This window comes from Kribbella speibonae (assembly GCF_004331375.1).
In the GTDB taxonomy this organism is placed as follows: Bacteria; Actinomycetota; Actinomycetes; order Propionibacteriales; family Kribbellaceae; genus Kribbella; species Kribbella sindirgiensis.
On sequence record NZ_SJKC01000007.1, the window covers coordinates 227,086 to 284,756 of the forward strand.

50 protein-coding genes (1 of these 50 running past the window's edge) are annotated in these 57,671 nt (G+C 68.2%); 29 read left to right on the forward strand and 21 right to left on the reverse strand.

The annotated features are described in order from the left end of the window. Positions 1-71 precede the first annotated feature (71 nt). From pdxR to E0H92_RS37840, 6 genes are read right to left on the reverse strand one after another with little or no spacing between them, the layout of a single operon-like run. Positions 72-1,478: a MocR-like pyridoxine biosynthesis transcription factor PdxR gene (pdxR, locus tag E0H92_RS37815; RefSeq protein ID WP_131499680.1), complete on the reverse strand. Its 1,407-nt coding sequence runs from the start codon at positions 1,476-1,478 to the stop codon at positions 72-74. A gap of 11 nt (positions 1,479-1,489) precedes the next feature. After that, positions 1,490-2,548 (reverse strand): LacI family DNA-binding transcriptional regulator, encoded by a 1,059-nt coding sequence (locus E0H92_RS37820; RefSeq protein WP_202874025.1) that lies wholly within the window; start codon positions 2,546-2,548, stop codon positions 1,490-1,492. Beyond that, complete coding sequence (locus E0H92_RS37825) at positions 2,549-3,670, reverse strand: glycoside hydrolase family 172 protein (RefSeq protein WP_131461212.1); 1,122 nt, start codon at positions 3,668-3,670, stop codon at positions 2,549-2,551. Between the two features lie 23 nt (positions 3,671-3,693). Then, on the reverse strand, positions 3,694-4,533 hold the full coding sequence (locus E0H92_RS37830) for a carbohydrate ABC transporter permease (RefSeq protein ID WP_131499681.1): 840 nt from the start codon (positions 4,531-4,533) through the stop codon (positions 3,694-3,696). Further along, positions 4,530-5,420: a carbohydrate ABC transporter permease gene (locus E0H92_RS37835; RefSeq protein WP_131499682.1), complete on the reverse strand. Its 891-nt coding sequence runs from the start codon at positions 5,418-5,420 to the stop codon at positions 4,530-4,532. The genes E0H92_RS37830 and E0H92_RS37835 overlap by 4 nt, the downstream gene beginning before the upstream one ends. A gap of 10 nt (positions 5,421-5,430) precedes the next feature. Then, positions 5,431-6,741, reverse strand: a complete 1,311-nt coding sequence (locus tag E0H92_RS37840; protein ID WP_131499683.1) for an ABC transporter substrate-binding protein — start codon at positions 6,739-6,741, stop codon at positions 5,431-5,433. Between the two features lie 220 nt (positions 6,742-6,961). Between E0H92_RS37840 and E0H92_RS44500 the strand changes: the two genes are divergently transcribed. Genes E0H92_RS44500 through E0H92_RS37850 form a run of 3 tightly spaced genes read left to right on the forward strand, consistent with a single transcriptional unit; the run spans position 6,962 to position 10,224 of the window. Beyond that, positions 6,962-7,120 carry a hypothetical protein gene (locus E0H92_RS44500; protein ID WP_165550221.1) on the forward strand — a complete coding sequence of 53 codons (159 nt, stop codon included), beginning with the start codon at positions 6,962-6,964 and terminating at the stop codon, positions 7,118-7,120. Positions 7,121-7,156: 36 nt separating this feature from the next. Then, the gene (locus E0H92_RS37845) at positions 7,157-8,368 is read left to right on the forward strand and encodes a NosD domain-containing protein (protein ID WP_131499684.1); all 1,212 of its coding nucleotides are present in this window, start codon (positions 7,157-7,159) and stop codon (positions 8,366-8,368) included. After that, positions 8,365-10,224 carry a ricin-type beta-trefoil lectin domain protein gene (locus E0H92_RS37850; RefSeq protein ID WP_131499685.1) on the forward strand — a complete coding sequence of 620 codons (1,860 nt, stop codon included), beginning with the start codon at positions 8,365-8,367 and terminating at the stop codon, positions 10,222-10,224. Before E0H92_RS37845 ends, E0H92_RS37850 begins: the two co-directional genes overlap by 4 nt. Positions 10,225-10,235: 11 nt before the next feature. Here E0H92_RS37850 and E0H92_RS37855 read toward each other — a convergent pair whose 3' ends face one another. Together E0H92_RS37855 and hrpB are read right to left on the reverse strand one after the other, a co-directional pair. After that, positions 10,236-11,051 carry an MBL fold metallo-hydrolase gene (locus E0H92_RS37855; protein WP_131499686.1) on the reverse strand — a complete coding sequence of 272 codons (816 nt, stop codon included), beginning with the start codon at positions 11,049-11,051 and terminating at the stop codon, positions 10,236-10,238. A gap of 30 nt (positions 11,052-11,081) precedes the next feature. Further along, positions 11,082-13,592 (reverse strand): ATP-dependent helicase HrpB, encoded by a 2,511-nt coding sequence (gene hrpB, locus E0H92_RS37860; protein ID WP_238173773.1) that lies wholly within the window; start codon positions 13,590-13,592, stop codon positions 11,082-11,084. Positions 13,593-13,657: 65 nt separating this feature from the next. Here hrpB and E0H92_RS37865 point away from each other — a divergent pair, with 65 nt between their 5' ends. Then, positions 13,658-16,438: a WD40 repeat domain-containing protein gene (locus tag E0H92_RS37865; protein ID WP_131499687.1), complete on the forward strand. Its 2,781-nt coding sequence runs from the start codon at positions 13,658-13,660 to the stop codon at positions 16,436-16,438. A gap of 4 nt (positions 16,439-16,442) precedes the next feature. Here the strand turns inward: E0H92_RS37865 and E0H92_RS37870 are convergent, their stop codons facing one another. The 4 genes from E0H92_RS37870 to E0H92_RS37885 form a co-directional block, all read right to left on the reverse strand. Beyond that, complete coding sequence (locus E0H92_RS37870; protein ID WP_131499688.1) at positions 16,443-17,219, reverse strand: phytanoyl-CoA dioxygenase family protein; 777 nt, start codon at positions 17,217-17,219, stop codon at positions 16,443-16,445. Positions 17,220-17,309: 90 nt separating this feature from the next. Next, positions 17,310-18,338: a hypothetical protein gene (locus E0H92_RS37875; protein ID WP_131499689.1), complete on the reverse strand. Its 1,029-nt coding sequence runs from the start codon at positions 18,336-18,338 to the stop codon at positions 17,310-17,312. A gap of 42 nt (positions 18,339-18,380) precedes the next feature. Then, entirely contained in the window at positions 18,381-19,172 is a 792-nt protein-coding gene (locus tag E0H92_RS37880; protein WP_131499690.1) for a hypothetical protein, read from the reverse strand. Positions 19,173-19,397: 225 nt separating this feature from the next. Then, positions 19,398-20,852, reverse strand: coding sequence for an MGH1-like glycoside hydrolase domain-containing protein (locus E0H92_RS37885; RefSeq protein WP_131499691.1), 1,455 nt, complete (start codon positions 20,850-20,852; stop codon positions 19,398-19,400). A gap of 38 nt (positions 20,853-20,890) precedes the next feature. On the opposite strand from E0H92_RS37885, the gene E0H92_RS37890 reads away from it, so the two are divergent. Then, positions 20,891-21,430 carry a GNAT family N-acetyltransferase gene (locus tag E0H92_RS37890; protein WP_131461198.1) on the forward strand — a complete coding sequence of 180 codons (540 nt, stop codon included), beginning with the start codon at positions 20,891-20,893 and terminating at the stop codon, positions 21,428-21,430. Here the strand turns inward: E0H92_RS37890 and E0H92_RS37895 are convergent. Both E0H92_RS37895 and E0H92_RS37900 read right to left on the reverse strand, forming a co-directional pair. Beyond that, on the reverse strand, positions 21,395-23,086 hold the full coding sequence (locus E0H92_RS37895; protein WP_131461197.1) for a SulP family inorganic anion transporter: 1,692 nt from the start codon (positions 23,084-23,086) through the stop codon (positions 21,395-21,397). The genes E0H92_RS37890 and E0H92_RS37895 overlap by 36 nt on opposite strands. A 2-nt stretch (positions 23,087-23,088) precedes the next feature. Beyond that, a complete protein-coding gene (locus tag E0H92_RS37900; RefSeq protein ID WP_131461196.1) occupies positions 23,089-23,421 on the reverse strand; it encodes a hypothetical protein in 333 nt (110 codons plus the stop codon). A 66-nt stretch (positions 23,422-23,487) separates the two neighbouring features. Between E0H92_RS37900 and E0H92_RS37905 the strand changes: the two genes are divergently transcribed. Then, positions 23,488-24,180 (forward strand): hemerythrin domain-containing protein, encoded by a 693-nt coding sequence (locus tag E0H92_RS37905; protein ID WP_202874026.1) that lies wholly within the window; start codon positions 23,488-23,490, stop codon positions 24,178-24,180. Between the two features lie 7 nt (positions 24,181-24,187). Here E0H92_RS37905 and E0H92_RS37910 read toward each other — a convergent pair whose 3' ends face one another. Both E0H92_RS37910 and E0H92_RS44505 read right to left on the reverse strand, forming a co-directional pair. Then, on the reverse strand, positions 24,188-24,802 hold the full coding sequence (locus tag E0H92_RS37910; protein ID WP_338068893.1) for a GNAT family N-acetyltransferase: 615 nt from the start codon (positions 24,800-24,802) through the stop codon (positions 24,188-24,190). Next, positions 24,780-24,923, reverse strand: coding sequence for a GPGG-motif small membrane protein (locus E0H92_RS44505; protein WP_165550222.1), 144 nt, complete (start codon positions 24,921-24,923; stop codon positions 24,780-24,782). Before E0H92_RS44505 ends, E0H92_RS37910 begins: the two co-directional genes overlap by 23 nt. A gap of 242 nt (positions 24,924-25,165) precedes the next feature. Here E0H92_RS44505 and E0H92_RS37915 point away from each other — a divergent pair, with 242 nt between their 5' ends. The 11 genes from E0H92_RS37915 (at position 25,166) to E0H92_RS37965 (ending at position 38,394) form a co-directional block, all read left to right on the forward strand. Then, a complete protein-coding gene (locus tag E0H92_RS37915) occupies positions 25,166-26,509 on the forward strand; it encodes an extracellular solute-binding protein (RefSeq protein ID WP_131461194.1) in 1,344 nt (447 codons plus the stop codon). A 12-nt stretch (positions 26,510-26,521) separates the two neighbouring features. Further along, a complete protein-coding gene (locus E0H92_RS37920) occupies positions 26,522-27,511 on the forward strand; it encodes a carbohydrate ABC transporter permease (RefSeq protein ID WP_238173774.1) in 990 nt (329 codons plus the stop codon). 26 nt (positions 27,512-27,537) lie between these two features. Beyond that, the gene (locus tag E0H92_RS37925) at positions 27,538-28,365 is read left to right on the forward strand and encodes a carbohydrate ABC transporter permease (RefSeq protein WP_131499694.1); all 828 of its coding nucleotides are present in this window, start codon (positions 27,538-27,540) and stop codon (positions 28,363-28,365) included. Positions 28,366-28,417: 52 nt separating this feature from the next. Further along, the gene (locus tag E0H92_RS37930; protein WP_420843847.1) at positions 28,418-29,104 is read left to right on the forward strand and encodes a GAF and ANTAR domain-containing protein; all 687 of its coding nucleotides are present in this window, start codon (positions 28,418-28,420) and stop codon (positions 29,102-29,104) included. Positions 29,105-29,178: 74 nt separating this feature from the next. Beyond that, on the forward strand, positions 29,179-30,492 hold the full coding sequence (locus E0H92_RS37935) for a SidA/IucD/PvdA family monooxygenase (RefSeq protein ID WP_131499695.1): 1,314 nt from the start codon (positions 29,179-29,181) through the stop codon (positions 30,490-30,492). Positions 30,493-30,540: 48 nt separating this feature from the next. Beyond that, a complete protein-coding gene (locus E0H92_RS37940) occupies positions 30,541-32,052 on the forward strand; it encodes a PqqD family protein (protein WP_131499696.1) in 1,512 nt (503 codons plus the stop codon). A gap of 2 nt (positions 32,053-32,054) precedes the next feature. Further along, on the forward strand, positions 32,055-32,522 hold the full coding sequence (locus E0H92_RS37945; RefSeq protein ID WP_131461190.1) for a cupin domain-containing protein: 468 nt from the start codon (positions 32,055-32,057) through the stop codon (positions 32,520-32,522). After that, positions 32,519-34,159, forward strand: coding sequence for a class I tRNA ligase family protein (locus tag E0H92_RS37950; protein ID WP_131461189.1), 1,641 nt, complete (start codon positions 32,519-32,521; stop codon positions 34,157-34,159). The genes E0H92_RS37945 and E0H92_RS37950 overlap by 4 nt, the downstream gene beginning before the upstream one ends. A 6-nt stretch (positions 34,160-34,165) precedes the next feature. After that, positions 34,166-35,299, forward strand: a complete 1,134-nt coding sequence (locus E0H92_RS37955; protein ID WP_131499697.1) for an NAD(P)/FAD-dependent oxidoreductase — start codon at positions 34,166-34,168, stop codon at positions 35,297-35,299. A 5-nt stretch (positions 35,300-35,304) separates the two neighbouring features. Next, entirely contained in the window at positions 35,305-36,570 is a 1,266-nt protein-coding gene (locus E0H92_RS37960; RefSeq protein WP_131499698.1) for an ATP-grasp domain-containing protein, read from the forward strand. Between the two features lie 24 nt (positions 36,571-36,594). Next, on the forward strand, positions 36,595-38,394 hold the full coding sequence (locus tag E0H92_RS37965) for an ABC transporter substrate-binding protein (RefSeq protein ID WP_131499699.1): 1,800 nt from the start codon (positions 36,595-36,597) through the stop codon (positions 38,392-38,394). Between the two features lie 640 nt (positions 38,395-39,034). On the opposite strand, the gene E0H92_RS37970 is transcribed toward E0H92_RS37965, so the two are convergent. After that, entirely contained in the window at positions 39,035-40,279 is a 1,245-nt protein-coding gene (locus E0H92_RS37970) for a cytochrome P450 family protein (RefSeq protein ID WP_131499700.1), read from the reverse strand. A gap of 192 nt (positions 40,280-40,471) precedes the next feature. Between E0H92_RS37970 and E0H92_RS37975 the strand changes: the two genes are divergently transcribed. After that, entirely contained in the window at positions 40,472-41,782 is a 1,311-nt protein-coding gene (locus tag E0H92_RS37975) for an MFS transporter (RefSeq protein ID WP_238152608.1), read from the forward strand. A gap of 51 nt (positions 41,783-41,833) precedes the next feature. Here the strand turns inward: E0H92_RS37975 and E0H92_RS37980 are convergent, their stop codons facing one another. Next, positions 41,834-43,249, reverse strand: a complete 1,416-nt coding sequence (locus E0H92_RS37980; protein ID WP_131461184.1) for a hypothetical protein — start codon at positions 43,247-43,249, stop codon at positions 41,834-41,836. A gap of 125 nt (positions 43,250-43,374) precedes the next feature. On the opposite strand from E0H92_RS37980, the gene ddaH reads away from it, so the two are divergent. The 6 genes from ddaH to E0H92_RS38010 are packed head-to-tail and all read left to right on the forward strand — an operon-like array spanning position 43,375 to position 48,693. Continuing rightward, positions 43,375-44,265, forward strand: a complete 891-nt coding sequence (gene ddaH, locus E0H92_RS37985; RefSeq protein WP_131499701.1) for a dimethylargininase — start codon at positions 43,375-43,377, stop codon at positions 44,263-44,265. Beyond that, complete coding sequence (locus E0H92_RS37990) at positions 44,262-44,594, forward strand: avidin-fold protein (protein WP_131499702.1); 333 nt, start codon at positions 44,262-44,264, stop codon at positions 44,592-44,594. The genes ddaH and E0H92_RS37990 overlap by 4 nt, the downstream gene beginning before the upstream one ends. Positions 44,595-44,649: 55 nt before the next feature. After that, positions 44,650-45,102 (forward strand): cobalamin B12-binding domain-containing protein, encoded by a 453-nt coding sequence (locus tag E0H92_RS37995; protein WP_131294856.1) that lies wholly within the window; start codon positions 44,650-44,652, stop codon positions 45,100-45,102. Continuing rightward, on the forward strand, positions 45,099-46,460 hold the full coding sequence (locus tag E0H92_RS38000) for a methylaspartate mutase (protein ID WP_131499703.1): 1,362 nt from the start codon (positions 45,099-45,101) through the stop codon (positions 46,458-46,460). The genes E0H92_RS37995 and E0H92_RS38000 overlap by 4 nt, the downstream gene beginning before the upstream one ends. Next, positions 46,405-47,412, forward strand: coding sequence for an asparagine synthetase A (locus tag E0H92_RS38005; RefSeq protein ID WP_131461180.1), 1,008 nt, complete (start codon positions 46,405-46,407; stop codon positions 47,410-47,412). The genes E0H92_RS38000 and E0H92_RS38005 overlap by 56 nt, the downstream gene beginning before the upstream one ends. A gap of 27 nt (positions 47,413-47,439) precedes the next feature. Further along, on the forward strand, positions 47,440-48,693 hold the full coding sequence (locus tag E0H92_RS38010) for an APC family permease (RefSeq protein ID WP_238173777.1): 1,254 nt from the start codon (positions 47,440-47,442) through the stop codon (positions 48,691-48,693). On the opposite strand, the gene E0H92_RS38015 is transcribed toward E0H92_RS38010, so the two are convergent. Next, entirely contained in the window at positions 48,678-49,685 is a 1,008-nt protein-coding gene (locus E0H92_RS38015) for a zinc metalloprotease (RefSeq protein ID WP_131461178.1), read from the reverse strand. The genes E0H92_RS38010 and E0H92_RS38015 overlap by 16 nt on opposite strands. 32 nt (positions 49,686-49,717) lie before the next feature. Between E0H92_RS38015 and E0H92_RS38020 the strand changes: the two genes are divergently transcribed. Continuing rightward, positions 49,718-51,091, forward strand: coding sequence for a glutamate synthase-related protein (locus tag E0H92_RS38020; RefSeq protein ID WP_238152606.1), 1,374 nt, complete (start codon positions 49,718-49,720; stop codon positions 51,089-51,091). On the opposite strand, the gene E0H92_RS38025 is transcribed toward E0H92_RS38020, so the two are convergent. After that, positions 51,042-51,881, reverse strand: a complete 840-nt coding sequence (locus tag E0H92_RS38025; protein WP_131461176.1) for an AfsR/SARP family transcriptional regulator — start codon at positions 51,879-51,881, stop codon at positions 51,042-51,044. The genes E0H92_RS38020 and E0H92_RS38025 overlap by 50 nt on opposite strands. Positions 51,882-52,154: 273 nt before the next feature. Between E0H92_RS38025 and E0H92_RS38030 the strand changes: the two genes are divergently transcribed. The 4 genes from E0H92_RS38030 (at position 52,155) to E0H92_RS38045 (ending at position 57,083) form a co-directional block, all read left to right on the forward strand. Continuing rightward, positions 52,155-53,435: an ATP-grasp domain-containing protein gene (locus E0H92_RS38030; protein WP_131499705.1), complete on the forward strand. Its 1,281-nt coding sequence runs from the start codon at positions 52,155-52,157 to the stop codon at positions 53,433-53,435. A 22-nt stretch (positions 53,436-53,457) separates the two neighbouring features. Then, a complete protein-coding gene (locus E0H92_RS38035) occupies positions 53,458-54,855 on the forward strand; it encodes a SidA/IucD/PvdA family monooxygenase (RefSeq protein ID WP_131499706.1) in 1,398 nt (465 codons plus the stop codon). A gap of 1 nt (position 54,856) precedes the next feature. Then, positions 54,857-56,299, forward strand: a complete 1,443-nt coding sequence (locus E0H92_RS38040) for a cation:proton antiporter (RefSeq protein WP_131499707.1) — start codon at positions 54,857-54,859, stop codon at positions 56,297-56,299. Between the two features lie 169 nt (positions 56,300-56,468). Next, entirely contained in the window at positions 56,469-57,083 is a 615-nt protein-coding gene (locus E0H92_RS38045; RefSeq protein WP_165550223.1) for an RNA polymerase sigma factor, read from the forward strand. 12 nt (positions 57,084-57,095) lie between these two features. On the opposite strand, the gene E0H92_RS38050 is transcribed toward E0H92_RS38045, so the two are convergent. After that, positions 57,096-57,671 carry the 3' portion of an oxidoreductase gene (locus E0H92_RS38050; protein ID WP_131499708.1) on the reverse strand. Its footprint extends 339 nt past the window's final position, so 576 of the gene's 915 nt are visible here — the last part of the coding sequence; the start codon falls outside the window, past its right edge — the gene reads right to left on this strand; it ends in the stop codon at positions 57,096-57,098.

Consider the following 57,671-nt stretch of genomic DNA (forward strand, 5'->3'; position numbering starts at 1 on the left):
CCGCAGCGTAGGACCGGAGACTCTTCGGCGGACGGGCCGGTTCGGCGCGTTCTGCGCCAGTCCAATCTCGATCAGATAACGCGACGCAGCGCGGCGAGACCGTCCCGGATCCGGTCGGCCGGGATGGCGCCGTACCCGAAGACGAAGCCGTTCGGGCCGGGGCGTTCGAGTCCCCAGCGCGAGAGCGCACCCACCAGCACTCCCTCCGCGCGAGCACGGTCGGTCAGGGCCAGGTCATCCGTGTTTCCGGGCGTGAGGAGCGCGGCCGTGTGCGTTCCGCCGCTGGAGCCGATCGGCTCGAGCACGCCGCCGAATTGATCATGCAGTTCGCTCATCAGCACGTCGTGGCGGCGCTCGTACGTACGCCGCATGCGCCGGAGGTGGCGCGCCAGGTCACCCGCTTCGATGAACTCCGCGAGCGCGGCCTGCAGATGTCCCGCGGTGCCGTAGTCAGCGGCGAACTTCGCGCGCCGCGCGGCCTCGGCCAGCGTCCAGGGCACGCCGAGAAATCCGACCCGCAGCGCCGGCAGCAGCGTTTTGGAGAAGGACCCGACGTACAGGACGCGGCCCTCGGTGTCCGTTGCCTGCAACGGGGTGAGCGGTCGGCCGGTGAAGCGAAACTCCGAGTCGTAGTCGTCCTCGACGATCGCCGCATCGTGCCGCGCGGCCCAGGCCAGCAGTTCGGTACGGCGGGATTCCGACATCGGCATGCCGAGCGGGAACTGGTGGGACGGTGTCACGTACACCAGTCGCGTCTCCGGCGGAATCCGGGCGACCACCAGCCCCTCCGCATCGACCGGCACCCCCACGACACGGGCGCCGTACGCAAGGAACCCGCGGTACGCGGGCCGATAGCCGGGATCCTCGACGGCCACCGTATCGCCCGGTTCGAGCAGCACCCGCGCGGCGATATCGAACGCTTGCTGCGCACCCGTCGTGATCACCAACTGCCCGGCCTCGACCCGCACGCCCCGACTCACCCCCAGATGGCGAGCGAGCGCGTCGCGCAACCGTCCGGATCCCGCCGGATCGGCGTAGCCCGCCTCGGTGCTGGTCCGGAGCTGATCACTGAGCAACGCCCGCCACTGCGCGAAGGGAAAGTCCGCAGGCATCGGGACGCCCGGCGCGAAGTTGAACTCGGCAGCCGGCATCGCCGGATCGGGTACGTCGAACTGTTCGGCCGCCCACACCGCCCGCGGCCGCAACGGCGACTCGACCGGCACAACCGGAGCCGATCCGCGACGCGCACTCACCATCGTGCCGATCCCGGCGCGCGAACGAATCAACCCGTGCGCGGCCAGCCGCTCGTACGCCGTGACCACCGTCGCCCGCGACACCGCCAACCGCCCGGCCAGCTCACGCGACGACGGCAACACCGTGCCTTCGCGCAAGGCACCGCTCGCGATCTGCTGGCTCAGTTGGGTGTAGATCTGCTCGGCCAACCCGCCGTCATGGTTCAGATTCAGATGCAGATCCATCCAAGCACCCTTCAACGGTTGTTCTGGGCAACTGACTCCCGAATGACGACCGGGCAGGGCAACCAGGTCGGGTGGGTCGAGCGGTACCACGACGTACTGCTGCTCTGGATGAGGCGCGTCAAGGTGGCCACCGCCCAAGCGCCCATCTCGTAGTGCGGCAGGGCGACGGTGGTGAGGGCCGGGTGGACGCTGGCCGCGATCGGTGCCTGGTCGTCGAAGCCGACGATCGACACGTCGTTGGGAACTCGCAGGCCGAGCTCCTGCGCCGCGCGATACGCGCCCATCGCCATCCGGTCGTTGTAACAGAAGATCGCCGTCGGCCGATCGTCGCGGTCTAGCAGTTCGAGGCTGGCCGTGTAGCCGCCGCCGGCCTCCGATACCCCGGATGCGATCAGCTGGTCGTCACGCGGGATGCCCGCCTGCTCGAGTCCGCGGAGGTACCCGACCAGGCGGCCCTTGGTGGCCGGAACCTCGATACTCGAGTCCGCGAACGCGATGCGCCGATGCCCGGCGTCGGCCAGCAGGGCCACGAGATCCGCGGCCCCACTGGCCTCGTCCGGCAGTACGGCGGGTACGACGCCTTGCCGGTCCAGTGCTCCTATCAGCACGGCCGGTACCGCGCGCAGCTCGCGCGGTACCGACACCTCGTGGTGGAAGACCGTGGCGTAGATGATGCCGTCCACCTGACGCTCGATCAGCGCCCGCGCGTCGGCGCGGCGGGCGTCCGCGCCGGCGTCGAGATGCGAGTTGATGATCGCGAGCGTGAGGTTGTGCCGGCTCGCTTCCTCCTGCGCGCCGAGGATGATCCGGCCGGCGTGCGGGGTGGTCGCGATCTCCTCGGTGAGCAGGCCGATCATGTCCGACGCACGAGTCCGCAGCCCGCGGGCGAGCCGGTTCGGCGTGTACCCCAGGTCCCGGGCGACCGATCGCACCCGGTCCCGGGTCGCCTCACTCGTACGCGTGTGCGGCGTCTCGTTCAGCACATGCGAAACCGTCGTGACCGACACGCCCGCGGCGCGCGCGACATCCCGGATGCCCACCTTCGGCACGACCGCGTCCTCGTCAGGCATTTACTCGTCCCACAGCCCGTGTTCCGGCCATCGTCGCGGTAGCCGCTCCTCGACCGGTGGCAGTTCGGCGTGCGGCGCGTGATCGCCCAGCTGGTACCAGTAGGCGACGCTCGAGTAGTCGTTCCCCTGATCGTTGGCGTGGCCGTGCTCGATCGACACCCGCAGGCTCTTCTCGAACCGGACCGGGTCCTCGATGTGCCAGCGGAACATGCTCCACAGCCCGAAGTGCTCCTGTGGGCTCGCGCCGAGCGTGATGCCGTGGTACGGACCGGCGTACTCACCGCTCGGGAATCCCCAGGCGGCGCCGAAGTAGTCCTCCGTACCGGTCCCGTGCAAGGACGGCGGCCACACCTCCCCGTCGATGAAGAACATGTCGTCGCCCTCACCCGGCCAGGTGAACACCTGGTTGGAGGCGTCGAAGTTGTCGATGCTGAGCACACAGCCAACGTAGTGCCCCGTGCCGGTCGCATCGAGGATCACGTAGTTGTCGTCGCCGGTCAGGTTCGTCCCCGGCAGGTCCCACGGCGCCGGGTTCTCGAGATCGGTGGTGTGCCGTACGGCGGTCGTCGGCTTCTCCTGGCGGTAGTACGCGTGGAACCGCGCGACGTCGTCCGGGATCGGCTCCGCGCTGAGTTCGTAGTCGACGTAGTAGAAGAGGTTCTCGATCGGCTGATCGCTCTCGTTGCGGATCTGGATCCGCGCGTGACTGCCGAACGGCATCGGGAAGTAGCTGTTCATCGCGGCCGCGAACGGCCCCTTCGGACCACGTCGCGGACCGAACACGGCGTTCAGCGGGAGGGAGATGTAGTGCTTCGCGACCGCGTGCCCGACCCCGAAGAAGTCGCCGAGCGGCGCCCGAACACTCGGGTTCTCCTCGCCGTCCCAGAACATCTCGATCACCAGTTTGCGCAGGTACTTCTCCGAGTAGCAGCGGGTCGTGAGCCAGATGTGCTCGATCCGCCCGGCGCCGGTGATGTCGGCGATCACGAAGGTCTCCCCCGCGGGTACCACCGCGAAGTCCCGGTTGCCGCCGCTGCGGTCCCAGCTCGACTCGCGTCGCGACCGGCCGGACTTCACGTGGGCGAGGCCGCCGAGCGGGCTGTTGGGTTGCCAGAATTCCATATCTTCTCCGTAGATGAGTCGGATCAGCCCTTGACGGCGCCGAGGGTCAGCCCGGCGACGATGTGCCGCTGGAGCGCGAGAGTGAGCAGGATGACGGGCACGGAGTAGACCGCCGAGAGCGCGGTCATTCCGCCCCAGTCGAGGCCGAACTGGGTCTGGAAGTTGGCGATCACGATCGGCGTGGTCTGGGCCCGCACCGACGTGAGCAGCAAGGCGAACAGGAACTCGTTCCAGGACGCGAGGAACGCGAAGATGGCCGTCACCGCCAAGCCGCCGGACACCACCGGCAGGACGACGTGCCGGAACGCCTGCAGCCGATCGCTGCCGTCGACCTTCGCGGCCTCTTCCAGCTCGACCGGGACCGCCTCGAAGAAGCTCGACATCAGCCAGATCGTCAGCGGCAGCGAGATCGTGGTGTGCGCGATCGCCAGCCCGATCGTGGTGTCCGAGATACCGAGCCGCCGCATCGTCTCGACCAGCGGCGCCCCGACCGCGATCGTCGGCACCATCCGGGTGACCAGCGCCGCGATCACGAAGACCCGCCCGCTCGGCGTGCGGTAGCGCGTGATCGCGTACGCCGCCGGTACGCCGAGCGCGAGTGAGAACGCCGTACTGAGCACCGCGGTCGCGACGCTGTTGATCAGCGCCGGTACGACGCCTTCCTTGCTGAGCGCGGCGACGTAGTTGTCGAGCGTCCACTGCGACGGCAACACCTGAGGCGGTACGGCGATCGCGTCGAGCGGTGTCTTGAACGAGGTCAGGAGCAGGTAGACGAACGGGAATCCGTACAGCACCAGAACGGCGGCCAGTGCGATCCACAGGATGACGCGCGCCGGACGGCGACGGGTCTCGAGGCCGTTCACGCCTCATCACCCCCGGGCCGCCAGATGGCGAAGATCGCGACCGCCGCGACCACGAGCATCCCGATCAGGTAGACGGTGCCCATCGCACTGGCCAGGCCGGGATCGCCGTTGCGCGTCATCGTGCGGTAGATCAGCAGGCTGAGTGTCGTCGTACTGTCCTGTGGCCCGCCGTTCGTCTGGATCAGGATGATGTCGAACGCGCGGGCCGCGTCGATGCCGCGAACGATGAGCGCCACCGCGATCACCGGTCGCAGCAACGGCAGGATGATCCGGAACAGCAGCGTCGGGAACCGTACGCCGTCGATCCGGGCGGCCTCGATGACGTCACCGGGCACGTTCTGCAGCCCCGCGAAGAGGACGAGCGTGATGAACGACGTCGTCAGCCAGATGTCCGGCAGGGCCACCGAGAACAGTGCGATCTTCGGATTGCTCAGCCAGGCGATCTGGTCCGTGCTGTGCAGCAGGCCGGCCCGGCGGAGCAGTTCGTTGAGGATGCCGAAGTTGTCGATCAGCAGGAATCGCCACAGCAGGCCGGCGACCACCGGGGCGACCATCAGCGGGTACATGAACACGGTCCGGAACACCGCCGACCGGCTGCCGAGCGCTGCGAAGACCAGCGCCACGGCAAGCCCGAGGGTGAATTCGAGCGCGACCACGATCAGCGTGTAGACGATCGTCCGCAGCGCGGCGCCCTGGAACGCCGGCGCGGCGAACGCGGTCACGAAGTTGTCGAAACCCACGAACCGCCGCGGGCCGCCGGCGATCGGCGAGATCTCGTAGAACGCGTTCGTGACGAATCTGAGCAGTGGCCACGCCACGAAGGCGGCGAGGAACAGGGCGGCCGGCGCGATCAGTGCGAGGGCGAACCGGCGGTCGGTGAGGCGCACAGGTGGGTCCTTACTTGACGATGGCCTGGATCTGGACCTTCGCCTGTTTCAGCAGTGCGGCGTTGTCCGCACCCTTGGCGACCGCCTTCTGCAGCATCGGCGTCAGCACCGAGGTCACGATCTCCTGCCACTTCGGTGTGGCCGGCCGCGCGATCGTCGCGGGAGATTTCAGCGTCGTGAGGATGGCCGGGTAGTTCTCGTGTCCGGCGACGCCGGCCTGCGACTCGAACGCCGAGATCCGGGAGACCAGGCCCAGCGACGTCTTGATCGAGAGGTCGTTGTGCTCGTACGCGAAGGTGATGAACTTCTTGGCCTCGGCCTGCTTCTCGGTTGCCTTGGGCACCGACAGGTACCAGGCGCCCGGTACGCCGGCGATACCGCCGGGCCCCGCGATCATCGGCGCGACACCGATCTTGCCTTTCACCGCGGCGTTGGCCGGGGTCTGGGTGTACGCGTGTCCCCAGAAGCGCATCATCGCGAGCTTGCCTTGGTAGAACAGGTTCTGCGCGCCGGCCCAGTCGAGCTGCGCGGCGCCGGGCGGTGCGTAGGGCAACAAACTGGTGTAGAAGTTCAACGCTGCCAGGTGATCGGCGTCATCGATGGTGACGTCGCCGCTCTTCGGATCGAGCACCATCGTCTTCTCGCCGGTCTGCGACACCGTGGCCAGCCACTCGGTCTCGACCGCACCCTTCACATCGGTGCCGTACAGATCGGTCTGGCCGTCGCGGTTCGTGTCGCGGGTGAAGAACTCGGCCACGTCCTTGTACTGCTTCCAGGTGGTCGGCGGTACGAGCGCGTACCCGTACTTCGCCTGGAAGGCCGCCTTCTCCTTCGGGTCACCGAACAGGTCGGTCCGGTAGTAGAGAATCTCGGAGTTCGTCCAGACCGGCATGCCGACGTACGAGCCGCCGACCTGTGCCTCGGCCACCAGGCCCGGGAACAGATCGCTCTTCACGTCGTCGGTGAACAGGTCGTCGAGTGGCGAGACGCCGGCCGAGAACGCGCTCAGCCAGATGGCGTCGAGCGCCGCGACATCGAACGACGTCTTGCCCGAGCCGAGCTCGGTCTGGATCCGGTCGTAGAGACCGTCGTACGGCAGTTCGACGAGTTCGACCGTCGTCCCGGTGTCCTTTTGGTAGAGATCGGCGATCGGCTGGAGCTCGGCCTTTCCGCCACCCTCCACCAGGACGGTGAGCTTGCCGGCGGCACCTTCCGAGCTGCCGCCGGCACCGCATCCGGCGACGGCCAGGATCACGCTCGTCGCGACGGCGATACCGGTCATCGCGATCCGGAGGCGACCGCTCGTGCTGCGAAGCTTCATACTCCTGCTCCGTTCCAGGCTTGTGGTTAAACGTTTTGGCAAAACGTCTTGGCTGCAGTGTTGGTCCGCCGGGGCCGGTCGGTCAACGCCAAACATCCGCCAAACAGCTGCCAAAACTTTTGGCAGCCGCGGCGATCTTGCCGCCGCCTGGCCGCGGTCCTAACTTCGGATCAGTTCCGCCGAGCCAAAACCTTTTGGCAACTCTCGAGAAGGAGCCGCCATGAACTCCTCCACTCCCCTGTCGCGCCGGGTCTTCCTGGCCGCCGCGGTCGCCGTGAGCGCCGCGGGCTACCTCCAACGGACGAGTACGCCGGCCGCTGCCGCCGTCACCGCCGACCCGCCGTCGCGACCGCACAACACGCTCCTCGGCGTCCTCTGACCGAACCCAGCTCGCACCCACCGAAGGAGACGACGAATGCCCTCGACGATCTACGACGTCACCACCTGGACCATCCCGAGCAGCCCCTCGACGACCGCCTACACCGATATCGGCGCGATCGTGAACAGCATCATCGCCGACGTCAAGACGAACCAGCCGACGCAGGCCTCCAAGCCCGGCGCGGTGATCTACATCCCGCCAGGCGACTACTCGCTCAAGACGCGCATCGTGATCGACATCAGCTACCTGCAGATCAAGGGATCCGGGCACGGCTTCACTTCGTCGAGCATCCGGTACAACTCCGGCAACACCTCCAGCTGGCACGAGATCTGGCCGGGTGGCAGCCGGATCCGGGTCGAGAACACCGACGGGAACGCCGAGGCGATCCTGATCAGCCGCAGTGGCGATCCGCGGCTCAGCTCGATCGAGTTGCTCGACTTCTGCCTGGACGGTGTCTCGTTCACGCCGAACCAGAACAGCTACCTCAACGGCAAGATCGGCATCCGGTCGGCCACCGCCACCGACTCGCTGCGGATCCGCGGTCTGGGGATGGTCTACCTGGAGCGCGGGATCGTGATCACGGACGCCGACGCGCTGCACATCCAGGACAACTTCCTCTGCGAGAACGGCAGCTGCATCGAGCTCGTCAGCTCCGGTCAGGCCTGCCTGGTCAACGACAACCTGATCGGCGCCGGCTACGTCGGCTTCTCGATCTTCGCCGAGAACCACTTCGGCCTGATCGTCTCCGGGAACAACATCTTCCCGCGCGGCAAGAGCTCGGTGCACCTGAAGAACAGCACGAACAACACGATCACCGCGAATCGCCTGCACGCCTTCTACGCCGGGATGATCCAGCTCGAAGGCGCCTGCCACAACAACCTGATCGGATCGAACCACTTCCTCCGCGTCCCCGAATCGTTCCCCGCGATGACCGGCTACAGCAACGGGCTCGACGATCTCTTCGGGCTCGTGCAGGTCAACGGCAGCGGCAACACCGTGGTCGGCAATCACTTCTCGTTCGACGTCCCGGCCGCGAACATCACGCCGTCCGGAGCGACCCCGACGATCGTCCTGGTGAAGTCGGGGAGCAACAACTACGTCGCCACCAACCACACGGCCGCGAACGTCGCCGTACGCACCGTCGTCCTCGACGGATCGACTGTGAACACGAAGGTCCTCGACTGCGGCAGCGCGGCGGAGTTCCAGGCGCTGAGCGGAGCGACGTACGGGTTCCGGGCCACGCCGTGAGCCGGGTCGCGTCGTTCCTGGCCTGGGTGCTGGCGCTCACTTGTCTCACAGCGGTCCCGTCAGTTGCCGGGTCACCGTCGGACTATCCGGAGTACCCGTACGCCGCCACCGACTACACCGAACCGTTCCGCGATCAGTTCCACTTCAGCCCGCAGAACGGATTCATGAACGACGTCAACGCTCCGCTGTACTACCGCGGCGTGTACCACCTGTTCTTCCAGCACAATCCGCACGGGCTCGGCTGGGACGCGGCCGTGCACTGGGGACACGCGACGAGTACGGACCTGTTGCATTGGACGCAGCAACCGATCGCCCTCGAACCGGGTGTGCACACCGGCAACCTGTGGTCGGGATCGGGCTGGGTCGACGTGAACAACGTGACCGGGCTGAAGACCGGGACCGACGATCCGATCCTGCTGTTCACCAACACCGACGGCGTGAGCATCGCGTACTCGACCGACGGGGCGAAGACGTTCCAGATGTACAACGGCGGCGCGAAGGTCATCACCGATCCGGTCGAGAGCCGCGATCCCAAGGTGCAATGGGATCCGCAACACAACCGCTGGGTCCTCGTCACGTTCCGGGCCGGGACCGGCGCCGCCTTCTACACCTCGACGAATCTGCTCGATTGGACCTACCGCGGCGCCTACTCGGCCAGTTGGTTCGTCGAATGTCCCGACCTGTACCAGCTACCGCTGGACGGTGGTTCCAAGTGGGTTCTCCAGGACGCCAGCGGTGAATACGTCATCGGCTCGCTCGACGCGAACGGTGTCTTCGTCTCGGAGTGGGCGACTCCGCAGCGGATGGAGTGGGGAGTCTCCGGCGCAGCGTTCCCGCCCTCCACCTGGTACGCGCCTCAGACCTTCAACCAATTGCCGAACGGCCGCGTCGTGCAACTGGCCTGGCAGCCGAGCAACGCCGGCGTGACCTGGACCGGCAACGCGTCGTTCCCGGTCGAGCTCGCCCTGCAGACCTACCCGGAGGGCATCCGCCTGACCCGCAACCCGGTCAGCGAGATCTCGACCATCCGTACGTCGACGCAGACCTGGGGATCACGCACAATCACGACGGATCCGGCGACCGATCCGCTCAGCGACATCTCGGCCGACACGTACGAGATCAACGCACAGTTCGACCTGACCGGCGTGACCGCATCGGAGTTCGGATTCCGCGTGCACGCGCGCTCGGACGGATCGAGCGATCGCACCGTCGCGTACGGCGTGGCGGGGCAGACCCTGTACGGCGCCTCGATGCCTCCGATCTCGAACCAGGTCACGATCCGGATCCTTGTGGATCGCGGGCAGCTGGAGGTCTTCGGCAACAACGGCAAGACGGTCGTGAGCGACAACGTCGCCTTCGACTCGTCCCCCGCAAGCCTCGGGCTCCACCTGTACGCCGTCGGTGGCGCGGTCACCCTGACCTCGCTCAGCTTCTCCCCCATCGGCTCGACGTGGACGCCCGGTCCCGCAGGCACCGCTCCCGCCAGCGCCATCGCGTCGACCACGCGCCAGGAGTTCTGTGTCGACCGCGATGTTGCCAGCGGCAAGGTTCAGCTGTGGACCTGCCTCGCGAACTCCAACCAGACCTGGGTTCTCAACAGCTCCGGCGAGCTGACAACCGGAGGCGTCTGTCTGGAGGTACCGTCCGGCCAGACGGCGAACCTGACCTTGGTGAACGTCGCGTCCTGCTCCGGCGGCGGCAACCAGAAGTGGCACCAAGGCAACTTCGGCACACTCGTCAACGAGGTCTCCGGACGATGTCTGGACCTCCCCGAAGCCGTCTTCACCAACGGCCGCCAACTCCAGATCTACGACTGCGTCGGAACCCGCAACCAGAGTTGGGTCGGTCCCTCCTGATCCACTCGAGCTCAGACGGTAGGACAGCTCAGATACTCCACCGCGTAGCCCAAGCCGTCCTGCGTAACGCGTCCGATCCCCGGCCAGTCCAGATGGGCGCCGGCAACGAAGTGTCGCGGGCGAGTCAGCCGGTCCAGAAGTGCAGCCCGGCCGGCCCGCGCCAGCGTCTGGTCGTCATCCAGCTCCCAGCAGACTTCCGGATGGGCGAACTGCAAGGACGGTACGTGAATCGTGTCGCCCCAGATCAGCAGATGGCCGTCGCCGTCCCGAACGTCGTACGTCGTGTGCCCGGGCGTGTGCCCGACGGTCGGAAGCGCGGTCATCCACGGAGTCACCGCCAGCTCCTCGGCGACCGGAACCACACGATCCCGGAAGCGGGCAAGATTCCCGTCGAACCTGCGGACGTCTCCCGCACCGACGAAGATCCGCTCGAGAAGCGGGAACGCGTCGGACCCGTCAGCAGCGACGAGGCCGTTCACATGGTCCACATGCGTGTGGGTGATCGCCACGTCGGTGATCGACTCACGGTCGATGCCGGCCACCCGCATACCCTCGGGAAGCTCACCCATCGTCGGATCCCAGCTGTTCGAGGCGCCCGTGTCGACCAGCACCCGACGTTCCCCGTCGTCCACGAGGAACGCGTTGACCGACAACCTCAGACGACCGTCGACGAGCGGTACCTCTCCCGGCAGCGGGCTGAGTACGCCGCCACGCTCGTCCCGCAGCCTCGACGGCGGCAGATCGATGTAGCCGTCCAGCAGCGCGACAACGGTCAGCCCTCCGAACTCGTACGCCGCATGCCGCGCACTCCCGCCGATACCACGCATCGAACCTCCTCCCGTCCGACCCTACCGGCTTCAGTGGCGGGGTTTGGTGCGTTTGGTTGGCGGGGCGGTGAGGGGGTCTTCTGGCCAGGGGTGGCGGGGGTAGCGGGCTCGTAGGTCGGCTCGGACCTGGGGGTATCCCTGTTTCCAGAAGGAGGCCAGGTCGCTGGTGATCGCGACTGGGCGTCGGGCGGGTGAGAGTAGGTGGAGCACGACCGGGACGCGGCCGTCGGCGACGGCTGGGGTGGCGGTCCAGCCGAAGACTTCCTGCAGCTTGACCGCGAGCACCGGTGGTTCGATGCCGTCGTACTTGAGTCGTACTTCGGAGCCTGACGGGACCTTGAGTCGTTCGGGTGCGAGTTCGGCGAAGCGGGATGCTGCTGGCCATGGCAGTAGGCGGCGGAGGGCCGAGGTTATGTCGAGGTGGGCGAGGTCGCGGGAGGTACGCACCGAGGCGAGCTCGGTGCCCAGCCAGTCGTCAATGTGTGCCAGGAGGGCCTCGTCGTCGACGGCGGGCCACGGAGCGCCGAGGTGGGCGTGGCAGAAGGCTAGGCGCTCGCGGAGGGCGAGAGCGGCGTCCGACCAGCGCAGGACGGACAGGCCGCTGCGGCGGAGGCCGTCGCGGACGGCTGCTTGGACGAGTACGGGGTCGGGCTTTGCGAGCGGGGTGTCGTTGAGGACGATGGCGCCGAGGGCCTCGATGCGCCGGGTCACGATCCGGCCGTCGTCCCAGCGGATCTGGTCAGTGGTCGAGACGAGGTCGCCGGCGATGTCTCGCGCAGTCTGCTCGTCGATCGGGGCCGCGGAACGGATCCTCGCGTCGGCCCGCCCCGGCGCCCGGTCCGCAGCCGCGATCGCCAGCCAGCTCGTGCTCCGCAGCGCCGACTGCGGATCCAGCACGGCCCCCGTCCCACCAGACATCTGGTACGTCGCCGACTCCGCGCCCCGCACCCGCCCAATCCGCTCCGGATAGGCCAGCCCCACCACAACCCCAACCACAAGATCCTCAGCCACAACCGGATGTTCGTGTGCTGGGCTGTCTGTGGGGGCAACCCGCGTCAGGCGGGTCTTTTCTTCTTGCCAGCGGGTTGTGGCGGCGCGGTTGTCGCCGCGGCGGAGGGCTCGCCAGCGGGCCGGGAGGTCGTCGCCGAAGTCACGGCCGGAGTCGTCCGAGAGCATCGCGACGACCTCGCGTGCCCGGTCGGCGCCGACCCGCGGCGTACCGTCCAGCAACGCCCGGGCCAACCGAGGATGCGCCCCGATCGCCGCCATCCGCCGTCCCCGCTCGGTGATCCGGCCGCTGTCATCCACCGCATCAAGACGGCGCAGCAACTCGGTAGCCGCCGTCATCGCCACCACCGGCGGCGCCTCCAGCAACGTCAGACCGGCCCCACCAGGCGCACCCCACGCAGCCAGATCGAGCGCAAAGGAGGCCAAGTCCGCGATGGCGATCTCCGGCGCCGGATGATCGTCGAGATGGACATGATCGGTGGCAGACCAGCACCGATACACCCGGCCGGGCGCCTCCCGCCCAGCGCGACCCGCCCGCTGCTCAGCCGACGACCTCGAAACCCGGCACGTGACCAACGCACCAAGGCCACGGGACTGATCCATCCGCGGCTCCCGGGCCAGCCCTGAGTCCACCACCACCCTGACCCCTGGCACAGTCAGCGAACTCTCCGCAACCGACGTAGTCACCACGATCCGGCGAGTGGCGCCCGGCGCCAGCGCCCGGTCCTGTTCAGCCCTGGACTGACGGCCGAACAACGGCAGCACATTCTCACCGGCCAACCGCCGAGTCACCCCGTTGATCTCGGCCTCCCCCGGCACGAACACCAGGACATCACCATCGTTCTCGGACAGAGCACGCCGTACGACGGCTGCGACGTGATCCAGCAACCGCGGGTCGACCCGCCCGCCAGGAAGCAGCGGCACCGGGACGGGCGGTGGGGCCCACTCGACCGCCACGTCGTACAGCGCGGCAGACGCGGTGATCACCGGCGCCGGACCACCCACGCCCAACGCGCCACTCAGCCGGACCGTGTCCGCCGTGGCCGAGGTCGCGACGATCGCCAGGTCGTCCCGAAGATTCGCCCGGATGTCGACGCAGAACGCGAGCAACAGATCGGCGTCGAGATGCCGCTCGTGGCATTCGTCGATCACGACCGCGGCGACTCCCGGCAGCTCTGGGTTCTGCTGCAGCCGCCGGACGAGGAGACCGGTCGTCACCACCTCGACCCGGAGTCCTTTACCGCCGCTCTTTTCGCCGCGCATCGCGTAGCCGATCCGCTGACCGAGCGGTTCGCCGACCAGCGTCGCCAGTCGCGCGGCGGCCGCGCGCGTCGCCATTCGCCGCGGCTCGGCGACGAGGATCGTGCCTTCGAGCGCGTCACCCAAGGCCAGCGGCAACAACGAGGTCTTGCCCGATCCCGGCGGCGCGACCACCACCGCCGTACCGCGCGAACGTACCGCATCGACCGTGGCAGGCAGGACCGCCCGGACGGGCAGATCAGCCCCCGGCACCGACGACTCAGGCAACAGCACGCCCCGACGCTAACCGACCGCCACTCGCGGCAAGCCCTGGACCGGTCTTGGCCTAGGGTGCCGCGGTGCACAATTCGCTGCCTGGGTTTGCCGAGCTCCCTCCGCCCGCGGACGGTCCTGACCAGTTCCTGACGGCACTGCAGAACGCCGACTGGTCTGCGTTCGAGCCGTCTCGTGATCTGCCTCCACTGCGCACGGTCCTCGCCGAGCTTCAGCAGGAGTACGGCGTGACGGACGCGCACCGGTTCGCGACCGAACGGATCAGGTCGATGGGTGCGGTACTCCGCCACCCCGACGGTCACCTGGTCGAGATCGACGCGTTGGCCCTGAGCCCCTGCGGGCGCTACGTCGCGGTCGGCTCGTGGTGCGGCGACGACTACGAACGCGGCGGCGTACTGCAGGTCTGGGAGCTCGACACCGCGCGCTGCGTCAACAAACTGGACGGAGTTCCCGGCGGCGTCGGCTGGCCCGGGTACGCGCGCAGCATTCAGTGGTCGCCCGACGGGCAGCGGGTCGCGCTGGCGTTCAACACGAACATGGTGGGGTTGTGGGACCCGTTCGGCCCGTACGGCGAGGATCCGATCGGCGACGCCTCGGTGACCGACGGCGGTTCGCGCCCGCCGGAGTTCGCGTTCGCGCCCGACGGGAAGCACGCCTACATCGGGATGCGGGCGCCGCGCGAGGTGCATGGCTGCATCGCTCCGCTCGAACAGAAAGAGTTCTTCTACAACGCGAACGACGAGAACGGGCCGCAGCCGGCGTGGCTGGCCGAGACCCTGCCGCCGGCGGTCAAGGCACGGCTCGGCGAGAACGAGCTCTTCTTCGAGCAGGTCTTCTGGTCACGGGACGGGTCGCGGATCTACGGGTACAGCCGACGTCAGTGGGCGGCGTCGATCGACGTACGGAGCGGTCAGGTGGTGTGGCTCGAAGGTGCGGAGACGCATGGCCAGGCCCCGGCCTGGAGCCTTGACGAGCGACTGCTGGCGGTTCATCTGGACGGGCGGCTGCTGATCGCCGACGCCCAGACGGGTGGGCTGGTGGGCGAGCTTCCGGGACTGCCCGGGGCTCATCTCTCCTGGGGCGCCGGTGGCCGGCTCGCCGTCGTCCTGACCGAGCACCACTTCCCTCGCGTGGTAGTCCACGACCCCGACGGGCGCAGTCACCATCTCCACGTGGCCCCGAAGGAACCGGACTGGGAGCTTCCCGATGTCACGGCCTGGGCCTGGTCGCCGGACGGCGAGTTCGCGGCCTGCCTCACCTCGGCCGATCAGATCGAGATCTGGTCGCCCGGGGCCTACCCGGAGGCCGTGGACACCTTCGACGTACCGGAGGACATCGCCGGTGTGCTCTGGGGTGCGGACGGCGTGATCGTCGCGGCCGGCCGAACCAGGCTGCGCTTCATCGAGGCCTCCACCGGCGACGTGCTCGGCGAGTACCAGTTCCTGCGCGAGCCGTACGCCGCACGTCCGCTCGAGCTCGACGGTGAGGACATCGGCGCCGACCTGCAGTACGAGGACCACGGCGATCCGTCGTTCGTGCTGGACGAGGACACCTGGGCGGCGGCGTTCGCGCCGGGACTGGTGATCGCTCCCGAGGACCGGCGCGACGACCTGGACGAGTTGCTCGCCTGGGTGGTCGACCGCCGGTACGCCTGGCCGACGTGGTGGGGCGAGCTGGACATCGTCCCGGACGCCGCGACCGCCGCCGCACGCCTCGGACCGCCGTACGACGATTACCTCGAACCGTTCCTGAGCGCACCCGAGCCCGCGCCCGCCGAGACGTGGCCGCCGCCGAACACAGCGACCGTGGATGACCTGTTCCAGGTCGCACTGGAGTCCGTCCGGCGGTTGCATACGGGCTGGGATCACCATGTGAGCGAGAGCCTCCGGTATGCGGCTCGACTGCGCGCACGCCGCGGTGAAGCACGTGGCGCGATGGAGCTGCTGGCGGCCGTTCCCACTCCGGCCGAGCAGCTCCGCGGTACGGCGGATGTCGCGCTGATCCTCGCCGCTGCGGGGCGACTCGACGAGGCCCGGGCCGTCTTCACCATCACGGACGCCGATGTCGACGCCGTACTGAACGAGTACAACGTGGCGTTCCTCGCGTCGTCGCTCGGGGGCGCGTACACCGCGCTCGGTGATGCTGCCCGCGGTGACGCGTGGTTCGCCCGCGCGCGAGCCGCGATCGAGCCCGAGACCAATCCGGGCGAGCATCGGCTGGCCGTTGCCTGGGCGCTGATCGAATGCGGCCGTGTCGACGACGCCCGCGCCGTCTGGCAGGGCGTCACCACCACGCCGTCGACGTTCTACTCCACACCGTTCCTGGCGTACCTGGTGCGAACGGGACGCGACGACCTCGTGCGCGAGCTGTTCACGCTGAAGAGCACATCCGGGACGGACTACGTGTCCTACGCCGAGGACGGTTCACAGGAGTACCTCGGGCACCTGGAAGAGGGCTGGTTCGACGGCTGGGAAGGCGTGGAGGTGCTGGCGAGCCTGGGGCGTCCGGATCTCGTGCGGGACTGGGCACGGGTCTTCGGCGACGGGTACGCGTGGGAGGACCTTCTGGCGAGGGCCGAGGCCGCCGCACGCGACCGCGGTCCCCGACCGAGCCCGGCCGAGATCTCGGGGCTGGTGGACGAGTACGGCACCGTGCTGAAGACGCCGCGGGCCAGGCGTGAGCACCCGACCCAGTTGCTCGTCCGGCAGGCCGCGGAGTGCGGTCATCTCGGTGCGGTCCTGAACCTGATCCCGGCACTGCCGGACGACGACTTCAACGGTCAGGCCAGCTCCGCGTTCCACGCCCTCTGGATCGCGGCCACCGGCACCGACACCGAACCCTGGTAGCGCGTCAGATGGGCAGCGGCTCGTAGTTGGCGCCGAACGGGGCGTCGGGGCGTGCGAACTCGCCCATCAGTGCGCGGCGCAGGGGTGTGGTGCGTTCGAGGAACTCGGGATCGTTGCCGAAGCGGTCGGCCGGGCGGACCCACGGCGGGCTGTAGACGTAGTGCGTCGTGTAGCGGTCCTGGTCGCCGTCGTGGCGGAAGGTCCGATGCCAGACGCCGTTGTGGAACACCAGGGCGGCCCCGGCCTCGGCGCACACGACATGACCGATCGCGATGTCGTCGTTCGGCTCACGGACCGCGTCAGGCAGACCGACCCGCGAGCGGTGGCTGCCGGGAATCAGCTCCATGTTGCCCATACCCGGCACCGTCTGATCCGTCAGCAGGAACGACACACGGAGCTGAAGCAACGGAACCGGGTAGCCCAGGTCCTTGAAGTCGAACGCGGACGATCCGTCCTGGTGCCAACGGCCGTTCCCCGCGTGCGCCGGCTGCATGGTGTTCCAGCCGGCCTGCAGTACGAACCGATCGCCGAGCAGACCCTGCACCTTCGGCAGCACGTCCGGATGATCGATGAGCCGCTCGAGCACCGGCTCGTTCTCGTACGTCCGGCCGATCTGCCCGAACTCGCGATCACGGTCCTGGTGCAGCCGCCGCGACACGTCGTACGCCTCGGCGGCCTCGTCCTTCGACAGGACGTCGGGGATCACGAAGTAGCCCCACGACTCGAAGATGAAGCGGTCGGTCTCGGTCAGCTGACCTTTACCGACAACAGGATCGAGCATCACTCTGCCCTCTTCCTCATGGTGGTGGAAACGCTTCCGGATCTGGCGTCACCACCACCATCCCGCGTCGTACCGCGGCTAAACCTCCGGCTAGATCGGGATCGTCCAGGTCGAGGTGAGCTTGATGGTCCCGGGGCCGGAGATCCGCGAGCTGAATCCGTCCTTCTTCGCGTCGTACCGCAGGCCGATGCCGAGGGTGGTGGTCGAGTGCTCGGTGACCGGGGCGAACAGAATCGGGGTCGAGCCGGTTCCGAAGGTCGACACGGCCGGTTTCTTCTCTTGACCGAACGTGTAGGCGATGGCCGGCTGCCCGGTCGGCTCGTACGTGTCCCAGTGGTTGCTTTTGCCTGCGTGGACGACGGGGACAGACAGGCGAACGCGGACGGCCAGCCAGTCCGTGCCTGGTGCCGACCACCCGAGACCGGCGACGTACTGCGTTCGCACGGCGCCGACGCTGCAAGACCGCTCCAGATCACTCAATGCGAAGGCGACCGACACCTTCGGGATCCCGCAGGACGCCTCCGCTACCGGAAACGCCTGGGCCCTCAGGCTCGCGAACCGTCCCGGATCGGTCGCGCCACCCCAGATCCCGAACAGGCCGCGCTCGCCGTCGTGCACGACCTCGAGCTGCGCGGTCCCCGTCGTCCCGGCGACGGCGAGGTAGCCGGACCTGGCGCCGCTCATCGTGGTGGTCGAGTTCACCCGGGCGGGTCGTAGGGCGTTGAGCGAGTACCGGTGTCCTTCGACGACCAACGTGAACTCGGGCAGCTTGATCTCGGTGGTCGTGTTCGTGCGCAGCACCGTGAGCGCCCCGGCCTCGGCGTCGATGCTGACACCGACGAAGCTGCCCTTCCGGGGCGCCCGGAGCTGGTTGGGCAGTCCGTCGTCACCGTCCGGCAGCTCGCTGACCCGGTCACCGATCCGCACGGTCACCTTGCCGGCCGGGGTCATCACCTCGGTCTCTTCTCCGCCCTCGACCGGGCCCGCGCTCACGATCCGCCCGGCGTCGGCCCGTTCGCGGTGGTCCTGCTTGGACCACCAGATGTAGCCGCCGGCGGCCAGCACTGCGACCACGACGAACAGCCAACCCCAGGAAAACCAACGTTCGCTTTTCAGCACGTCGCCCATCATCACCGCTCAAGGGGTCTAGACCAGCGGGCGCTACGGCCAGGTCGTCTGGGGAATCTGTTCGCTGGCGATCCGGATCTGTAACTCGGCGCGGATCGTCGGCTCCAGGCCGGCGATGTCGACGAGGAGGTCTTCGGGCAGGTCGTCGGCGAGCCGGACGACGCACTCGGCGGTCAGCGCCGCCCACAGGACGTCGCGGCGGGGTTCGTCTGTTCCGACCAGATGGGTGACGAGGGCGTCGATGGGTTCGAGGTCCAACCACTGCCCTGGTGGGGTGGAGTCGGACTTCGCTCGGTCGATCCAGCGGACGGTGGCCTCGGCTCGCGTGTCAGTCGCCTCTTGCACAGGAGAACCGGCTGCCTCCGTCTCGTCGAGCGGGTGCAGGTCAGGTGCCTGTAGAGGGAGACCTGTGGTTAGCGACAGTGTGAGTGGTGTGCGCCCGGTGCTGCCGGCCAGTTGGAGTCTGGCTTCGGATTGGACGACTGGGCCTAGTGCCTCAAGCGAGTGGGCGACGAAGTAGCCGTCGGGAGCCTGGGCAACGATTCTCGACAGCGGACCGGCGAGGCTGATGCCACGCTCGTCGTCCTGCAGCTCGGTGAACAGGATGCGCGCCTGTGGAAACTCGCCCCGCAGAATGGCAACGGCCATGGGGCTCGAGACCGGCGCGAGCACGATGTTCGCCGTACTGGGTGCGGACCTCAGGTCGACGACCGTGTAGCCCGGACCAAGCAGCTCGCTGAGTTCCGCCCGGGCCGTCTTCGACAGCCGCATCGCGGTCACCACCAGCACCGTCGAGCCGGAACCCTGCTCAGGCGGTTCGGTCACCAGACACTCCCCCAGTCTCGCCGGCGTTCTTCCGTTCGGGCCGCCGAGCATATCGTCGATGCCGATCAGTGGCCCGTACGCCGATGCCGAAGAGGGATGGCCCCAACCTTGAGAAGCCACCAACCACGTGGGGGTGGTGAAAACGGTTGGTGGGTTCCCAAAGATGGCCTGATGCCTGTCTTTGTGCACGGGTTCCGTGCCGATCTGGCGTGGCGGCGGCGCGGATCAGTGTCCCAGCTGGATCTCGATCGTGTGGTCTCCGTGCGGGGAGGCCGGTACGCCGTGGTCCGGGGTCGGGCGGCCGTCGAGCTCGAAGGAGCGGATGACGGTGCCCGAGCCGTGGAGTTTCACGGTCAGGCGGGCGTCGCGGTAGCGGAGGCCGCTGAGTGTGACGTCGCCCCAGCCCGCGGGCAAGGTCGGCGCGAAGGTGAGGCCGTCGTCGTCGAACCGCAGGCCGAACAGGCCGGTGTGCATCATGTCGATGAACGCCGTCGCGGACCAGGTCTGGTCGGGCTGCGAGTCCCAGTGGTGTTTCAGTACGCCGTACCCGGCCTGGTAGCCACCGTCGACGGCACCGGTGTCTCCGTTGTAGATCTCCCAGAAGCCGCCGCTGTCCCTGACCAGCTTCGCGAGCAGAGTGGTCTCAGTGGCGAAACCGTCCTGATCACCGCGCTCGGCGAGGGCCTTCGCCCAGAGCCCTTGCACGAGCGGCCAGACGATCGCGTTGTGCCGTCCAGGTTCGGCGCTCGAGTACCTGTCCCAGTGCGGATAGGTGTCGGGCATTCCCCACGTCATCCGGTGCGCGGCCGAGATCAGCTGCTTGGCTTGGGCCTCGTCGGCGATCCCGAAGAGCAGCGTGAACGCGAGCCCGGTGCCTTCCTGGTACGCGCCCGGCGTACCGTCCGCCCGCAGCTCGTAGTTGTACGTTCCGCTCTGCGGGTTCCAGAAGTGCTTGTTGATGGCCTGTCTGATCGCCTTCGCCTTGTCGCTGGCGTCGCTCGGCAGCCCGAGCTTCACCGCCATCTCCGCCGCACAGGTGTAGGCCGCGTAATACAGCGCGTTGGTGCTCAGGTACATGCCCGAGACGACATCCGCGTACGACGTACTCTCGCTCCCCCGCGCCTCGCCGTCGGCTGGCGTCGGCGCCGGGAAGCCGGAGACGCCGTCGTTGAAGAACGACGGACCGGTGAAGAGGCCGTACCGCGCGTCGTAGCCGAAGACCGTGGCCTGCTCGCGGAGGGCGAGGGTGTTCGTGACGACCTCGTACGCGGTCCGCAGGAACTCGCGATCGCCGGTCACCAGATAGTGGTGCCAGGCTCCGACGGTCCACACCACCTGATCCCACTGCTGGCTGTCCTGCTGCACCTGTAGCTTGCCTGCGGCATCTTTCTCGACGACCGCCCACAGGGTGTTCGCCGCCAGCGCCGGCGCCAGCAGACTCGTCGCGTTCCAGCTGTTGATGGTCGCGTCCCGCGTCCACGGCTGCTCATAGCCCCCACCGGCCCGCACCATCCCCACCGCCGGATCCATCAACCCGCTCCGGGCATGAACCTCGCCGTACGGAACCGTGTTGACCCCCAGCAGATTCTCGAGCGCCGCCTCGTACGTCGCCCCGAACAACGCCTGCCTGTCCGAGTCCTCGAACCGCAACACCGGTCGCCGTGAATCTGTCCTAGTCATCCACCCATTCCATCAGACCCGGCTGTTAGCCTGCGCGCATGTCACAGCTGAGGGATGTCGCTTGGCCGCCGGAGCCGATCAAGACCGCGAGGCTCGTACTCCGTGCGCCCGAGGCCCGCGACCGCGCGACATTCGTCGAGCTGCTGGCGTCGCCAGAGGTGCACACGTACCTCGGCGGCCCCCACCCTCGTGACGAGCTCGAGCGCACGCTGCCAGAGGTGCCGGAGCAGTGGCCGGGAAGCTTCGTCGTCGAGCTGGACGGGGCGATGATCGGCCAGGTCCTGGTCAGGACAGCAACGGAGCACCGTCGCCCCGCGGCCGCGGGGAAAGCGGATCTCGGCTACCTGTTCCTGCCGCGAGCGTGGGGCCTCGGGTACGCCGCCGAGGCCTGCGCGGCGGCACTCGCCTGGTTCGACGACACGTTCCCCGGCAAGCCGATCGTGCTCACCACTCAATCCGCCAACGCCGGCTCGATGCGGCTGGCAGCAAAACTGGGCTTCACCGAAGCAGAACGCTTCGAAGCCTGGGACGCCGAGCAGTGGCTAGGCCTGAGGACCCCCACCCTGCCGTCCGCTTGAGTCCCTGTGGAAGGCTTCGACTGCGGTGGGGAGGGTGTAGAAGAGGCGGCCGGGGCCGAGGCGGTCCAGGAAGCCGGCGGCTTCGAGGTCGTCGCGGAGGTCTTGTTTGACGCGGGCCAGGGCGAGGACGATGCCGCGGGCCTCCAGTTCTTCGCGGAGGGCGTCCAGGGCGTCGATGGCGGTGATGTCGATCTCGACGTTGGCCTCGGCGTTCAGCAGGAGCCACCGGACCGGGGTGGGCGCGTCGTCGACGGCGGCCAGGGCGCGCCGGTGGAAGTCCTCGGCGTTCGCGAAGAACAGCGGCGAGTCGTACCGGTAGACGACCAGCCCGGGGACAGGGCGCGCGTCGGGGTAGTCGTCGATGTCGTGCATCCCCGCGATCCCCGGGACATACCCCAGTACGCCGTCATGCGGGCGGGCGACCCGGCGTAGTACGTCGAGCACCGACAGGGCGACCGCGACGAGTACGCCGTACAGGACGTCGAGCGCGATCACGCCGACCGTCGTGGCCAGCGCCAGCAACAACTCGGTACGCCGGAACGCCGCGATCCGGCGGAATTCGCCGAGTTCGATCAACCGCAGCGCGGCGTACGCGACCAACGCACCGAGCGCGGGGATCGGGAACGTGGCAAGCAGCGGTCCGGCGAACAGCAAGGTCGCCACGATCGTCGCCGCCGCCACCAGCGAGTACACCTGGCTCTTCGCGCCGGACGCCTCCGCCAGAGCCGTCCGGCTGCCGCTGCTGCTGATCGGAAAGCCGCGCAGCAGGCCCGCCGACAGATTGGCCAGCCCGAGCACGAGCAGCTCCCGGCCCGGCTCGATGCGCCCGCCGCCGCGGCCTGCGAAGGCGCGACCGGTGAGGACGGTGTCGGTGTAGCCAACGAGCGCGACGCCCAGAGCGGGCAGCGCCAGCAGGCCGATGTCGTGGACCGACAACGCCGGGAGATGCGGAACCGGCAAGCCGCTGGGCACTGACCCGACCGTCGCCACTCCCCTGTCGCCCAAACCGGCAGCCCAGGTGACCGCCGAGGCCATCGCGACAACGACCAGCGGTCCCGGAAGACGCGGCGTCCACTTGGCGAGCGCCAACAGCGACGCCAGCGCGGTCACCGACATGACCACGGGGGCAGCCTGCCACTGGCCGATCAGCTGGATCGCGGACACGATCTCGGCCGATGGCCTGTCGCCGTCGACCGGAGCGCCGGTCAGTCGTCCGAGCTGACCGGCGATCATGATGACGGCGATCCCGGTCAGGTAGCCGATCAGTACCGGCTTGGACAGGAGGTCCGCGAGAAACCCCAACCGGGCCACCCAGCCGATCACACAGATCGCACCGACCAGCAGCGCCAGTACGGCGGCCAACGCCGCGAAGCGAGCCGGATCACCGGCGGCCAGCGGACCGATCGCGGTCGCGGTCAGCAGCGCGGTCGTGGACTCCGGCCCGAGCGACATCAGCCGCGACGATCCGAGCAGGAAGTACAGCACCAGCGGTCCGAGCGCGACCCACAACCCGGTCACCGCCGGCAGACCGGCAAGCTGCGCGTACGCCATCACCTGCGGAACGAAGTACGCGGCCACCGTCAGCCCCGCGACCACATCCGACCGCAACCAGGCCCGCTGGTACGCCCGCAGCGTCACGACCCCCGGAATGGACACCCCTAGCCGGCCAGGGTCCCGAAGACGATCACACCGAGCACCGGGAGAAGTAGGCCCAAAGCCCACTCCGCTTGACCGGTCCACGTCCACAGCATCAGCGCGGCCAGTGGGCCGAGGCCGAACAGGACCACGAGGATCAGCACGAATCCTGGGCCCACGTCCAGATCATCTGTCCCCAAGAATGCCGCCACGCCGCCTGCCAGGGCCAGCAACATCAGGGCGACCAGCAAACCCGTGACCACCCAGCGCCAGTCACCCGTCGACTTCCACATGACCGCGCCGACCCCCGTTGAGCCGACCAGGGTCAGCGGGACGAGATACCTGACCGATCGCATTCAGTGACTATGTCGCGGGTCCGACACTCTTGTCGAGGCCGGTCGAACTCAGGAGAGTAGGGGGACATGAAGGATCGACCAGCTGATATCGACGACATGCGGATCGTGCACTCGGCGCTGCGCCGCGACCTCGAACGCGTTCGGATCGTTGCCTCCGACCCCGAGTTGCTCACCGAAGCGCGCCGGCAGGCGATCGGTGAGCACGTGGTCTGGCTGATGCACACCTTGCACCGGCATCACCACGGCGAGGACGAACACGTCTGGCCGGAGATCCGGCGGCGCGACCCGGCGGCCGGGGCGTTGCTCGACCAGATGGACGCCGACCACCGAAGTATCGCCCAGCCGATGCGGGACGTCGAGGACGCCGGCGACCCGTTCGGCGCGGGCACCATGCCCGCATCCGAACTGCTCGACCGGCTGGCCCGTTTGCAGGCCGTGCTACTCCCCCACCTTGCGCGCGAGGAGCAGGAGATGATGCCGGTCGTCGCGAAACTCCTGTCGTACGACGAGTGGCATGACCTGGGCCATCGCGCGTTCGTCCGGGGCAAACCCCTGATGCACCTGGCGATGGAAGGCCACTGGGTCCTCGACAACGCGACCCCCGAGGACCGCGCCCGCATCATCACCGTCCTCCCCGCCGCACCCCGCTTCGTCCTGCTCCACCTGCTCGGCGGCCCGTACGCCAAGCGCCGCGAATCCCTCTGGTCCAACACGCCAGCCGCCGCCCTCCCACCCCTCCCCCTCGAAGATTCACGCTGACACCTGCTCACCGACGGCGTACGTGGAGGTGTCCTTCGAGGGGGAATCTCGGCGGGGCGGGTGTCAGTGTCTGCTCCCAGGCGAAGCCGCACTTCTGCGCGACTCTGCACGAGGCGACGTTGTCCACCTGATGAATCAGGGCAAGCCGTTCGAGCGCCACGAACGTGTCCCCCGCCCACTGCATGAGTACGTCGAGCGCACGCGGCGCCAGGCCCTGCCCGCGAGCCCACGCCGCGATCCAATAGCCCACCTCGGCCGTCGCCCCGCCGTCGGCGAACTCCTTCAGTACGACGTTGCCGAGCACGCGCTCGTCGTCGACCACGGCGAAACTGAACCGCTGCCCGGCCGCCCACCCCGAGTCCTGTGTCTCCATCCACCGCACACCGTCCGCAGTGCTGTCCACGGAAGCACTCGTGTAGCGCCGCAGATCCGGATCTCGGCAAATCTCGATCAGTTGGTCGATATCCGCCGCACGCCACGGACGAAGACGCAGAGCGGGAGCCGACTCTGTGGCCTCCACCGGCAAAGACACGCTGCTGTACACACCACGAACCCTAAACGTCGCCCCACGCAGTGGCAGCGTGGGGCGACGACGGGCGTCAGGTGAAGAGGCTGACGCCACCTGGGCCGACCAGCAGGCCGAGCACGATCAGTGCGGCGCCCCACATCATCTGGCCACGGAACAGCGACACGATCCCGGAGATGACGAGGATCACGGCGATGATCCACAGAATGAATTCCATGGTCCTTCCCCTTTCCAGAGCCGGGTTTCGGCCCGGCAGGTTGAATCCCCGTGCAGACCTCTTCGGTGCCCGCGCCTTCCCCGGACAAACCTGGTGACTCACAGTAGGGACACGGTCCGGATCCAGTGCCTTCTGCAACTTCTTCATAACCAGCCCCCAGACCATTGTCTGGGAAATCGATTTCTGCAACACTCCCTCGCGTGAGCAGCGTTGCAGGAACTAGGCGTCAAGGGAGCATCGACATGCGTCAACGGAGACTCAGGATCGTCGCAGCAGCAGCCGTGGCCGCGTTGATCGCCCTCGCGGGCTGCAGCTCGAATTCCGGCACCCCGGGCAGCTCCGGGGGCAACGGCGGACCGGCCGAGATCACCTTCTGGCAGTCGCAGTTCGAGCCGTACCAGCAGAAGTGGTTCAAGACGTACGTCGACAAGTTCAACGCGTCGCAGACCGACGTGAAGGTCAAGTACCAGGTCGTCCCCGGGGACACGTGGCAACAGAAGCTCAAGGCCGCGCAGGCCGCCGGCACTCAACCCGATGTCGCGACGACGAACTACGGCGGCATCCCCGCCGGCGTCGCGAACGGCCAGTTCGCCGAGCTCGACGGGATGCTGCCGGACAAGGCGTGGAGCGACATCAAGCAGAACGTCTCCGGCTTCGTCCAGGTCGGCGGCAAGCACTACGCGTACCCGATGCTCGTGGAACCGTCGACCGTCCTGTACTACCGCACCGATCTCGCGAAGGCCGCCGGTCTCGACCCGAACACGCCGCCCAAGACCTGGGACGAGCTGCTCACCTGGGCCGAGAAGCTGACGAAGGGCACCGTCAAGGGGATGTCGATCGCCTCCGTCGCGCCGGACCTCGGCTGGTCCAGCTGGGGCCTGCAGTACAACGCGTGCGGCCACCTGCCGATCAACGACGACTGGTCCGCCGCGAACGCGAAGGACCCCTGCTACACGAAGCTCTTCGAGTTCTACCAGACCCTGTTCCAGAAGGGCTGGATCCCGCAGCAGCCGAAGGTCGGGTACCCCGACGCGACGCCGTACGGTCAGGGTCAGGTCGCGATGATGGCGAACGGCTCGTGGGCGGTCGGCCAGCTCAAGCAGAGCTTCCCAGCGATGATCAAGAACACCGCGGTCGCGCCCTTCCCGTCCGTGGACGGCGATCCGAGCAAGCCGACCGCGACGCTCGGCGGCTGGACGCTGACGGTCGACGCCAAGTCCAAGCACAAGGAAGCGGCGGCGAAGTTCATCGAGTACCTGCTCGCGGGCGACCCGGCGATCATGGCCGACTTCTTCCGGCAGAGCGGCTTCTCGAAGTACACCGTCCGTACGTCGGTCGACCAGGCGCTCGCCAGTGACCCGGCGGCCACCGCCGACCCGTTCATGAAGATCATCAGCGACAAGGTGGTCGCGACCGGCAAGGCCGAGCCGGCGTACCCGTTCGACATCTCGCTGGCCTTTGCGACCGCGATCGAGTCCGTCATGAAGGGCAAGTCCGACATCCCGGCGGCGACGCAGAAGGCGAGCGACGCGATCGACCGCGTCATCAAGCAGCAGCGCCTCAAGGGCACGGCACCGAAGGGCTGACACAGTATGTCCATGATCGACACGCCGGCCCAGCCGATGACCCGGGCCGGTGACCCGACCGGCCCGGGCGGTACGTCGTCGCGCCGGCGCCGGCGTCCCCGGAAGATCACCGAACAGGTACCGCGGCACCTGCGGGCCCATCTCACGGCGTACCTGATGATCACGCCGATGGTCGTCCTGCTCGGCATCTTCGTCATCTGGCCGCTCGTCTACGCGTTCTATCTCAGCTTCTTCGAGATGAGCTTCTACAAGGACGCCGAGTTCGTCGGGTTCGACTTCTACAAGTACGTGCTGACCGACCCGGAGTTCTACGAGTCGCTCTGGGTCGGTCTCAAGTTCGCGCTGATGGTGGTGCCAACGATCCTGGTGCTCGCACTGCTCTTCGCGAGCTTCATCGCGACGCTGTCGAAGCGGATGGCGGCGTTCATGAAGACGACCGTCTACGTGCCGGCGGTCGTCTCGAGCGTCGTCGCGGCGATCATCTTCGTGTTCATCTACCAGGACGAAGGCTTCGCGAACTGGTTCATCGGGCTGTTCGGCCAGGGTCCGCTCGCGTGGCTCAACACGGCGTCGACCGCGCTGCCGGCCGTGGCGATCCCCGCGATCTGGCTCGGCTTCGGCGTGTCGACGCTGATCATGCTCGCCGGCATCCTCGACATCCCGGACAGCTACTTCGAGTCGGCCAGGCTCGACGGCGCGAACTTCTGGCAGCGCACCCGCTACATCACCGTCCCGTCGCTGCGCAACGTCATCCTGTTCCTGCTCGTCTCCGGGCTGACGCTGACGATCCAGGAGTTCCAGCTTCCGCTCGTGATGACGAACGGCGGCCCGGTCAACGCGACGAACACGCCGAACCTCTACATCTTCAACAGCTTCCGCGACGCCACGCCGTACGCGACGAGCTACTCGCTGACCGCGGCGCTGCTGCTGTTCCTCGTCATCGGCACCATCTCGCTCATCATCTTCCGGGTCGTCAGCTCCGAGAAGTCGTCGGACGCCTGAGTCGGCGTCACCGAAAGGACCCATCGATGAACCGCTCGTGGTACGCCCCACGCCGGCTCCTGTCCTACCTGCTGGTCGCCGGGATCGCCGTGACCTCGCTGTTTCCGCTCGCGTGGATGGCGATCTCCGGGTTCAAGGGCCAGAACGAGGTACTGCGCACCCCGTTCCAGTTCTTCCCCGATGTCTGGCGGCTCGACAACTACCGCCTGATCCTCGCGGACCCGGCGTTCGTCCGGGCGATGGTGATCACGTTCATCGGCGCCGTGATCTTCACCGTGGCGAGCCTGGTCGTGAACTCGATGGCGGCGTACGCGTTCGCCCGGCTCGAGTTCGCCGGGAAGCGGCTGTGGTGGCTGGTCTGCATCACGCCGATGTTCGTCCCGGCGATGGCGATCCTGCTGACGTCGTTCGTCGTCGTCAGCAAGCTCGGGATGCTCGACACCCTCGCCGTACTGATCATTCCCGGTGTCGCGGCGAGCGGGCAGATGTTCTTCCTGCGGCAGTTCTATCTGAACATGCCGGCCGCCGTGGAGGAGGCCGCGCTCATCGACGGCGCGACCCGGTGGCAAATCTTCCTGCAGATCTTCGTCCCGCAGTCGCTCGGGCCGTTCGTCGTCGTCGGCATCGCCTCGTTCCTCGGGTACTGGAACTCCTACGTCTGGCCGGTGCTGGTCGTGTCGAACCCCGACCTGACCCAGATCATGCAGTACCTCGCGACGTTCCGCTCGGCGCGCGGTAACGAGTGGGGCCTGCTGATGGCCGGATCGACCCTGGCCGCGCTGCCGACGATCCTGCTCGTGCTCATCTTCCAGCGTTACATCGTCAACGGCGTCCGCCTCGCGGGCATCAAGTGACCCCGACGCCGGGCTGCTGCGTTCCTCGCCCGGCGCAGTGCATGATGGGCAGGTGACGGACCTTGGATCGGCCGCTGACGGCTTCTCGCGGCTCGCTCTGGAGATGCATGACGCGTCGGGCGTGGACGAGACCGTCGAGGCGCTGGTCGAGTTCGCGCTGAAGGCGCTGAACTGCGAGTACGCCGGCGTCGCGCTGCACACCGCAGGCGGGCCCCCGGAGGTGCCCGCCGTCACCGATCCGGCCGTCGCCGAGATCTATCGGTTCCAGCTCGCCGGCGACGAGGGACCGTTGGCGGAGTGCATGCGCGACCGCGCCACGGTCTCGATCCCGGATCTCGTCGAGGAGACCCGCTGGCCGGAGTGGACCAAGAAGGTTCTCGAGCTCGGGGTTCGCAGTGTTCTCGACGTTCCGCTGTGGACCGGGTTCGGCGCCGTCGGCGTCCTGGGTCTCTACAGCCGTCGCCCCGAAGCCTTCGGGGTGGACGAGGAGGCCATCGCTCATATCCTCGCCCGGCACGCGGCGGTGGCCGTCGCGACCGCGCGCCGCGAGGAGAACCTGATGGTCGCCGTCGATGCCCGGAAGCTGGTCGGCCAGGCGATGGGGATCCTGATGGAGCGCTACGACCTGGACAGCGACCGCGCCTTCGAGGTCCTCCGCCGCTACTCCCAGGACACCAACACCAAGCTCCGCGAGGTCGCCCAGCAACTGATCGACAGCCGCCGCCTCCCCCACGTCTGACGGTCGTCTGTATCACCGGTGGGTGCCCGAGGGCTCTCGAAGGGAAGGTGGTGCGACCGGAGGCGAGGGTGTGCATGTCTGAAGACACGGATGTGGTGGAAGTCGAGCTGCTGGCGGTCGGGGCCGGGCCGTCGAATCTCGGGCTGGCGGTGGCACTCGAGGAGTTGGCGCCGGAGGTCGCGGCGAGCACCTTGCTGATCGACCGGAACCCGGCGATCGAGTGGCAGCCGGGCATGTTGATGCCGTGGGCGACGAGCCAGGTGTCGTTCCTCAAGGATCTGGTCACGCAGCGGGACCCGTGCAGCCGGTTCTCGTTCCTGAACCACCTGTTCGAGACGGATCGGCTCGACGAGTTCGTCAACATGAGCACGTTCACGCCGTACCGCGTCGAGTTCGCGGAGTACCTGCGCTGGGTCGCGGACTCGCTCACCCAGGTCCGCATCCGGCTCGGCTGTGAGGCAGCCGCCGTACGGCCGCGACGGGACGACGCCGGGTCGGTGACGGGCTGGGTCACGAGCCTGGCCGACGGTACGACGATCCTCAGCAGGTACCTGGTGTACGGCGGGAGCCGCGAACCGAACATCCCGCCGGAGCTGGCCGGCGTGTCCCGCGACCGGATCATCCACAGCACGCAGTACCGCCACCGGGTGGCCGAACTGGATGGCGAGCTGCCGTACCGGGTGGCCGTGGTGGGCAGTTCGCAGAGTGCCGCCGAGATGTTCCGCGCACTCCGCGACGATCTGCCCGACAGCGACATCAGCTGGCTGATGCGGTCCATCGGGCTGAGCTCGGACCAGTCGAGCAAGTTCACCAACGAGATGTACTACCCGTCGTTCGTCGACGAGTTCTACGACGCCCGGCCGGCGGCCCGCGAGCAGATCCTCCGGGAGCTGTACCGGACCAACTACTCGGTCGTCACTCCCCCGATGCTCGAGCACCTGTACGCCGACCTGTACCTCGACCGCTTCCAGGAGCGCACCGATCGGCGACTCGTCACGATGGTGGACATCACGTCAGCGCATGAGGCCGGCGACGAAGTTGTCCTGGAGCTGACCGATCGGCGGACCGGAGCGGTCACCGAGCTGCGCCGCGATCTGGTGTTCCTCGGCACCGGGTTCGACACCCGGATGCCGCGGCTGGTCCGCGACCTCGCGAACGACCTCGGCCTGGAGCAGGTCGAGGTGTCCCGTCAGTACCGACTGGAGATGGGCAGCGACAGCACCGCGGCGTGCTATCTGCAAGGCGTCAACGAAGAGACGCACGGGATCTCGGACTCGCTGCTCAGTGTGCTGGCGCAGCGGGCCGAGGAGATCTGCCGGGACATCGTCGCGCATCGGGGCCGAATCCCGGTGACGGCTGTATCAGCCGAGGAGCCGGCCGGGCTCTAACGGGTGGGAAGAGCCCATGAGAAAAGGCAGCCCCGCAAGGAGAACCGGATGACGACACTCGAACTGGACCGCCCGGCCGACGGTGTGGCACTGGCCCGGGAACGGACGTTCGCCGGCCTGCGTTCGGCGATGCCGCCCGGACTCATGGCCGAAGCGCTGCGCTGCAGCGGACGGCTTCTGGACGAGCTGCCGCACCGGCAGGAGCTGGAGCGCAACCTCGTCCTGGTGGCGTTCGGCGGCGGCAAGGACAGCGCGTACATGCTGGCCTTCGTCCGGGCGATGCAGCTGATCCTGGACCGGGTCCACGGCCGGACGTTCCGGATGCGGGTGGCGACCAATCGGCACGCGGGGATGCCGCGCGCGGTGCTGGAGAACATCGACCGCGAGTACCAGGCGCTGGGGCTGACCGACGATCCGGACTGCGAGCTGCTGCTCGTGGACGGTGACGAGATCAGCGAGTTCGACGTCGACTCCCCGCAGCGCGACCACGTCGTACGGCGTAATCGGCTCGACATCCTGATGACGGGTCATCGGACGTTCGCCGACGGCCGGCCGACGTTCTGCAACTCCTGCAATCTCAGCGTTTTCAACGCGTTCGGGCTGGCGGCGGCGTACGGCGACGGCGCCGATGTGCTGATCACCGGCGACTCGCCGCAGGAGCAGCGTCAGTACAGCTTCTGGGTCGGGCGGCTCGCGCGGGGTCTGCGGACCGGGCCGCCACGGTCCAGCGGGAACGGGTTCGGGCGGGTGCTCGGCCGGCTCGACGACATCTCGCAGTCGTACTTCGCCGACATCCACGGCGCGAACGACACCGCCGCGATCACCGAGCGCCGGGTCAGCGTCGACGTACCGGATCGGCTGCGGTTCTTCACCGTCTACGGCGAGACCGCCTACGCGGCCGGTGACCATTTCGACCTGCTGACCGGCTTCCTGGGTTTCGAGTTCGATGATCTCGCGTTCAGCTTCACCGAGTCCGACTGCGCGAACCCCGCGCTGATGGCGCATCTACGCGGTCTCAAGGCCGAGCGCCTGTTCCAGCGTTCGTACGACGAGGGTCTGGCCGAGTACGTCGAGTTCGCGCTCGGCCTGATGCGCAAGAAGGACATCCCGGGTGAACTGGTCGAGATCATGCGCGCCCGGTACGACGGTCCGGACGCACCGGTGCGGATGCGGCGGGCCGCCGAGGAGTACGCGCTGACGACGTTCGGGCTCACCGAGGAGCACCTGGTCTGCATGACCTACTCCCCCTTCGCCGGACAAGGCGCCGGGCTCCAGCAGTTCCTGGATCGCGAGTACCCGGCCCTGTCCACGCGGACCAGCGACATCCACAGCCTGCTGGCCGGTGCGGCCGACGATCCCACGCTGGATGCGGAACTGGAGCGGATCAGCGGACTCACACCGAGCCAGTTGCGGGTGCTCTACAGCCGGTCCGTGCAGAGCGCCGGCGGCGGTACGCCGGTCATCGACCTGATCCTGGCGGGCGATCCGCACAAGGCGGTCATCGAGACCCGGCACTCCAAGGACGGTCCGAACACCTTCGAGCAGATTTCGGGACGGTAGTCATGGTCGTACACATCTCCCGGCTGGATCGCGACAACCTGCTGCACGAGTACGGCGTGGACACCCAGCGCCTGCAGCCGTGGCCAGTACTGAATGCGCCGTTCGAGACCAGCTACGCGGTCTGCCGGGCGGGGACGGTGTCCAAGCTGCACACCCACCACGAGCAGGAGATCTTCGTCGCCGTCGCCGGGGAGTGCGAGGTCGAGTGCGGCGGTGAGCGGCAGCCGTTCCGGGCCGGTGACGTCGCGTACTTCACGCCCGGCCAGCTGCACCGGGTGCACAACCTCACCGACGAGGACTTCGTCTTCTGCAGCATCTGGTGGGACCCGGAGATGGCCCACCGGTTCCTCGCCGAGTACGCCGGATCCGACACCGAGACGCTCGCTGCCGAGGCCGCGGCGAACGCCGACGAGAACGCCGAAGCCGCCGAGGCCATCGAGACCGCCGAACGAGTAGGAGCCGTCCAATGACCCAAGTGCTGCCGTCCGACGACGACCGTCCCGTCCTCGTCCTCGGTCCGAACCCGACACCGAACGGCGGCATGCACCTCGGCCACATCGCCGGGCCGTACCTGGCCGGCGATGTCTACGCCCGGTACCAGCGGGCCCGTGGGCGGAACGTCATCTTCACCTCCGAGACCGACGACAGTCAGACGTACGTCGTGGCGTCGGCCGGCCGGGCGGGTATCACGCCCGAGCAGCTGTGCAAGGAGTCGACGGCCAAGATCCAAGGTGCTTTGAGCGCGATCGGCATCTCGATCGACGGGTTCGGCCCGTTCGACCAGACCTACCGCGCCACAGTGCTGCAGTACTTCAGTGCCCTGCACGCCGCCGGTGTGTTCCGGTTGAAGACCGTCCGGTTGCCGTACCTGGAACGGACCGGCGAGTTCATGGTCGAGGGCCTGATCGAGGGCGACTGCCCGGTCTGCCTGACGTCCAGCCGCGGCGGGTTGTGCGAGACGTGCTGCCACCCGAACAACTTCGACCAGCTGCTCAACCCGCATTCGACGATCAACCCGGACGACAAGCTCACGTACCGCGAGGCCACCATCATGGTGCTGCCGCTGGAGGAGTACCGCGAGCGGCTGACGACGTACCACGAGAAGCTCAAGGAGCACCGCAGGCCGCATGTCCGGCAGATGATCGCCGAGCTGCTGTCCCGGCCGCTGCAGGACGTGCCGATCACGTTCCCGCTGACCTGGGGTATCGACGCCCAGTTCCCGGAGGTCCCGGGGCAGGTGCTGAACGCGTGGCTCGAACTGATCCCGGCCGGCATGTTCACCACGTCGTACGCCGCCGCGAAGCTCGGCCGCGACACCGTCCCGGGTGAGTTGTGGCGTAAGGCCGAGGACCTGCGGATCGTGCACTTCCTCGGCTTCGACAACGCGTACTACTTCTGTCTGCCGCACATCGCGATGCTGATGGCGCACGGCGACAAGTACGTCTGGCCGGAGTCGATCATCAACAACGAGTTCTACGAGCTGGAGAGCTCGAAGTTCTCGACCAGCAAGGGACATGTCCTGACCCCCGAGGAGCTGCTCGAGGAGGTACCGCGCGACATCGCCCGGCTGTACCTGGCGCTCACCGCACCGGAGTACCAGCGGTCCACCTTCAGCCGGGCGGGTCTCGACACGATGGCCGCGGACCGGCTGGTCGGCCCGTGGAACCAGCTGGCCGGCATCCTCGCCAAGGCGATGGCGAACGCCGGCGCCGACAGCAGCCGGCTCCCGGTCTCGGACGCGGGTCGTCAGCGGGTGGCGCTGATGCTCGAGCGGTTCGACCTCGGGTACGAGATGCCGACGTTCAACCTGAACCGTTCGGCGGACACCGTGCTGATCCAGATCGACCGGTTGCGGCGGCAGGCGACGACCCTCGACAGCCAAGGTCTCGACGAGCAGCCCGAGGCCTGGGGAGACCTGTTCTGCGAGGTGAAGGCGCTGCTCGCGCTGGCCTCTCCCCTCCTCATCGACCTCGCCGCCGCGGCTCGCGAAGCCGGCGTCTTCGACGACTCACCGGAGAGCGGGACCCTGGTCGCGGGAGCTTTCGACGTCGCCGAGGTCACCCCGTTCGCGCCTCCCTTGCTGGCGGCCGACGTGGCCGCCGGGTGATCCCAGATGCGCATCACCGTGGTCGGTGGTGGCGTGGTCGGCCTGCTCACCGCCGTCGAATGTGTCCGCGCGCCCGGCGTCAGCCGGGTGGACCTCGTCGACGCCGGCCCGATTCCATCGCCTACCGCCACCTCCAACGACCGGCTGCGGGTGGTCCGCGCCCTCCATCGCGGCGAGCCCGCGTTGACGGCGGCGGCAGCCCAGGCGCATGCCGGCTGGTTGGAGGTCGAGAGCGTGGTCGGCTCGCGCTTCTACCACCCGGCCGGGGCGCTCACTGCCATGCCCGAACAGAACGTGGCAGCCGAGCTCGCCGTCCTCACCACGGCCGGTGCGAGAGCCTGGGGATTGTCGCCGGCCGATCTCACCGGACGGTATCCGTGGATCCGGTTCCCGCCCGGATCCGGAGCCGTCCTGGAGGCCACGGCCGGGGTCGTCCTGGCCGATCACGCCTTGGTCGCGGTGGCGCGCTGGCTGGGAAACCGGCCGCAGGTCCAGCTGCACCCGCACCAGCGGGTCGTTGAGGTGACCCAGCATGACGCCGGTGGGGTCATCCGGTTCGCAGACGGCACGACCCGTACCGCCGACCGAGTGATCGTGGCGACCGGGCCGTGGTCCCGCGAGCTGGTGCCCGCGGCCGTCGCCGCCGATCTGACGCTGTATCGGCAGAGCGTGCTGTCTTACCGGCCTCAGTCGGCCGGGATGCCCGCGGTCCTCGGGCTCGGTCCGGCAGGCGATGCGTGGTTGATGCCCGCGCCGGCCCATTCGGACGCATCGCTGCGGCTCAGCGCGGCCAGCGCGTGCCGGCCGGCGGCGGCCATGACCGATCGCGCCACTCCCGAGCGCTGGCGCGAACATCTCATCGGCGTGTTCACCGACGTACTCCCAGGGTTCGATCCGGCGGCGGTGGTCGACTGTTTCGACGGGTTCTACCTGTCCGAGCGGACCCGCGGCGGGCCGCTGCTGGCGTCGTACGGCGCGGGCGCGGTCTGGGCGTACGCCGCGTGCGGCGGAATGTCGTTCAAGTTCGCACCGCAGATCGCCCGCGCGATCGCCGATCGCGCCGTCGGCTCGACCCCGCGCCCCACCGGACTGGACGCGGTCGACCGGCCGCGCTTCCTCGCCGCGGCCGGTAAGGAGTAGAAACCGTGAAGCTACTTGCGCTTGAAGCCGTCCAGAACGCGCGCTACTACCAGTCCCGCTACCGCCAGATCGAAGAGTTCGGCGGCACCTTGTTCGTTCTCAACGGCCTCGGCGAACCGGACTACTGGCCGGCTGACCGCTACCGGATCGCCGGCTCCCGGCACATCGACGACATCATCGCGACGGCCCGCGCGTGGCACGCCACCGAGCAGTTCCACGGCGTCCTCACGTTCTCCGAGTCCGGCGTACTGACGGTGGCCGCGGTAGCGGAAGCGCTCGGGCTGCCGGGGGTCGGCCTGGACGCGGCCAGGATCAGCCGCAACAAGCTTCTGATGCGCGAGGCCCAGGAGCGCGGCGGTGCGCCGGTGCCCAGGTTCCGGCTGGCGCCTGATCTCACCGCAGCGCTCGCCGCCGCGGAGGAGTTCGGGTACCCGGTCATCCTCAAACCGACCTTAGGTGCCGCGAGCAACTTCGTGTTCAAGATCGACGACCCCGCCGAGCTCCGGACCCGGTTCCCGCAGGCGCTCGACGGGATGGCGGGCATGTCGTGGTTCCGGATGGAGGCCGAAGGGGTCGACCTCGGCCCGTACGGGTTGCTCGTCGAGTCGTTCCTGGACGGCCGGGAGCTGCAGATCGAGGCGCTCGCCTGGGACGACGAGGTGTACCTCGGTTCGATCGTCGACCGGATCACGATCGAGGGCAACACGTTCGATGACGACGCACACCGCGCCCCGACCACGCTCGACGCGGATCAACTGGCCGCCGTCCATGAGGTGGTCACCACGGCCGCGCACGCACAGGGGTTGCGGCGCAGCGTCATGCACGCCGAGGTCCGGTTCCATCAGGGCAAGCCGCACCTGCTGGAGATCGCGGTCCGGCCGGGCGGGGGCGGGCTCGACTACTTCGCCCGGCTCAGCACCGGCTACTGCCCGATCCGCGCGACCATGGCCGTCGCCGCCGGCACCAAGCCCGACGTCCAGCACTATCACCCGACCGGCGTGCATCTGGCCGGTACCTGCCTGATCGGCGGACCGGGCCAGATCGAGCGAATCACCGTACCGGCCGCGGTCGCCGAGTCCGACCGGGTGTTCTTCCTCAAGATCACGGCCCAACCGGGCGACGTCGTCCGGCGGCCTCCGGACGGCAACAACATCCTCGGTTTCCTCTGCACCAGCGGAGCGACCTTCGACGAAGCGATCCGGACGGCGTACGAGTTCGCCGCGCAGATCGACGTACAGCTGGCCGCACCGGCGCCCCGGCTCACGGCCTGATTCAACTCACGAGAGGTGACCTGGATGTCCACGGTGTTGTCCGAACAGCAGTCCGAGCAGCCGTCCGAGGACGGCCGACGGAAAGCCAGGGTCGAGGGTGGCACCGTCACCTGGGCCTGCAACCCCGGCTTCCCGCCGGCCGCCATCTTCCCGTTCACGCCGCGGGAACGGATCGGCATCCGCAACCTGTACGAGTTCCAGGTGCTGATGTTCCGCCCGCTGTACTGGCTCGGCTGCGAGGGCAGACCGGAGGTGAACCCCGACCTGAGCCTCGCCTACCCGCCGGAGTGGAGCGAGGACGGGCTGAGTGTCACGGTCACGCTCAAGCCTTGGCAGTGGTCGAACGGTGAGCCGATCTGCGCCGACAACGTGATGTTCTGGGTGAACATGATGGCGGTCAAGGGCGACCGGCTCGGCTACTACGTACCCGGCTACTTCCCGGACAACCTGTCGTCGTACGAGAAGGTTGCCGAGGACAAGGTTCGGTTCACGTTCGACGAGGTGTACTCCAAGACCTGGGTGGAGATGAACCAGCTGTCGCTCATCACGCCGATGCCGAAGGCCTGGGACCGCACCGCGAGCGGGCCGGCGCGAGCGTCGTACGACGTGGCTGACATCCCTGCCGTCTACGACTACCTGGTGGCGCAGAACGGCGAGTGGACGGTCGAGGCGAACCACTTCCGGGGCGGCTGGGCCGAGAGCCCGGTGTGGAGCGTCGTCAACGGCCCGTGGCGGTTGAAGAGCTACACCGTCGACGGCGTCGTCACGTTCGTCCCGAACGACAAGTACTCCGGGCCGAACAAGCCGCACCTGGACGAGTTCCGGCAGGTGCAGAACGACACCGACGAGCTGATGTACGAGCGCCTGCTGGCCGGACCGGACGCACCGGACGGGATCCAGATCGGGTACCTCCCGTTCGGGATGGGGCTCACCGACGACGGCGAGGACCCGCTCGCGGACTCGTACCGGCTGGTGCCGCAGGACGTGTTCGTGGTGCGCTACATGCCGTTCAACTTCGACAACGACTCCACCGCGGCGCGGATCTACAAGCACATGTACGTCCGGCAGGCGCTGCAGATGTGCCTGGACCAGGATCGCGCGATCCGGGAGATCTACCACGGCAACGCGTACCGGATGGACGGGCCGGTACCGCCGTCGCCGGCCAACCCGCACGTGTCGCCGAAGCAGCGCAAGGACCCGATGCCGTTCGACGTCGACGCCGCGCGCGAGCTGCTCGAGGCGCACGGGTGGGACACCAGCACACTGCCGGCCCGCTGCGTCCAGCCGGGTGACGTGGCCGGTTGCTCCGGCGACGGCGTCGACATCAGCGACGAGATGTCCTTCACGATCCGGTACGTCGAGGGCAAGGCCGCGCTGACCCGCCTGCTGGAGATGTACCGGGAGGATGCGGCGAAGGCCGGGATCGAGCTCAAGCTGGAGCCGGTCTACGGGTCTGTGATGGTGGCCGAGGACCACAGCCCCGACGTCCCGAGCAAGCGGCTGTGGGAGATCAACACCTGGAACGGCGGCTGGTCCTTCTACGGCCACCTCACCGGCGAGATGCTCTTCCGCACCGGCGGCGGCAGCAACTTCGGCGACTACAGCGACCCGAAAGCCGACGAGCTCATCGACCGCACAGTCCACAGCGACGACCCAGAAGCCATGTACGCCTACCAGGACTACATAGCCGCCCAAGTCCCCACCATCTGGTCCCCCGGCTTCCCCAACCGAATGTTCGAAGTAGCCAAAAACCTCCAAGGCATCGAGCCGGTAAACCCCTACGGCCTAATCACCCCCGAAGACTGGTACTACGTCGAGAAGTAACCACCTTGAGGGAAGAAATCAAAGAAAGAACAGAAAACAGAGAAGAGAAATTTAGGGTGGCGGCCCGCTTCGGCGGTCGACCGGAAGTATGTCCGGACGACCGTCAAGCCATCCACCACCCTAAATCTCTGCCTCTGAAGGCCTTCACATGCAAGAAACGGAAGAAAGAAGAACAAGATACAGAGGAGGCTTCAGCTGGGCTGAAGCCTGCTTGGCGCCTGCGGTTATGCGCGTCCAGTCGACCGGCCGGCTGGAAGGACCAAGCCTGGGGAGAATTATGTGCCGAATCGGGTAGAAAATCCTCCCTACCCCAGCTTCGCTGCTCCGGTTGTCGCATGATGCCGGCGGGTGTCCGGAAGGAAGTTTGCACTCAGCGGCAATTACGTTCCGGCGAGCGGTCCATGGGAGCTTCGCGCCGACGCATGAACTCGGTGATCTCGTCACGGCGAGCACGAGTGTAGTTGCTCGCGCATCCACAGCTGGCTCCACAGATCAATCAAGTCTCCAGTTGACCGCTCAAGCCAGCCACCACTCTAAATCTCTTCTTCTCTGTTCTTTCTCGTCTCTATTTGAGAGTGGCGGCCGGCTGTCCAAGCCGGCCGCCACTCTTAATTTCTTCTTTGTTCTGTTCTTTCTTTGTCTAGGGTTTTGGGGGGAGGGTTGAGGCTGGTAGGTGGTGCATGCCTCGGAGGAGGGTGCTGGGTTCCCATTCGAGGTAGCTGGGGTCGGCGGTCATGTGGAGGTGCGGGAAGCGTTCCAGGAGGCGGGTCAGGGCGATGTTCGTCTGCATCTTGGCCAGGGGCTGGCCGATGCAGAAGTGGGGGCCGTGGCCGAAGCCGAGGACTCCGTTGGGGCGGCGGTCGAGGTCGAGGGTGTTCGCGTTCGGGAACTGTTCGTCGTCGCGGTGCGCGGACAGGATCGACAGCGCGAGGATGTTGTTCTTCGGGACGACGACGTCGCCGATCTCGATGTCCTCGGCTGTGAACCGGAACGTCGCCACGCCGACGCCGCCGTCGTACCGCATCAGCTCGTCGATCGCCTGCGGCATGATCTCCAGGTCGCCGCGCAGCCGCGCCATCGCGTCGGGGTTGGTGAGCAGGCTGAGGATCCCGTTCGAGAGCGTGTGCTGCGACGTGATGTGGCCGGCCACGGTGTACAGGAAGATCATCGCGACGAGTTCGTCGTCGCTCAGCCGGTCGCCGTTCGGGCTGCCTTCGAGCATCGCGCTGACCATGTCGTCGGCCGGGTTCTTGCGCTTCATCGCGATGATCTCGTGCCCGTACGCGAGCACGTTCTTCGAGGCCTCCTCGACCACCTCCGGCGGGTGCCCGGCGCCGACCAGTTCGACGGCCCACTGCTGGAACCGCTCACGGTCCTCGAACGGGATTCCGAGCACGTCGCAGATCAGGTTGATCGGCAGCGGCTGCGCGTACTCGGTGACCAGGTCGACGTCGTCGCGGCCCTCGAGCTTGGACAGGTAGTCGTCGACCAGCTGCTCGATCCGCGGCCGGAACTCGTCCATCCGGCGCAGCGTGAACGCCTTGCTCACCAGCGACCGCAACCGCGTGTGCCGGGGCGGGTCGCTGTTCAGCATGTGCTGGGACAGCTCGTCGTCGAAGCCGACGTCGGGTTTCTCGTCCTCCACATAGGTCCCGGTGTGGCGGGCGAACATCTCGTTCATCCGCGTGCCGTCCTTGCTCACCCGGGGATCCTGCAGCAGCGCCCGTACGTCGGCGTACCGGGTCACCAGCCAGACGTCGGCACCGTGCGGGAACACCACGTGATGCACCCGGCCGGCCTTCCGGTACGGCTCGAGGATCTCGTACGGCCTCTGCATGAAGTCGTCCGGGATCCTTGGGAGGGCCTCCGTCATTTCGGTTGTCATAGGTCCGATCCTCCTGGCTGCAGGCATGTCGACAGGGGCGCACGTACGCTTCCGTTACGCGTCGCCGTCATTCATCAGAGGCGCCCGCGGGCCCGCCCTGATACGCCTTGTTTTGTTGCCTTTGAGGGCTGTCCGTACGGCGCTCCAACCGATAACGTGCAGGGTCGAACGCACAGAGGGGTGGAGTGGCTGATGAGCGAAGAAGTCGACCGCGAACCGGGTTCGGCCGAGCAGCCAGGCGCCGGCCTGGGTGCCATCGCTACCTGGCGCCAGACGTCGATCACGTCGAAGGCGCTGCTGTTCGGAGTTTTCGTCAACCGGCTGGGCGCCTTCCTGCAGATCTTCCTGGTGCTGTTCATGACCCACCGCGGGTTCACGGCCGGCCAGGCGGGTCTCGCACTCGGCATCTACGGCGCCGGCCATGTGCTGGGAGCGTTCATCGGCGGCTGGCTGACCGATCGGCTGAGTGCCCGGGCCGCGACGCTGATCAGCATGCTGGGCTCGGCCGCGCTGATCGTCTCCATCCTCTACATCAACGTGTACTGGGTGATCCTCCTGGCGATCATCACGGTCAGTACCGTCAGCCAGCTGAACCGGCCGGCCGCCCAGGCGATGCTGGCCGAGCTGACCAAGCCGGGTCAGCTGGTGATGACGATGGCGATGTACCGGCTGGCCATCAACCTCGGTACGGCGGTGACGCCGATCGTCGGCGTCGCGCTGGTGTCGGTCTCGTACGACCTGCTGTTCTGGGCCGAGGCGTTCGCGGCTGTGCTCTACAGCGCGATCGCCTGGAAGTTCCTGCCCGGCAAGGCCGCGCCGGACGAGGCCGCGAGCGCCGCCAAGGCCGCGGAGCCGAAGCAGGGCTACCGCGCGGTGCTGGCGGACTGGCGGTACGACTTCTACCTGGCCGCCGTGTTCCTGGTGACGATCGTCTACTGCCAGTACATCGCGGTGCTTCCGCTGGCGATCGTGAACGACGGCCTCAGCCTGTGGTGGTACAGCGTGATCGTCTCCGCGAACGCCATCGTGGTCGCGGTCTGCGAAGTCCCGGCGACCAAGTACGTGCAGACCTGGCCGCTGCGGCTGACCGCGATCGCGGGATTCGGCCTCGTCGCGGTCGGGTACGGCGTCTACGCGATCGCACTGGTCCCGGTCCTGCTGGTCATCGGCACCCTGATCTGGACGACGTCGGAGATCATCGGTGCACCGACCACGTTCGCGTACCCGGGGATGGTCGCGCCGCCGCACCTGCGCGGCCGGTACTCCGGTGCCATGCTGAGCGTCTTCGGTCTCGGAAACGCGATCGGTCCGGCGGTCGGCGTGTGGCTGTGGGAGCACGTCGGCCAGACGTTCTGGCTGTGGGCGGCCGGGGTGGCCGTCCTGTCCGCCGTCTGCGCGCGGATCGGCATGCGCCGCCCCGACGAACAGCCGGCCGACGCCGCGACCACCAAGGCTGAGGAGACCGAGGCGGCGCCTGGTGCCAACCCCGAAGCGGCAACCTGAGAAATCTGAAGTTCTGAAAGGGGGCCGGTGCGTCGCACCGGCCCCCTTTCGTCAGCTCTTGCGAACTGGAAGTGCGGTCCCCGGCTCGACGTCGGAGTTCTCCGGCAGAGCATGCAGGCAGCAGCCGACCGACGCGCCGGCGTCCAGCCGGACCACCTCGACGTCGGACTCGACAGACATGGCTCGCGCGTACACACCGCCGAACCCGTTGACGACGGTGTAGACACCCCAGTTCACGATCCACGGCGCCGGGTCGCCGTCCTGCATCGGGAACAGCTCCGGCACCGGCCGGATCCGGCGTTGGACGACCCACGGCCCGTCGAGCGCCTCCCGGACCCGTTCCTCCCACAGCTCCCCGTCGGTGTCTGCACGCCAGCCGAGCAGCACGCCTTCCCCGCTGTGCCGCGACGTCGGCTTGAGGACCAGGTCTGCCTGATGCCCGAGGACGTAGTCGAGCAGCTCGACCTGCGTGCCGTCCTCCAACGTCACCGGCCCCGGACGCACCATCCGGGTCCAGGGCAGGATCCGGTCGAGGCTCGTCAGCGTCTGCTGGTCGAAGTACTGGCGGTTCGCCTCGTCGGACAGCACCGCGAGCGCGCCCTTGCTGGCGAACATCTCGGCGTCCAGCGGCGTGAAGATCTTCACCTCGCCGCGGGCGGCGGCGTCCAGGACCGGATCCATCATCGCCGACGCGTCCGGGTACTCCAGCAGATCCTCCAGCATGAACAGACGCTGGATGATGTCGACCTTCAGGTCGCCGAGCCAGACGCCGCCGTCGCGGACCTCGAGCTGCCCGATGTGGCCGACGTGGGCGTCGATTCCCATGTCCTGCAGGCGTGTCGCGAAGTGCCGCATGTACGGCTCGAGCGTCTCGTAGCTGCTCGGCCAGTCGACGGTCGCCAGTACCGGCCGGGAGTCGTAGGAGAACCCGCTCTCGACGAACATGTTGTTGACCTGTTCGCGCATCGTGTCCACGTAGCTCAGGCGGTGCGTCTGTGCGAACTCCTCCAGGATCGGCTGCGACAGCAGGGCCCGTGCCATGTCGGACTGGTCGATGCCGCCGAGCGCGCTGCCCATGTTGAACTCGAGCAGCTTGAACCCGCTCTCGTCCAGGTACAGGTCGGCGCGGCTCTGCTTCGTCACGGTCGTGCCGCGGCTGCGCAGGACGGCCGAGACCTGGACGTCGGTCATTCCGACCGACCGCGCGAACGCCGCCAGGTCACCGCCGTACAACTTGTCGGGCAGGCTGGTCAGGGCAGCGTGCATTGTCAGGATGTCGTTCGCCAGCTGGTCGCACTCGTCGGCGCCGAGGAACAGCGGCCGCGCCAGGTACCGGCCGCCGTACACCGACTGCAGGCCGATCGACTCGGGGTGGGTGCTCACGAGTTCGGCGGCGGAGATCCCGCGGCGCTTGATCTCGTCCAGGTACTGGGCAGTGAGTTCAGCTCGGCTCAGGCCGGTCAGCATATTCGGGACCTCCGGGGTCAAGACGGAACAGAGCGCTCCTGCTCGGTCAGAGACCTGAATCGGCGCCCGGAAATACACCGGCCGGTGCGGGTATCTGATCGCGGCCCCCGCGCCCTCTTGTCGGCATGGAACTCATCTCCGAGGTCGGTACGCCGACCACCACCGCCGTACCGTCTGACGCTCTGTCCAACGCCGCGATCCGGCGGAGCACCCGGCGCCGGTACCTGATGTGCCCGCCCGCCCACTTCGACGTCGTCTACTCGATCAACCCGTGGATGAACCCCGCCAAGCCGACCGACCAGCCGATCGCGGCGGCGCAGTGGCAGCGGATCCACGACCAGCTGGTCGACCTCGGGCACGCCGTGGACGTGATCCCGCCGGTGCCCGGGCTGCCGGACATGGTGTTCGCCGCGAACGGCGCCACCGTCTGGGGCGACCGCGCGCTCGTGGCCCGCTTCCGCCATACCGAGCGGGACGCCGAGTCGGCGGCGTACCTGGACTGGTTCGCCGAGCGCGGTCTGCACGTCCAGCAGGCCTCGACGGCGAACGAGGGCGAAGGCGACTACCTGTCCGCGGGGCCCTGGTTGCTGGCCGGCAGTGGGTTCCGCACCGACCGCCGTGCTCATCTCGAGAGCGAGCAGTATTTCGACCGGCCGGTGATCGGGCTGACCCTCGTCGATGACAGGTACTACCACCTGGACACCGCATTGGCCGTGCTGGACGACGAGACGGTGATGTACTACCCGGGCGCGTTCACTTCGGGAAGTCAGGCGATCCTGCGCGAACTCTTCCCGTCCGCGATCATCGCAACCGCCGAGGACGCCGGTGTGTTCGCCCTCAACGCGGTGTCCGACGGCCTCCACGTCCTGATGCCGGCTGGTTCGACCGATCTGGTCGCGAAGCTGCGGGAAGCAGGCTTCGTGCCGATCGGCATGGATGTCTCCGAGCTGCTACGGGCCGGTGGCGGGGTGAAGTGCTGCGTGTTGGAGCTGCACGGTCCGGCAGGTCGCCGATGATCGACTACGACGGCAGGAAATTCTCCCCAGCCGGAGCGAACGGCGATGTCACGGTGGCGTCGTACCGGCAGAGCGGCGACCTGCTCTGGGCAGACTTCAGCGGAGGTCGTGTACGCCGTGGTTCGCTCACCGGCGTGTGCCGGCCGGACGACACACTGGAGTTCAGCTACACCATGGTGCTCGCCGACGGCGCACTGGTCGCAGGGCACTGCGAGAGCACACCGGAGATGCTGCCGGACGGCCGGATCCGTTTGCACGAACGCTGGGAACGGTACGGTCCGCACGCCGCGACCGGACTGTCGGAGCTCGATGAGATCGCGCCCGGCTGATCGGCCCGATGTAGCCGGATGTATCAGGCCACCGCCGGTCCGCACTCTGCTTGTCATGAATCACGCCGAAGGCTTGGAGGTCAGCGCCGACGGTTTGTCCGTTGTCCTGACCAGCGTGTCGTCGGACTCGCACACCTGGAATCTGGTCGTTCTGCAACTGGTTCTCGAGGAGCTCGGCCATCAGGTGCACAACCTCGGCGCCTGCGTTCCGGACGAGCTGATGATCTCCGAGTGTCTGCGCCTGCGACCGGATCTGATCGTGGTCAGCAGTGTCAACGGTCACGGCTTCCACGACGGGTTGCGGCTGATCCGTCAGGTCCGGAGCCGCGCGGAGCTGGCCGGCACCCCGATGGTGATCGGCGGCAAGCTGGGAATCGCCGGGCCGGGCTGCGACCGCAGCCGGGCGCAGCTGACCGCGGCAGGGTACGGCGCGGTCTTCGAGGACGGCACCGGTCTGACCGCCTTCCAGTCGTACGTCGGCAGGCTCGCCATCGGCCAGGCTTCGTGAGCGTCCCGGAGACCGGCTCGTTCGGTGACTTCGTCGCCCGGGCGCATCGAGCCGGCACGCTCGTGGTGCAACCGCGGATGGGCGTCAGCGATCCCGCCGCGATGCGCACCGGGCTCGTGGCCACCCGGAAGGCGACAGCGACCGCGGTCGGCACGATCACGCTCGACAGCTACACCCGGATGGGCGACAACGTGAACGCGCGCGCCGCGCTCGCAGCCGGGATCGAGCTGAACGGCTACCCCATCGTCGCGCACGACCCGGCCGTCACCCGCGCGGTGCTGGACGGTGTCGCCGGGCCCGAGTTCCCGGTGCAGATCCGGCATGGTTCGCCGTGTCCCGAGCCGATCGTGGCCGCGCTGATCCAGGCCGGACTGCACGCGACCGAAGGCGGGCCGGTGTCGTACTGCCTGCCGTACAGCCGGATGCCGCTGGAGGACTCGATTCCGAACTGGGCCCGCAGCTGCGACCTGCTGGCCGAGGTCAGGGCGACCGGAGCCGAACCGCACGTCGAAAGCTTCGGCGGCTGCATGATGGGTCAGCTGTGCCCGCCAGGCCTCCTGGTCGCGTTGAGCGTGCTCGAATGCCTGTTCTTCCGGCAGCACGGGATCCGCAGCGTCTCGCTGAGCTACGCCCAGCAGACCAACCCCGATCAGGACACCGAAGCGCTGCTAGCGTTGCGCCGGCTGGCCACGCAGTGGCTGCCGGACGTCGACTGGCACATCGTCGTCTACACCTACATGGGCGTGTATCCGCGGACGCCCGCCGGCGCCACCGGGCTCCTGGAGGAAGCGGCCCGGCTCGCGGTCCGGGCCGGCGCGGCGCGGCTGATCGTGAAGACCGTTGCCGAGGGCTACCGAATTCCGACGTTCGCCGAGAACATCGCCGCGCTGGAGACCGCGGCGCTGGCCGCGGACAGTTGCCTCACGATCGTCGGCGACACCGGCGACACCGGCATCCACGCCGAGGCGAGCGCCTTGATCGAGGCGGTGCTCGACCTCGGTCCGGATCTCGGCGCAGCCCTGGCCACCGCGTTCCGGCGCGGCTACCTCGATGTGCCGTACTGCCTCCACCCTGACAACGCCGGCCGGGCCCGCAGCTACCTCGACAGCGCCGGGCGGCTGCAATGGTCGTCGATCGGGTCGTTGCCGATCCGCAGTGTCGTCGGCCAGACCAGCTCGGCGAGGCCGACCGCGGCCGGCCTGCTGGCGTCACTGTCGTACGTCGAGCGCAGGTTCGACAACGCGAGCCTCGAGCAGGAGTACCACGCCGACTCATTAGCCGAATCAGTAGGGAGTGCACCAGATGACCGAGACCCGGATCCCGGAGACCGAAGCCCTGCTGCCAGCCGGCCCGCGTGAGCACCTGACCTCACCGGTCACCCGGTCGGTCCTCAGGATCCAGCACCGGATGCTCGCCGCGGCCCGCGACCTGCTCGTCGACCGCGGGTTCATCGAGTTGCTGCCGCCGGTGATCGGCCCGGTCACCGACCCCGGCGCGCGCGGCGCCAAGCAGGTCGACGTGGACTACTACGGGCACCGCTACAAGTTGATGACCAGCGCGATCCTTTACAAACAAGCGGCTCTGACGTCGTTCGGGAAGATCTTCTTCATCGCGCCGAACATCCGGCTCGAACCGCTCGAGACCGCGTCGACCAGCAGGCACCTGGCCGAGTTCCACCAGATCGACATCGAGATGGCGGACGCGTCCCGGGACGACGCCATGGCGATCGCCGAGGACCTGGTGCGTCACGTCGTACAGCAGGTGCTCGCGGAGCTCCCCCACGAATTCGAATCCCTCGGCCGGGACACCTCGGGGTTCGCCGAGTTGCTGAGCGCCCCGTTCGGGCGCCGTACGCACGCCGACGCGGTCGCCGACCTGCGGGCGACCGGTCACGACCAGAGCCCCGACGCCGAGCTCGACTGGGAGGGCGAGGCGAAGCTGTCGGCGAAGGCGAGCAGGCCGTTCTTCGTCACCGACTACCCGAAGGGATCGCGCGGCTTCTACGACCGGGAGTCCAAGGACCAGCCCGGCATGCTGCGGAACTTCGACCTGATCGCCGCCGAGGGGTACGGCGAACTGTGCAGCGGCAGCGAACGCGAGCAGGACTACGCCACGATCATCGCGCGGATGCGGGAGACGGCGGAGAACCCGGCGAAGTACGCGTGGTACCTGCAGATGCTGCGGGACGGCGTACCGCCGAGCGCCGGGTTCGGACTCGGCCTCGAGCGGTTCACCCGGTACGTCGCCGGGCTGGACTCGGTCTGGCAGGCCAGCGCCTTTCCGAAGGTTCCCGGCATCGCTTCACCCTGACCGCCGGTTCCAGCGAAGATGTCCCGCGTGACAGAAACCGCATCGGGTCGGCTGAGCCTCGGGCAAGGTACGGCGTTGTACATCGGAGCCGTACTGGCGACCGGTGTCATCGCGTTGCCGGCGCTCGCCGCCGATGTGGCCGGCCCCGCGTCGCTACTGGCGTGGCTGGGCCTGGCCGTGGTGTCCGCTCCGCTGGCAGCGACCTTCGCGGCGCTCGGCGCGCGCTACCCGGACTCGGGCGGTATCGCGACGTACGCGCGACTGGCCTTCGGCGAGCGCGCCGCAGCGATCGTCGGCTGGTGTTTTTACCTGTCCGTCCCGGTCGGCGGTCCCGCCGCCGCGCTGTGGGCGGGCGGGTACGTCGAATCCGCGCTCGGCGGCGGACGGGGCGCCGTCTTCGCAACCATGCTGGCGCTTCTGGCGATCGTGCCGGCGGCGAACGCCTTCGGGATCGAGGTGACCGGCCGGGTCCAGATGGGCCTCGCCGGTCTGCTGACGCTCTTCCTCGGTCTCGCGGTCGCGCTCTCGCTGCCGCACGCCGACCTGTCCAACCTGCAGCCGTTCGCGCCGCACGGCTGGCAGGCGATCGGCCCTGCCGCCGCGCTCCTGGTCTGGAGCTTCGTGGGCTGGGAAACGGTCACCTATCTCACCGCGGAGTTCCGCCGCCCGGCCCGCGACGTACCGCGGGCCACTGCCGTCGCGGTGATCGTGGTCGGCGTGATCTACCTCAGTGTCGCCTTCGCCACCATCACGGTGCTGGGCCCGCGAGCCGCCGACACCGACGCGCCACTTGGCGATCTGCTCGCGATCGGCCTGGGCGGCAACGCCCGAGTACTTGCCGCGGCGGCAGCGCTCCTGCTGACCTTCGGTGCGATGAACGCGTACTACGCGGGCGCGTCCAAGCTCGGCGCAGCCCTGGCCCGCGACGGAGCTCTTCCTGCCTGGCTGGCCCGTGGCAGTTCTGCCGGCGTGGTGCCACGCCGGAGTCTCGCCGTACTCAGCGCGATGTCGATGCTGACTGCCGTGGTTGTCGTGGCGGCAGGACTCGAGCCAGAGTCGCTGGTTCTGCTCACCACCGGGCTGTTCGTGACCGTGTACGCCGTCGGCGTCGCCGCGGCAGTCAAGTTGCTGCCGCGACGCAGCCGTGCCCGTCTAGCCGCACTGGTCGCCCAAGGGGCTGTCGTGGTCCTGCTCCTGATGGCCGGTGTGTACCTGCTCTGGCCGGCGCTCGTCAGCGTGGCCGCACTGCTCTATCTACGGTTGACTCACCGACGCCCGTAGAGCGCCCGCATGCCGAGTACGTCGCCACGGCCCAAGGTACGCACGTGTCCGGTGCAGCGTCGTACGCCGGGGTACATCGTGAGGTTCAGGTCCTCGTCGGCGCTCAGGTTGACGAGTCCGTAGACGTGACCCATCTCGTGGGTCAGCACCGACTCCACGTCGTACCGCCACCGGTCCTGTTCCGGTGGCTGCGCCGGGACACACGCCGGATCGCGGGTGGGGTCGTACGTCCACTTGTAGTCGGCGCTGTTCATGCGGATGTCTGCCGAGACGGCTTGCGTGACGCCGTGGCGGGTCTCGGCCCAGGTGCAGGTCCAGGCCAGCGTCGCCTCGAGGAAGCCCCCGGGCAGGTCCCCCGCGTCGATCACGTTGTGGCCGTCGGATGCGCCGCACGTCGTTTGACCGTCCGCGTAGACGAAGTTGCCGCGGACGGCGGTGTGGCCGACCAGGGCGCCGGATGCGCCGGTGTCGCCTCGCATGCCGCAGGTGTTGCGACCTCGGGTCATGTTGACCACGGACCTGCGGGCAGCCGCGTCGAAGTCGGCCTGACTGCCGTTGGTGAGAGCCGTTCCCTTCGTCGTCCGGAACAACCATGGCCGGTACCACCTGTACGAGCGGAGGGTGTAGGTGTCGCGCTCGCAGGCTGTCGGACCGGGCAAGTCCGGGAAACGGTCCCGTACAACCTGCACGCCGGCGGTCACCACTCCCTTGTCGTCGGTGGTCAGGCTGTACGTCCGGGCTCCGTCCGGATACAGCATGTCCAAGGTGACGCTGCTGCCAGGCGGTTGCACCTGGAGCGGAACGCCGTCCCCGGCGTCGACGATCCGGCCGACGGCTCCGCACTCGATCGCGGAGCGACCAGACAGGTCGCTCGCCTTCAGCACACCTCGTGGCAGGCCGCACGGATCGGCAGCGACCGCGCCACCGGTCGTCAACTGGCCGACGCCTAGCGTCAGGCTGATCAATATCGTGAATGCACGCGTGGACTTCATTGCTACTCCCCCTCGAGCAGACGCTCCCTACCTTGGAGAGGGGCGGTACGACGCCCAGTGATACGGGCCGTATTTTCACCGGACCCACCACGCCTCTTCCGGTCAGAAGCCGACCGAAGGAGGGCGTCCTGTACGCCGAAGGTTTCCCCGAAGCAGCGATCCGCCGCCGCGCGCGGACCGGTGCCGCCGACGCGTTCCCGTCCCCAGACGACTACGGGCACGCGTTGTTCGGCGCCGACCGTCCAAGTACGACGGACGATCACCTCGACCGTCTACGCCTGGTGCCGCCGGTCTTCGTACCGCAGCGGCTGGCCCAACTCATCGAGCTGGGACGCGAGCCGGTGTACCGCGACGTACGGCTGGAGACGACGATCGGCGGGTTCCGGTCCGCGCTACCGGCGTACGTCTCGGCGTTCGGCTCGACGGAGGCGGCGAGCGTCGCACTCGGCCTGGCCGCCGGACGCCAGGCCGGACGCCTCGGTATCCCGATGGTGATCGGCGAGAACGTGATGCCGGTCAACAGCTACGGGCGGCTCGAGGCCGACGCTGAGCGCTCGCTGCTCGGCCGGATCCGCGCGTACCAGGCCGAGGCGCTGGAAGGGTACGGCGGCATCGTCGTCCAGCAGAGCACCGAGGACGCCGACGCCGAGGTGTGGAACCTCGTGTACAGCGATCCGAATGCTCTGCCGCTGCTGGAGTCCGGGCGGCTCGCGTTCGAGCTCAAGGTCGGGCAGGGCGCCAAACCCGGGCTGGGCGGGATGACTCTGATCGGTGCGGAGGCCGCCGAGCGACTGGCCGATGCGTACCTCATCGACCCGGTCTTCGGCGGCGACCGCGTCCTGCGCAGCAGCAGCCCCGGCACCTTCACCGAAGAGATCCTGCGGCAACAGATCCGCCTGATGCGCAACAACTATCCACGCGCCAAGGTATGGGTGAAACTGCCACCGGCGCGGGACGTTTCGGCGGCCGCGCAGGTGGCCTGGGCGGCCGGTGCCGACGCAGTGTCCGTCGACGGCGCCGAAGCGGGTACCGGCTGGGCGCCGCTGGCCTTCCTCAGCCAGGTCGGGCTGCCGTTGGGCGAGTGCCTGCTGCGGATCGGGCAGGACCGAGCGCCTTCCGACCAGTCGTGCCTGCTGGTCTCCGGCCGGATGTGGGAGGGTGCGCGGATCGCCAAGTGCCTGGCGCTCGGCGCGAACGCGGCCGGGCTGGGCCGGGCCGCGCTCATCGCGGTGGACACCGATCCCGAGCACGGTCTCGTCAACCTCGTCGAGTGCCTCGCACTGGAGTTGCAGTTCCTCGTCAGCGCTCTCGGCAAGTACCACGTGCGGGCACTCGGTCCGGAAGATCTCTGGAGTCCTACGCCAGCGTCGTCCTGGGCGACAGGGCTCGGCTCCGGTCCAGCTTGAGGACGTCCGCCACCGACCTGCGCGGATCGGCTCCGACCTGCCGCCGGCGTACCAGGTCCACCAGCTCCGCAGTGGGTTCGACACCGATCTCACTGGCCAGGCTGCGCTGGAAGAACTCGAGCCGGCGGATCGCCTCGACCACGTTGTCCTCGGCGAGATGAACCTCGATCAGCACCCGCGTCGCGCTCTCCCGCAACGGTTCCAGCCGTACGGCGGCCATCGCCGCCTCGATCGCCTCGGCGTACCGGCCCGAACAGGTCAGCTGCTGCGCCGTCAGCTCGAGCGCGTGCAACTGCAACTGGCGCAGGCGTTCCCGCCCCAGCAGGACCCAGTCGTCGTACCAGCCGGGCAGCAGCTCCCCCATCGCGGCGAGCGTCGGCAGGAGCCCTTGGTCGGCACCGCACTCGCCGTCGTTGATCACCCGGCGAATGGCGGTGATCAGTCTGTTCACGTCGACGTCGACGGACTCGTCGACGCGCAGCGTCTCGTCACCGGTGATGAGCGGCCGCGGACTCAGCTGGCGAAGCCGCCACAGCGCCGTCCGCAGACAGGCCTGGGCCTTCGAGTCCGAGACCTCCGGCCACAGCGTTCCGGCCACCTCGGCGCGACTGGAACGCCCGCGCAGTGCGACGAACGCCACCACGCGGCGCGCACTGAGCGGGATCGACAAGGTCTGTTGACCGTCGACAACCCAGAAGCCGTCGAGCATGCGGAGCCGCACTTGCCGGTGAATGCCGGCCGGCGCGACCTCCGGATCAGAATCATCTGCCGCTAGGGGCTTAGCGCGCATCTATCGATCTCCCCCCACTGGGTAGGAATCCTCTAGACCCGCCCAGCTCGGAACATGCTGCGAGAAGTCTCGGGCGGGCGGGCCCTGTCATGCAGGTATCGCGACTTCTCGTGAGGTTGTTACCGAGCTACCTCACGTGAAGGTAGAGCCGTCACCTGTTTGAGTACAAGCCGTTAGCGCGACGGATATCCCGCACTTGCGATCGCGGTAGGTGTATCACCCACACCGGATCAGCCCCTCTCGTTCGTCAGTGACGGCTTCCGGGAGGCTTGCGTGAACGACGACAACGGTGTCGTGCTGCAGTTGGGCAGCGGTTTCCAGCCGTACCGCGAGTACCTGGTCCGAGGTGCGGCCGCGCGCAGCGGGCTCTGGCTGATCGACAACGAGCCGGCGACCTGGCAGACGCCGTACCTCGCCGGAAGCTCCGTGGTCGTCCCGCTCGAAGGCGCCGGGCTGGTGCTCGACCACGCCGGTCTGCTCGCGGCCGCCGAGGCCGTCGCCCGTACGCACGAGGTCCGCGGAGTCTGCACATACGACGAACCCTCGGTGATCGCGACCGCTCTGGTGGCGGAGCGACTCGGGCTGCCGGGTCTGACCGCACAGGGCGCGCAAGGTTGTCGCGACAAGGCGCGGACCAGGCAGGCGCTCACCGCCGCCGGACTGCCGCAGCCGAGCTTCGCGGTGGTCACAACGGCCGCGGAGGCTGCCGTCGCGGCCGCGGACATCGGCTATCCGGTCGTGGTCAAGCCACGCGGTATGGCGGCGAGCATCGGCGTCGCTGTGGTGAGCGATCCGGCCGGAATCGCCGACGCGTTCGACCGCGCCGACAGCTCCAGCCGTAACGGTCCGGCCGAATATCACGGCGGAGCGCTGATCGAGGAGATGGTCGACGGTCCGGAGATCAGCGTCGACGGTGCCGTGGTGGCAGGCGAGTACTTGCCGTTCTGCATCGCCCACAAGCAGCTCGGCGAACCGCCGTACTTCGAGGAGGTCGGCCATCTCGTCGACGGGGCGGATCCGCTGCTGGAGGATCCCGAGTTGCGCGAGCTGCTCCGCGCGGCGCATGAGGCGATCGGTGCGCCGTACGGCATCACGCACACCGAGATCCGGTTCACCTCGCGTGGACCGGTGGTGATCGAGATCAACGGCAGGCTCGGCGGCGACCTCATCCCGTACCTGGGCAAGCTGGCGACCGGTATCGACCCCGGTGCGGTCCTGGTCGACGTCGCGCGCGGCCTCCGTCCCCAGCTGGAACCGGATCATCGGACCTGCGTCGGCATCCGGTTCTGCTATCCGCCCGAGGACTGCCGCGTCGTGGAGATCACAGTCCCGGAACCCGGATCGGCGCCGGGCCTGGTGGAAGCACATCCGATGGTCGGCCCCGGAGCGAGCGTCCGGCTCCCACCGCGGGCGCACATCGGCCGGCACGCGTACGTCGTCTGCAGCGCGGACGATCTCGCCACCTGCGCCGACCGGCTGACCGCCGCCGCGGAGCTGGTCCACCTGAAGTACGACGCGCTGAACGAGCCCGAGTATTCCGGACGGCCCTGGTGAGCCACGACCCTTTGGAGTTGCTATGACCAACCACGACGTCGAACTGCTCGCGATCGGCGCCGGGCCGGCCAACCTCGCTCTCGCGGTCGCGCTGGAAGAACTCGGCGCCGACGGCCTGGCGGAGCGCTCGCTCGTCATCGAACGCGGACCGACGGTCGAGTGGCAACGCGGCCTGCTGCTGCCCTGGACGAAGAGCCAGGTCGCCTTCGCCAAGGACCTGGTGACGTTGCGGAACCCGCGCAGCAAGTTCACCTTCCTGAACTACCTGCGCAGCGTCGGCCGGCTCGACGACTTCATCAACATGGGCAGCTTCACGCCGTACCGCGTCGAGGTCTCCGGTTATCTCCAGTGGGTCTCGGAATCGCTGCGGAAGGTGCAGCTCCGGCTCGGCTGCGACTGTACGTCGGTCGAACCTGTGCGGGACTCCGCCGGCAGCCTGACCGGATGGCTGACCCGGCTCGCCGACGGCAGCACGATCTCCAGCCGCTACCTGGTCATCGGCGCGGGACGCGACCCGTACATCCCGCCGGAGCTGAGCCACCTGCCCGCCGACCGGCTGATCCACAGCACCCGGTACCGCAGCCGGGTCGCGGAGCTGGACAAGGATCAGCACTACCGGGTCGCGGTCATCGGCGCGGCGCAGAGTGCGGCCGAGATGTTCCGGGCGACGCAGCACGATCTGCCGAACAGCGACGTGAGCTGGGTGATGCGATCGATCGGGCTGCGCGCGTACGACACGAACAAGTTCACCAACGAGCTGTACTACCCGTCGTACATCGACAAGTTCTTCGAGGCGCTGCCGGAGGGCAAGAAGCAGATCCTGCAGGAGATGCACCTGACCAACTACTCCGGCGTCGAGAGCGACCTCCTGCAGGAGCTCTACACCAGCCTGTACCTGGATCGGCTGAGCGGCGTCGAGCGGCGGCGGCTGGTGCCGATGACCGACATCACCGGCGCCCGGACCGACGGGGACGACATCGTCCTCGAGCTCACCGACCGCAAGACCGGCGCGGTCGACGAGCTCCGCCGGGATCTGGTCTTCCTCGGCACCGGATTCGTCCGCGAGATGCCCAGGCTGATCCGCGGGCTCGGCGCGGCGATCGGGCTCGACCGGATCGAGGTCAACCGGCAGTACCGTCTGGAGCTCGGCGAACCGTCGGACGCGGCCTGCTACCTGCAAGGCGTCAACGAGGCGACGCACGGGATCGCCGACTCACTGCTCAGCGTGCTCGGCAACCGGGCCGCGGACATCGCCCAGGACATCCTCGGGCACCGGTCCGTCAAACGAGTCAACGGCGTACACCGGCCGATCGCGGAACACCTGTCCACCGCAGAGCACCCGTCCACCGCGGAGCGTCCATCCGGGGCGGACCGTCGTACCGCCGTCCCGGTTCCCGCCGACGGCGCAGTGCCTGCCTGACATGTCGTTGTTTCCAAAGCCTCGCCACGCAACGGTGGTCGCGGCTTTGCTGATAGCCGGCGCGGTCGCCCTGGCCGTCGTGGGGTACGCCGCCGGCTGGCTGCGGCCGGAGCAGACGGCCGCGGCAACCGCCGTACCCGCGGCCGCCGGACCGACCTCGGCGCAGCTGATGTGGCGGCTGCTGCTGGCGATCGCCGCCGTCTGCGCGCTGGCGACCCTGTGCGGCCGGCTCGCCCGGATGATCGGGCAGCCCGCCGTGGTCGGCGAGATCATCGCCGGGCTGGTGCTCGGGCCGTCGGTGATCGGATCGGTGACGCCATGGCTGTTCGACGCCGTCCTGCCGGCCGAGGTACGGCCGAATCTCGGTCTGCTGGCCCAGGCCGGGCTGACCGTCTTCATGTTCGCCGTCGGCGCCGACTTCGGCCGGATCGGCCGCGACCGGGGCGCGATCGCGAGCGCCAGCGTCGCGATCATGGCGGTTCCGTTCGCCCTCGGACTCCTCACGGCGATCCCGCTCTACTCGACGCTGGCCGGTCCCACGGTGGACAGGCTGCCGTTCGCCGTCTTCATCGGTACAGCGCTCAGCATCACCGCGTTCCCCGTCCTGGCACGGATCGTTCAGGACTGTGGACTGCAGGGCACCCGGCTCGGATCACTGGCCATGCTCTGCGCCGCCGCCGCGGACGTACTCGCCTGGTGCGCGCTAGCGATCACGATGGCGATGATCCGCTCGAGCGGTCCTGGCGATGCTCTGCTCGCACTAGGCCTGACCGTTCTCCTGGGAGCCGTTGCCCTACTGATCCTCCGGCCACTACTGCTCCGCCTGTCCCTCCGGTACGCCGCCGCAGTGCCCACGCCGATCCTGGTGCTCCTCGTACTCGCCCTGATCCTCGGCCTCGCCGCAGCCACCGACCGGATCGGCGTCCACGCAATCTTCGGCGGCTTCCTGGCCGGCCTCGTACTGCCGAAGGCCAGCCTGCCCGTGGCGGACGTCGCGCACCAGATCGGCAAGCTCAACCGCACTCTGCTGGTGCCGGTCTTCTTCGCGTCCATCGGCCTGCAAACCGACGTGAACGCAGCGGTCTCCCAGCCGCAGGTGCTCGTCGCCGGCGCGCTCCTGCTGGCCGTGGCGGTCATCGGCAAGCTCGCCGGCGCCGTCCCGGTCGCCCTGGCCGGCGGTCTGCCCGTGCGCTCCGCGGCCGGCCTGGGCGTCCTGATGAACGCGCGCGGGATCACGGAGATCGTCGTCCTGTCCGCCGGGCTCGGCGCCGGAATCATCAACCACAGCGCCTTCACGGTGATGGTGATGATGGCGCTGGTCACCACGATGATGGCCGCGCCGCTGCTGCGGCTGCTCGGCCCGTCGCTGCTGCACCGGACCCCCTCCGGCCGGTCGCCGGCAAATGCGTATGCGAACGGTGACGCCACAAGCACGATTTCGTGACGAATCGACTACGGCTTCGTGACGGCCTCGGTGATCGAATAGGCGACGAAGGCAGCACTGACGACGACCACACGGGGGGTGTGGGGTGAGCACAGGGCCGTCGGCCGATCCTCCTGTGCTCCCGCACGTCTTGTCGCCACCTGCGCGAATCAGCGAAAGGACGTGGAGCGTGTCGACGATCTCGCTACGCAGAACCGCACGGCCGCTCGAGGGGAACCGCGACCACACCGAGTCGGGTCCCTCGATCGCGGATGTTCTCAGCCGTGCACTCGGCTCGGACTGGTCAGCCTGGAAGGAGCTGGAAACGCGGTACGGTTCGCTCCTTCTGCACACCGCTCGCGGTGTCGGCCTCAGCCACAGTGACGCCGCCGACGCCGCTCAGCTCACGTGGCTGCGGCTGTGGCAGCACGGGCGTCAGATCCGCGACCCAGAGTGCCTTCCCGCCTGGCTGGCCGCCACGGCCCGCCGGGAAGGTCTGCGGGTGGCGATCAGCCGGAAGCGGTACCTGCTGTACGCCGATCCGACGACGGAGCACAGCGACGGCCAGCGCGCCGCTGTTGTCGACGTCTACCCGGCCGACGGCGAGTACGAGCCTTCCACGGAGCGAGCGCTGTCCCGGCTGCCCAGTCGCTACCAGAGCCTGATCAGGCTGCTGATGTCGGACAGCTGCCCGTCGTACCTGGAGATCGCCGAGAAGCTGAACCTCCCGATCGGCAGTATCGGCCCGATGCGGATGCGCGCCCTCCGGATGCTCCGGCACTCCCCCGAACTGACCGCCCACTAACCCACTTCACTGTCACGAGGGGTCTGGCCGGACGCCGGTCAGCTCGGCCGTGCGCTCCCACAGGCGCGCACGCACCGTCTGATCCTGCGCCCGTACGTCGATTCGGGCCGGCCCGACCCCTCCGAAGAACTCGCCGAACTTCCGCGGCCCGTAGTAGTCACCGCCCTGCACCTCGGGTGCGGTCGCTGCGTACAGGATCGGCAGAGTGCCCTCGGACACGGACTGCGACAGCGCCTTCGTCAACGCGTTGAGCGGCCGCGCGAGCGCCCCGAGCCCTTGGTTGCGGGCGCCCGCGGCCCCGATCTCCGTAGCGGTGAACCCGGGGTGCGCGGCGACGCTGATCACCGAGGATCCTTCGGCAGACAAGCGTTTCTGAAGCTCCAGCGCGAACATCAGCCCAGCCAGCTTGGACTGCGAATAGGCGTGAGCCATCCGGAACCGACGATGCTCGAAGTTGGGATCCTCGACGTCGAAACCCTTGCCGCGCTGAGCCATGCTGGACACGGTGACCACCCGGGCCGAGTCCCCGGCCCGCAGCGCCGGCATCAGCAGCCACGTCAACGCGGCGTGCCCCAGATAGTTGGTGGC

Bases quoted from the DNA above. Each gene is read 5' to 3' on its own strand.
- pdxR (WP_131499680.1), bottom strand. From the start codon at position 1,478: ATGGATCTGCATCTGAATCTGAACCATGACGGCGGGTTGGCCGAGCAG.
- E0H92_RS37820 (WP_202874025.1), bottom strand. From the start codon at position 2,548: ATGCCTGACGAGGACGCGGTCGTGCCGAAGGTGGGCATCCGGGATGTC.
- E0H92_RS37825 (WP_131461212.1), bottom strand. From the start codon at position 3,670: ATGGAATTCTGGCAACCCAACAGCCCGCTCGGCGGCCTCGCCCACGTG.
- E0H92_RS37840 (WP_131499683.1), bottom strand. From the start codon at position 6,741: ATGAAGCTTCGCAGCACGAGCGGTCGCCTCCGGATCGCGATGACCGGT.
- E0H92_RS44500 (WP_165550221.1), top strand. From the start codon at position 6,962: ATGAACTCCTCCACTCCCCTGTCGCGCCGGGTCTTCCTGGCCGCCGCG.
- E0H92_RS37845 (WP_131499684.1), top strand. From the start codon at position 7,157: ATGCCCTCGACGATCTACGACGTCACCACCTGGACCATCCCGAGCAGC.
- E0H92_RS37855 (WP_131499686.1), bottom strand. From the start codon at position 11,051: ATGCGTGGTATCGGCGGGAGTGCGCGGCATGCGGCGTACGAGTTCGGA.
- E0H92_RS37870 (WP_131499688.1), bottom strand. From the start codon at position 17,219: ATGCTCGATCCTGTTGTCGGTAAAGGTCAGCTGACCGAGACCGACCGC.
- E0H92_RS37885 (WP_131499691.1), bottom strand. From the start codon at position 20,852: ATGACTAGGACAGATTCACGGCGACCGGTGTTGCGGTTCGAGGACTCG.
- E0H92_RS37890 (WP_131461198.1), top strand. From the start codon at position 20,891: ATGTCACAGCTGAGGGATGTCGCTTGGCCGCCGGAGCCGATCAAGACC.
- E0H92_RS37900 (WP_131461196.1), bottom strand. From the start codon at position 23,421: ATGCGATCGGTCAGGTATCTCGTCCCGCTGACCCTGGTCGGCTCAACG.
- E0H92_RS37905 (WP_202874026.1), top strand. From the start codon at position 23,488: ATGAAGGATCGACCAGCTGATATCGACGACATGCGGATCGTGCACTCG.
- E0H92_RS44505 (WP_165550222.1), bottom strand. From the start codon at position 24,923: ATGGAATTCATTCTGTGGATCATCGCCGTGATCCTCGTCATCTCCGGG.
- E0H92_RS37915 (WP_131461194.1), top strand. From the start codon at position 25,166: ATGCGTCAACGGAGACTCAGGATCGTCGCAGCAGCAGCCGTGGCCGCG.
- E0H92_RS37920 (WP_238173774.1), top strand. From the start codon at position 26,522: ATGATCGACACGCCGGCCCAGCCGATGACCCGGGCCGGTGACCCGACC.
- E0H92_RS37925 (WP_131499694.1), top strand. From the start codon at position 27,538: ATGAACCGCTCGTGGTACGCCCCACGCCGGCTCCTGTCCTACCTGCTG.
- E0H92_RS37935 (WP_131499695.1), top strand. From the start codon at position 29,179: ATGTCTGAAGACACGGATGTGGTGGAAGTCGAGCTGCTGGCGGTCGGG.
- E0H92_RS37940 (WP_131499696.1), top strand. From the start codon at position 30,541: ATGACGACACTCGAACTGGACCGCCCGGCCGACGGTGTGGCACTGGCC.
- E0H92_RS37945 (WP_131461190.1), top strand. From the start codon at position 32,055: ATGGTCGTACACATCTCCCGGCTGGATCGCGACAACCTGCTGCACGAG.
- E0H92_RS37950 (WP_131461189.1), top strand. From the start codon at position 32,519: ATGACCCAAGTGCTGCCGTCCGACGACGACCGTCCCGTCCTCGTCCTC.
- E0H92_RS37955 (WP_131499697.1), top strand. From the start codon at position 34,166: ATGCGCATCACCGTGGTCGGTGGTGGCGTGGTCGGCCTGCTCACCGCC.
- E0H92_RS37965 (WP_131499699.1), top strand. From the start codon at position 36,595: ATGTCCACGGTGTTGTCCGAACAGCAGTCCGAGCAGCCGTCCGAGGAC.
- E0H92_RS37970 (WP_131499700.1), bottom strand. From the start codon at position 40,279: ATGACAACCGAAATGACGGAGGCCCTCCCAAGGATCCCGGACGACTTC.
- E0H92_RS37975 (WP_238152608.1), top strand. From the start codon at position 40,472: ATGAGCGAAGAAGTCGACCGCGAACCGGGTTCGGCCGAGCAGCCAGGC.
- E0H92_RS37980 (WP_131461184.1), bottom strand. From the start codon at position 43,249: ATGCTGACCGGCCTGAGCCGAGCTGAACTCACTGCCCAGTACCTGGAC.
- ddaH (WP_131499701.1), top strand. From the start codon at position 43,375: ATGGAACTCATCTCCGAGGTCGGTACGCCGACCACCACCGCCGTACCG.
- E0H92_RS37990 (WP_131499702.1), top strand. From the start codon at position 44,262: ATGATCGACTACGACGGCAGGAAATTCTCCCCAGCCGGAGCGAACGGC.
- E0H92_RS37995 (WP_131294856.1), top strand. From the start codon at position 44,650: ATGAATCACGCCGAAGGCTTGGAGGTCAGCGCCGACGGTTTGTCCGTT.
- E0H92_RS38005 (WP_131461180.1), top strand. From the start codon at position 46,405: ATGACCGAGACCCGGATCCCGGAGACCGAAGCCCTGCTGCCAGCCGGC.
- E0H92_RS38015 (WP_131461178.1), bottom strand. From the start codon at position 49,685: ATGAAGTCCACGCGTGCATTCACGATATTGATCAGCCTGACGCTAGGC.
- E0H92_RS38025 (WP_131461176.1), bottom strand. From the start codon at position 51,881: ATGCGCGCTAAGCCCCTAGCGGCAGATGATTCTGATCCGGAGGTCGCG.
- E0H92_RS38035 (WP_131499706.1), top strand. From the start codon at position 53,458: ATGACCAACCACGACGTCGAACTGCTCGCGATCGGCGCCGGGCCGGCC.
- E0H92_RS38040 (WP_131499707.1), top strand. From the start codon at position 54,857: ATGTCGTTGTTTCCAAAGCCTCGCCACGCAACGGTGGTCGCGGCTTTG.